The organism is Pantoea sp. ABR1s (genome assembly GCF_057812235.1).
Window position 1 is genome coordinate 57672 of sequence record NZ_JBSZSY010000001.1, and the last position, 57671, is coordinate 115342.

Genomic DNA, 57671 nt, shown 5'->3' on the forward strand with positions numbered 1-57671 from the left:
ACCACCGCCAGTTTTTCCGCTACCTGTTCAACCGGCTCACCCCACGTCAGATAAGTGTCGATCTGATTCGCCGCAACGTCGATAGCGGCATCAGACGAGCCACCAAAATAGAGCGGTGGGCCATTTTCCTGCACCGGCGGAAAGAGGATCTCAGCGCCTTCCACGTGGATGTGATCACCCGAAAAATCGACCTTCTCGCCTTTCAGCAGGCGGGAGTAGACCTCAAGAAACTCTCTGGTCACCTGATAGCGCTCTTCATGACTCAGAAAGATGCCGTCACCTTTGTTCTCCACCGGATCGCCGCCCGTGACCACGTTAATCAATAAACGTCCGCCAGAAAGCCGATCCAGCGTAGCCGCCATACGCGCCGCCAGGCTTGGCGGTTGCAGGCCAGGACGTACGGCTACTAAATAACGCAGCTTTTTGGTGATCGGTGCCAGTGCAGAGGCGACCAGCCAGGAATCCTCGCAGCTCTTACCGGTCGGGATTAATACACCGTAGTAGCCCAGATTATCTGCCGCCAGCGCAACCTGCTGTAAATAGGGTAAATCGACTGCTCTGCCGCCTTCGGTGGTGCCAAGATAGCGCCCATCGCCATGGGTGGGCAGAAACCAGAAGAGGTTGAGGTTTTCCTGTGTCGCATGACTCATTAGCAGATTCCTTTATAACGATATTTGAATTTAATACATAGGCATAAATTCTTTAGTTATATAGCTGTTAGCAGGATGCGTGCCAGTCTGCTACTTAATATTTATCTCATTAATTCAACGATTTATTCATAATTTCGCTTGATGCATATTGCTGCATTTGCGACAGGTAAAGTTACAGCCTGCTGCATTGGCAACAATCCGGTCCGGTTAGCCTCTCGTTTCCGCGTTAGCCACGCGGTATGGTCATGGCTTTCCTGTTAACCCGGTAAATGAGATGCAGATTACCAGCCCTGAGTTGATTGACCCCGCATCGCGCGCCTTTAAAAGCGTGCTGGATCAGCTTGCGCCTACCGACGCGACGGTGCTGATCATTGGTGAAACCGGCACCGGCAAAGAGGTGATGGCGCGCTATCTGCATCATCACAGCGCCCGCAGCAGACAGCCATTTCTGGCGGTCAACTGCGGTGCCCTCACTGAGAGTCTGGCGGAGTCGGAGCTCTTTGGTCATGAGAAAGGGGCATTTACCGGCGCACAGGATCGGCATCGCGGCTGGTTTGAGGCGGCAGAGGGCGGGACGCTGCTGCTGGATGAAGTCGGTGAACTGAGCGCGTCGCTGCAGGTGAAGCTGCTGCGCGTGCTGCAGGAGCGCGAGATTACCCGTGTGGGTTCCTCCCGGGCTGTAAAGGTCAATGTGCGGGTCATTGCGGCCACCAACCGTGACCTGGCGGTGGCGATTCGTGAACGGCGCTTCCGGGAAGACCTCTACTACCGGCTGAATGTGGCCAGCGTCACGCTGCCGCCGCTGCGCCAGCGATGCGAAGATATCCCGGTGCTGGCCACTCACTTCCTGCAGCTCTATGCGCGCCGTCTGGGCCGACCTCAGTTACGTCTCAGTGAAGATGCTGTCGCCACGCTGATGGACTACAGCTGGCCGGGCAACATTCGCGAGCTGGAGAACACCCTGCATAATGCCGTCCTGCTCAGCAAAACCTCGCTGGTCACGCCGCAGCAGCTCCGGCTGAATAACCTCACGGGTAGCGAGTTACCACCGGGAGAGGAGGCGCTGGATCAGTTTTTACGGCAGCAGATGCAGCAGAGCGAAACACCGCTCTATCCCCGGGTGATTGAGGCGCTGATAAAGAATGCGCTGGAACTCACTCAGGGCAATCAACTGCAGGCCGCCGCGCTGCTTGGCATCAGTCGTCATACGCTGCGCACCCAACTGGGCCATCTGGGAGTGATTAAACCGCGCCGCACTTCACTGCGTCAGCGCGACACTTCTCTGAATCAGCAGCCCGAACGGGAGCGGGAACTGCGCATCGGTTATCAGAAATTTGGCAACCTCGGCATCCTGAAAGCGCGCCAGTCACTGGAACAGCAGCTGGCCGATAGAGGCGTCAGCGTGCTGTGGAGTGAGTTTCCTGCGGGTCCGCAGCTTCTGCATGCGCTGAGCCAACAGGAGATCGATTTCGGCACGACCGGTGAAGTTCCTCCCTTGTTTGCGCAGGCCAGCAACAGCCCGATGGTTTATGTGGCCTGGGAACCCGCCGCGCCGCAGAGCGTGGCACTGCTGGTACCGAACAGCAGCCCGGTTCAGCAGATTGGCGATCTCAGAGGAAAACGCATCGCCGTAAATCGTGGTTCCAACGTTCACTATCTGCTGCTGCAGATTCTGGATGAAGCGGGTTTAGGGCTGGATGATGTGCGCATCGTCTATGCACCGCCCAAATATCCGCTGACGCCCAGCGATCTCAACGCAGTGGATGCCTGGATGATGTGGGATCCGCTGCTCAGCGATGCAGAGAACAGCGGACAGTTCAGGGTGATCGCTGATGGCACCGGCCGGGTCAATAATCATCAGTTTTACCTTGCCGAACGCGGGTTCGCCGCGCAGTCGGGCGATCTGCTGCAGGTTCTGCTCACCGCGCTGGAGCAGACTGGCCGCTACATCGATGCACACCGTGCTGAAGCCGCTGCGTTGCTCTCCACCGAACTCGGGATATCAGCGCCTTCACTGATGCATGCCTTAGCGCGGCGCAGCCACCAGACCCAGCGCATGAACTTGGCCATCATCCGGGAACAGCAGACCATCGCTGACCGCTTCTATGCACTGGGGCTATTGAGTCGCGCCATTCGGGTACGTGAGTCGGTCTGGCATCCATAGCGTTTTTTTCGCTAAGCATCGAACATTTGATCGCTAAGCGCTTCAACCCGCGTTTGTTATGTTGCGCTGACAACAACCAGACTCAGGAATGAGAGATGAAAAGAGTTTTGCTTAGCGCATTGATTATTGCCGCCCAGGCGGGATTAGCGTTCAACACCCAGGCAGCAGCAGAGAAACCCGAAACAGTTAACATTGGTTTTCAGAAAGCCAATATCTTCGCCCTGCTGAAATATCGCGGCACGCTGGATCAGGAATTTAAGAAACAGGGGATTGCGGTTCACTGGATTGAGTTCCCGGCCGGGCCGCAGATGCTGGAAGGCCTGAACATCGGCAGTATCGATCTGGCCGCAACCGGCGACGCGCCACCGACTTTTGCTCAGGCCGCACAGGCCGATCTGGTTTATCTGGCACATTCTCCCGCCAACCCCAAAACTGAGGCGATTGTGGTGCCCGCCGACTCCCCCATTAAAAGCGTGGCGGATCTCAAAGGCAAACGCGTGGCGCTGAATAAAGGCTCTGACGTTAACTATCTGCTGGTCACTGCGCTCGAACAGGCGGGGCTGAGCTATAAAGACATTACACCGGTCTATCTGCCACCCGCGGATGCGCGTGCCGCTTTCCAGCGCGGTGCAGTGGATGCCTGGGTAATCTGGGATCCTTACTACGCAGAAGTTGAAACCAACGCCCACGCGCGGCTGATTAAAAATGCCGAAGGCCTGGTGCCACACTACACCTTCTATCTTGCCAGCCGTAAGTTTGCGGAAACCTGGCCGCAAATCGCCAGCCAGGTGGTGGATGAGCTTGGGTCGCTAAGTACCTGGGCCAATCAACATCAGGAAGAGGCGGCAAAAATCATGTCCACCTCAACCGGTCTGCCGCAGCCGATCTGGCAACGGGCGCTGGCAAGGATGCCGTTCGGGGCTGAGCGGATGACACCTGAAGTCTTCACGCAGCAGCAGGCTCTGGCCGATAAGTTTACCCAGATTGGTCTGTTACCAGTGAAGGTCGATATCCGCAGTGCAACCTGGTCGCTGGATAAGAAATAGGGGGAGGCGGGCGGCGGCTGATTAGGGGAACCTTCGCCTGACGGCTGATAACGTCATCGCCTGGAGTTAATCAAGTGCAGGCAGATTAGCGTGACGTGTTATCCGCGCATCAGCCTGGGCAGATAAGGTCCTGTCACCGACGTTCAGCTCATCCTCGCTGAAAACGGTTTAAAGTCCTGATGGTGCTGTAAGAAAGATGCCCTTTACATTAGTAAAGGGCATCGATTAACCTGTATTAAGAACATATTTCCTGAGGCTCCGAAAAAAATCATCTATTTCAGTCTGTATTTCAGACAGATAGCTTCGTTACTACGCTATTTTTTCTTGTATACATCAGCGGTACCTTTAATTTTGTTATTCGTATTGGCTGAGGTCAGCACGAACACATCGCCGCCTTTTTTATCAGCCATTTCTGATAGCTCCGCTTTTGCATCTGAAGGGCTGGTCTCACCTGATGTTGAGATATCGCCTATCTTTTCATACTGATCCTTCACTTTCATAAAATCATTCTTTGACATCATTTCGGCAGCAAATGAGCCAAACGATAAAGAGCAAATAACCACACCAAAAATTAATTTTTTCATATACGTATCCTCGGAATGTTATAAAAGACAATTAGAATTCGTAACTACATTTAAAACATAGCATATTCAATGCAAACAGCTATTTCAAAAGCTTATTTACGATCCTGTTTTGTGATAACCGATCAGTAATTTAATTAACCACCCATCGTGTTTTCAGGGTGATTTCAAATCAGGGCTTATTACAAAGTCAGGCCGATCATAACTGTTCTGATTAACTTCTTCTGAAAGGGGGCAAACGGTTAATCGATGGAAAGTTAAGGATATATTTATCATCATCAGTGATCCAGGTAGAGGTAATGCACCCAGCTGGTCATTCTCAGCAAAATTTTACGCATGACCGAAACATGCGTGAAGTGGTCAGAATAGACCGCAACCTGAGCAAATATGCCGTCTGGCAATGCATCAACGTCCTGATTTGGGTTTAATTCAATTATGGCTAATACGCCATCAGAACCTGAAGCAAGGCTCAGTGATTGAACCGTTCCCTGTGCCTGATAAGCTCCGCCTGGAACCACTGGCAAAACTCTGAGCAGTTTTCCTGAGAATACCTGTCCCGGAAGGGCATTAAAAACGACCTCTGCTTCATCTCCCGCCGTCAGGCGAAGCAGGGAATTTTGTCTGAACTGAGCAATGATCTGACGCTTTTGTACAGGAATGAATATCATGACCGGGCGCAGCGGCAGGGCGGCTGCGTAGCTTCCGGGACGGATTAAGACCTGAGTGACATAACCATCACTGGGTGCGCGAACAACCGTCTGATCCAGGTTATACCGGGCTTCTGCTAATTGCGCGCGCAGACTGGCTATCTGGGATTGTTCTCCTCCTGATACACTGGTCAACTGGCTTCTGAGCTGCTCCTGTTCCGCCAGTGAACCTTTTACCAGGGCATCCTGCGCCAGAAATGCCTGCCTGGCATTATCAATGTCACGTTCGGAGAATGGATTGACTTTCGCCTTACTGCCTTTGAGATAGCGTTGATAGTCCAGAAATAATCTATCCCGCTCAGCAGATACATGGGTTGTGTAGGCAACGGCTTCGCTTAATTGTCCTTTCATCGCTTCAATATTATTAATAGCGGTGCTCAGGTCGGCTTGTAATCTTTCGACGCGGACCTTATAACGTGTCTGATCCAGGGTGAAGAGCATTTCTCCCTTTTTAATAAGCACTTCTTTTTTATCAGTAACTTCATTTACGACGCCAGTCACTTGTGGGGTAACAGGAATCGCGACAACCGCTTTTTGTGCCAGTGACGTATAGGGATGGTTATAATTCATTAGCAGAATTAGCGCACTGACCAGAAAAACGCCACCGAGGGCCGCTGTTGGCACTGTCCATTTATTGACGGGTATGCGAAATATTTTAAAAACAGCCCAGGCTATCGCAACGTAGCTTAAAATAATGAGCAGATCCATATCATCGCTCCGGTCGCAGCGGTTTCGAATCAGCCTGTAAACGCTCCAGTTCTGCTACGCGCTGCTGCAGTTCCAGTAATGAAGTGTATTGACTCTGCATCCCCCAGCCGCGCTCAGGACGATAAAGAGTGGCCCAGATCCACAGGAAAGGCCATATGACATGCAGTGTAAACAAACTTACCCAACCTGCGACGTGAATGGCATCGGCATGAGGATGATTACGGGACTTTGCGATTAAATAGGGAATATCATGAAGAACGATAATTCCATAAAAAATAATTATGAAAACGAAGATCAGCATACCCAAAGCAAAATAGTTAAGGAACATAGGTGCCTCTGCTAAATTGGAATGCGAAGTAAAAATAGATCGGCTGCAAGAATATTTCAATTCGTAAAAGAGTTAACCTGACACACCTCGTTGACAGACGCAATACCATAAAGTCATGCAGCGCCCAGGGATTTGAGGCACTTCAGCAATGACGTAGTTGGGCAACACTGTTCATTGGTGATGATTTTAGTGGATTTATTACACTTTAAACGCAGGGTAATTCCACTTTATTTTGAGCCGCTAACCTCCATGATGTTGGTAACTGATTGATTTAATTTTATTAAAATAACATGACACATTGATCACAGATTTGTATTTTTTAAGCTTTATTTAAAAAAATATCTTTATACTTATTAACCCTCCTGTTCCGAAGTTATTACAGACTATCCGATCCATTATTTACTGGAAAATAATGGATCTCCGTTTGATAGTAGATTTTATGATCCTGACTTATCGAAATTTAACGCTTAATGATGAGATTAACTATCATGGCCTCAGGAAAGACGAGCGAATACATAGCCCTGAGATCGAATCCTTCTTCAACAGAACGCCCTGAAAAGTTCAGGTTACTCTGTTCTTACACGAGTCCATACTTTGTCGGATAATCCGGATAGTGCTCATGTAAACCCCAACAAAAGATGGTCTTCTGTCTGGATCATTCCCTTTGTCACGCTGCTCATCGGTCCCTTTTTATTGTATTACCATAAAAGCCAGCAGGGACCTTTGGTGATTCTGATGACCGAAAACGCACAGGGGATTAAGGCAGGTAAAACCGTAATAAAAAACCGCAACATTGATGTGGGTGTCGTTGAAAGTACCGAGCTTACTGACGATCTTAAGCACGTCGAGATCAAGGTTCGCATGCACACTGGTATGCAAAAACTATTGAACGGCAATAGCGCATTTTGGGTGGTCAGGCCTGAAATTGGATTCGAAGGAATAACGGGCTTAAGTACCTTGTTCTCAGGCGCCTATATAGCCTTACAGCCAGGTTCTCCGGGGCCAGCGCCGGAACGCTATCGGCTGTCAGATGCGCCTCCCCAGGCCTCACCGAATGCAAAGGGGATCAGAATCACGCTTAATAGTCGTGAAGCGGGGCAACTCATGCCGGGCTACCCGGTTCTGTTTCGCGGCCTGCGTGTCGGGTCAGTCGAGAACAGCCGGTTTGATATGGAAAAAAGGATGATGCGTTATCAGATTTTTATCGCTTCGCCCTTTGATCAGCTTGTCACCTCAAACGTTCGTTTCTGGAAGAATAGTGGGATTGCTGTAGATTTATCCTCATCCGGGATGCGCGTGGAGATGGGGTCTATCACCACATTATTAAGTGGCGGGGTCAGTTTTGACCTGCCTGAAGGCGTGGCCCTGGGCCAGCCGGTTAGGGGCGTAGCAACTTATACTCTTTATGACGATCTGCGAAGCATCGAGAATTCTCGTTATACCGAACACCTCGACTTCTTATTGTTCTTTTCCGATTCTGTTCGCGGACTTCAGGCAGGCGCGCCTGTCGAGTTTCGTGGAATACGCCTGGGGACGGTTGCTCAGGTTCCTTTTACCTCGCCAGAGATAACCCAGAATTTTCGCAGCCATTATGAGGTTCCCGTCCTGATTCACATTGAACCCCAGAGATTCATGAGCGGTATGAGGGAAGACTTTGACCTGGAGAAAAAGCTACAGCTGGGTAAAAAACAGGGGTTAAGAGGCTCGCTGAAAACAGGCAGTCTGCTTTCCGGTTCGCTGTTTATCGACTTAGACTATTATGCAAATGTTGAGCCCGACAAAGGACCGGATATCGTCGCGGGTTACAAAGTCATCCCCACAACGCCTGGTGGTTTAAACCAGATACAGCAAAAGATTGTGGCTATAGTGGATAAGATGAACAGTCTTCCGCTTCGGCCACTGATTTCAGTTGCGACCGGTACGCTAAAACAAAGTCAGCGCACCATGACAGAAATACAAAAATCGCTCAGGCATATTGATGGATTTATCAGCAGCCCTGCAATGAAAACACTGTCTGAGGATATGCAGCAAAGCCTGCAACAGCTCAGCCGCAGCATAAAAGGTATTCAGCCTGGCTCGCCCGTATATCAAAAACTGACGGGGGATATGCAGCGTCTGGACCTTGTACTCAGAGAATTGCAGCCGCTTCTCAAGACCTTAGATAATAAAAGCAACGCGCTGATTATTCAGGATGCTGCAACTGAAGATCCTGTTCCTGTCGGCGCGAAAAAGAGAAATGAAAAATAATCCCATCTTCCGGCATTTCAAATAGCTCATTCAGCCTTTGCAGTTCATCAAATATAGCCATTTGTATCTATTGAAAGAGACTGGTTATCAGGTCTTCAGGCTGCTACTATAAAGACCTGTTAAGCAGTCCTGGAGGCTCTATGCCAAACATTATTTTAAGCGATATCAGTGCCAGCGTAAGCGAACTGAAGAAAAACCCGATGGCCACGGTTAGTGCAGGTGACGGTTATCCTGTCGCCATTCTTAACCGCAACCAGCCTGCATTCTATTGCGTCCCGGCTGAGCTTTATGAACAAATGCTTGATGCCCTTGACGATCAGGAACTGGTTAAGCTGGTCAGTGAACGCAGCGGCCAGCGTCTGCTTGATGTCGATTTGGATGCGCTTTTGTGAGTTATACCGTCAAATTCAGGGAAGAGGCATTTAAAGAATGGCAGAAGCTGGACAAATCTCTCCAGCAGCAGTTTGCCAAAAAACTGAAGAAATGTTGTGACAATCCCCATATTCCTTCTGCCAGACTACGTGGGATTAAAGACTGCTATAAAATCAAACTCAGAGCGTCCGGGTTTCGCCTGGTTTATCAGGTAATAGACGATCAGCTGGTGATTGCCGTTGTTGCTGTGGGTAAACGCGAGCGCAGCGATGTTTATCATCTTGCCAGTGAAAGGATGCGGTAGGGAGGGCGGATTTGGCCGTACACACCTATTTTTGACAGGGCTACAAATCTTATCAGGATTTACTACTAATAAGGGTCAGGAGGATGTTGGCATCAAAAACGTATATTGTGTTGGCAGAGATGAAAACGTTAGCTACGGTCTGTTTTGATACGCCGTAAAACCCGAAAAAGCTGGAACACATGACAAATTCCTTCCTGGCTGTGCGATGACTTAGGTGTAATATTATCAATAATTTGTAGGGGAATCTCACGTATGACATCTAATAGTAGTCGGGTCAATGTGGGGAAAACCGGGATCGATAACCGGACCACTTTTTGTTATATCTTGTGGTGTTCCCTGGAGCATTTTAAGGATGAAAAGCAATGATAGTAAGTGAAGATGCCCTGCTGCGCTCAGGCTTTAGCTCCGCAGACCTGCGAAAAGTCAAAAACAACCTGGAAAGTTATGGCGGTTCCCTGGGGGATGCCATTCAGGATCTGTCCAGACGCTTCACAATAGCGCTGACCGTTGTGCTGTGTTGTCTTGCTATCTTTATTTTTTTGCTCTTTGCTGGCTCCAGCGAGACCGTTTTTTCCGGCGGAATTGCGCTGCTCTGCGGTTGTGCGGTTGCCATTTTTGTACAACCGCCTGTGTTGTCTTATAAGTCCTGGCGATACCAGAGAGCGAACAGAAATTAGCGACTCTGCTGATCGGTCGTGAGAAGGTCAAAAACCACTTTCGCTTTGACGCCATAGTCCACGATTTTCATCGTTAATTTTGGTCTGCTCATGGTGTCAACTTTCCGGTAATAATCACGGGGCAACCACCGGAACAGACGCCACGCGCCGGGTTTTCTTGCCAGACCAAAAACACTGTAAACGCTGGCGCTCAGTGTAGCCGCATTGTAAAGTGCCATTCCTGTATTCGGGCTGAATCCCATGAACTGCGCAGCCTCTATTACCCCATCTGCAAAAATTCCTTCAGAGTGCGACTCTTTGCCGTAACGGAGATGACTGACTTCCTTCGATATGCCATTTACGCCGTCAATGAACAGCGTGGCACCGGCTAGCATACCGATGGGGATCATGGAAGAGATCATGATCATCCCGCCAAACATGGCAACCCCGGATAAAACGATATGTACCGCAGATATGACGTACCCGACAATTTCGTTATTGTCCCGGACAAACTCCACTTTAGCGATGAGTTTTGCGGTCTGCATCCGTAGCAGGCGATCCTGTTCACGAAGGTTCTCAGTCTCTTCCCGTAGGTTTTTTATACAGGCTATACAGTCTTCGTCGGTCCTGGCCTGACGTGCTGCGGCAAACTGTTTCTCAACGACATCCCTGATCTCCTGAACAAACTGAAGTCGCGTGAGGCTGTCGCGCAGATGAAAGCCTGAAATTACGTTAGCGGCTTCTACCAGCTTTCTCGCTTCCAGATTAACCATTGTTTCGGCCCATGCCCGGTTGCGGCCACCTGAACGCATCATTGAAAGTAGTGCAGCATCCATTTTCACTCTCCCTGTGTAGATTTTACCGTTCCAGAGATAATAAATTATTCTCTCAATGTGTAAACCGTACGACAGGGAGGGAACGAGAAGAAGTGATAATGGAGTATATACAGATGCTGTTTAAGAAAAGAAGAGAGAGCAACAACCCTTCACACTATCGCAAATCATTAATATTTAGCATATTTATTATTATGCGCATATTGCTTATGCAGGCAAAGCTAACCTGGCCGCTTCGGGCTACCTGCTGAGTATCCTGATATGACGGCTTCTTGTGCGGAGTTTTTCACGATGAACGAAGTTAACCGGCTTAGAGTTATTCAGGACGTCGTCGACCGGCGGCTGACAACCCATCTCGCTGCTGAGCGTCCAGGTATTTCAGACAGGCACTGTCGTCGCCTGCTTCAGCGCTATTATACAGACGGTCCGCTGGGTATGGCTGACCGCCGCCGTGGCAAGCAAGGCAACTATCAGCTGCCTGCAAGCCTTGCTGAACGCGAGGTTCAGATAGAAGCGGGAAGCCGTGGAGGTCATGTGTGATGAAGCGGGACTGTCGCAACGGCGTGCCTGCAGGCTGGCAGGTCTGTCTCTTTCAACCTGCCGTTATTCGGTTCAGCGTCCCGTTGCTGACGCACAGCTGTCTTTACGCATCACAGAGCTGGCACCTGAACGCCGTCGCTTTGTTTACCGGCGCATCTGGCTGTTATTGCGCCGGAAGGGCCTTCACGTCAACCACAAGCGGGTATACCGCATCTATCACCTTAACGGCCTGGGTGTAAAGCGCAGGCGACGCCGTAAGGGGCTGGCGACTGAGCGGCTTCCGATTCTTAGCTTGGATGCGCCGAACCTGACATGGTCGATGGATTTTGTCATGAATGCACTTGCCAGCGGCCGACGGATTAAGTGCCTGATCTGCGTGAATGATCGCACAAAAGAGTGTCTGACAATCACCGCCGCTTTCGGGATGAATGTCTGAATGAGCACTGGTTCAGCGATGTTCTTCATGCCCGGAAAATTATTAATGACTGGCGGCAGGACTATAAAGAGTCAAGACCTCATTCATCGCTGAATTACCAGACTCCAGCTGAATTTGCAGTAGGCTGGAGAAATGGAAAATCAGAAGGTAAACAAACCGACATTAGTAACTGATCGTTGTATCTAATACTGGGGGCAAATCAGTTCTGAAACTCCGAGTGCCCATTAACAGGCCGCCTCCGCCCCGGCCCGGAACAGGAGTGGCTGTAATGAATGGTGTAACTAATCCTCTAAGCTTTACTGTTCATAATGAACAGTAAACCTAAGACCCCGGTGAGCGGGCTCTGGGATTAGATAACCGTAATCATCGCTTTGAGGCCGTCTGGCTTAACAGGAAGGGGTTGGGTAGCGCCATATATCAGGCCTTAACCGACTTCGCCGGGCGTACGGCGCCGCCTGACCACTATACCCTGCTCTGACATCATCTGGCGCCTCCATGACGCTAGCGCGTCATTCATAAGGCCAGCTGCGCACTGCTCGCTGGCCGTTAAAAAAAGAAGCTGAATTGGATTATCATCAAACACCAGTATTTGAAAATATCTCATATTCTTAACAGTTATTCTGCTTTTAGCAAAAATGTCATAATTGGTATAACGGAGGATCACTGAGTGATTACGGCAGGAGTCATTACATGGGAATTAACCACAAAGGTACTTTATTAATTGATTCTAAAGATATTATCTTAAGACCTTTTACAAAAAATGATTCAGCCAAGGTCTACGAGAATTGGGCGTCTGATCCTGAAGTAGCGAAGTATCTTACCTGGAAAGCACATAAAGATATTAATGAAACTAATGCAATAGTAAGTGGATGGGTTGAGAATTACAGTAATAAAGAATTCTATCTCTGGGCATTAGAACTTCGCAATTCAGGAGAGGTTGTGGGCTCTGTGACCCTAAGTCATGTCGATAATTTCAGAGAAAGCGCCGAACTCGGCATCGCTTTGTCACAGAAGGTATGGAGAACTGGAGTAGGAACGCGGGCGGCCGGACTTGTCATAAGTCATGCTTTTAATGTGCTTAATTTCAAACGCATCTCTGCAAATCATCAGCCAGATAATCACGCATCTGAAAAACTGCTCACTAAACTCGGTTTCAAACTTGAAGGTGTTGCACGTGGTTATACAAAAAACAAAGATGGTGAACTAACTGATGTAGTACAGTATGGATTGCTAAAAGAGCCAAAGGTAAAAGAAACGAGCCGTTTCAGAACAGATCAAACCTGGAAAGATACGCGCAACCATTATCTGAAAGTGCTGGGTAAGCCATGGTATCAATTGTTGGCGGAACTTCAAAATACACTTTCTTTTGCTACTTTCGAATTTTACAACCTGCGAAAAATAAAAACACTTCATCTGCCTATTACAACCGGATCTATTTCCAGCCCGATGGGTAAAGGCAGTAACTCGCTTCCGGTTAAAGTAAAAATGTTTGAGCAGGATGTTTATCTCGCCGACTCAATGCAGTTTATGCTTGAATACGGTACAAGATTATTCGGAAATGGTGCATGGTACATTATGCCATCTTTCCGTGGTGAAGATAACGATAAACGCCACCTCTCTCAGTTTTACCATAGTGAAGCTGAAATACCGGGTACGATAAATGATGTGATAGTACTTGTTGAAGATTATCTTGTTCATCTCGCAAGACATATATTGCTTCGACATGGTGACTTATTGAATGAAAAGTTAGGTGACATTTCTCATTTAATTTCTCTTGCGGAGAAGAATACTCCTTTCATACAGATAACATTAGATGAAGCTGATGACCTACTTAAACAGCTATCGCCTGATAATTACACTAGCTACATTGAAGACGTCGTTGAATTCAGGAATTTAACTCATGCGGGAGAACGGCGTCTCATAGAACATTTTGGCGGGTTTGTATGGGTAACTAACTATGACATTCTGAGTGTTCCATTCTATCAATGCAGGGATCCCAACAAACCGCATTCTGCACTGAATGCAGATTTATTATTTGGTATTGGCGAGGTGGTGGGAGCAGGTGAACGTCATAGTGATGGCGCCGGGGTGAGAAAAGCACTCGAAGAACATCAGGTTGCACCTGATGATTATGAGTGGTACATCAGAATGAAAGAGGAATATCCAGTAAGAACCGCAGGCTTTGGGATGGGGATTGAAAGATTTTTAATGTGGGTAACAAGAGAAAATGATATTCAGGATTTCCAGTTGCTTCCACGCGTTAATGGTGAAAATATTGTACCTTGAATGAACGATAACGCTACCGGATGGTAGCGTTAGTTTTTCTGATTATGTAGGGAGAATAATTGTGCTTAAAAGCAGTGCAGCCGTCAGATTCACTGGCATAATGTACTCCGGTGTAAGGATGTTGATTGGTGCATATTCTGTCATATATATGCTCCAGAATGGTCTTTCCGTTAGCCAGGTAGGCCTGCTAAAGACATTTCAGGGAATCATTATCGTCTTTTTGGATATACCCCTTTCTTATTTTTCTGACCGCTATAGCAGAAAGTTTTCAATCAGCGTCAGTATACTTTTCTCTTCTGCATGGCTGCTTACTATGGCAGTGGCAGATAATTTTTGGTTTTTCATGCTGGCCGAACTCTTCAACGCCTTATCTTTGGGAATGATGAGTGGTACATTTGATAGTTATCTTTATGATCATAGTAAAAATGAGAACAATAATATCTCTTCCCAAAAAATATTTTCCTTATATTATAAATACCAGTTTATGTTTATGGGGGTAACATCTCTTATAGGAGCGACTGCTTATTTTTATATAGGGAAGTCTTCTATATTTATATCAGCTTTATTAATGTTTATGATTTTTTTAATGTCAGCCTTCTTACCTTCCGATCGTCAATTTAAAAGTGAGGAAAAATCAAAGTTTTTTTCCTTCACCATGCTATGTAATAGTATCCGGCAGGTTTTCGCAGGTCGTACAGGATTGTTAACGTTATTAACCGTCATTATATCTTCATTCTTCCTCCAGTCTCTCATTCAATACTGGCAGGTTATAGCAGGACAAGATCTACCGGAAGATGGTCAGGCTATAATTCTCGGTATCGTTTTCTTTTTAATTATGCTTGCACAGTCCGCAACGGGCTTTGTGACAGAGACTCTACCTTCATCTTCTAATGCTAGATTTCATTTTATATTTTTCCTTTTGGTTATAATTTCATCAGTATCTTCTCTTTATTTTAACAATATCTACATGTCAGCGTTTTTCCTCTGTATTATCTTCTTTTATATCAATTTTGTTCAAATTATTTCTTATGCCAGGATGGTGTCACATACTGAAAGCAGTCTGCGATCTGTCACATTGTCTACTATTGCTACAGTAAATAAGATAGTGATGTTTGTCATGATTGCACCTTTTGGTTTGTTACTACAAACGTACGATTGGTTATTCATAATTCCTGCTTTTTTAATAATCACCCCTCTGTTTTTCTTATATTTTAGAAGTGGCAGGTGAGATTTATGTAGATCCTAATTAATTTTTTCCCTGCCCTTTAGACAGAAGAACATAAAGACAAAGATGAAAGCGTCAGGCAAAACGCTTTCTTATTTCAGAGGATAAATAATCAGGTACAGACATGGTGACTGCTGATTTTCCCCTGATCATACCGGTGAATCATCAGCATGGGGTTTTCTCTGACTGGCGGAACATTTGCTGAACCGAACCATAATGGATTGGCTGGACAGACCGAACCACAGATATTTGCCGGGATCCCCGCAAAGTTGCCAGCAACAGGTCGGTGGACATGTCCTGAAGAAACAGCCAGTATCCTGTCAGGATATCTTCTTATCAGGTCTTCAAACTCACTCAGTCCCCTGCACATCGTTTCATCAAGAGTGGGTATGCCGGAAGGGAAAATGTGATGGTGAAGAAACAGCAAAACCGGAGCACCATCAGCCTCGCCAAGTTGCTTTTCCAGCCATCCCATACGTCCCGAAAGTGATCCATAGCTCTGTCCGCTGACGGTTGAGTCCACGCCCGCCAGGCTTATTACGCCCGCGTTATAACTGAAGTGCAGCAACTCTCCCGTTGAGTCAGGCAACCAGCGTTCATTACCCCACGTTTGTCGCATATAGCTTCGATCGTCTGAATTACCGGGCAGCAGCAGGGAGGGGTAAGCCTGTTTTTCCAGCTGCGCAGCTATCTGTTTGTATCCCTCATCCCAGCCCCCGTCCGTCAGGTCACCACTCAGAACCATTATGTCCGGCCCCCACCTGTTCAAGCCACGACAGCGCCTGCCCGAAGCGCTGAAGATGATCATTATCGGGAGCGGCGTGGATATCTGTTATCTGCGCTATCAGCATGAATACCTCACGAAGAGCCGATGCCAGCAGTCATTTCAGAATCAGACCTGGGTTGGCCAGCGAAACGTATGACCCGGCCTCATGCAGCGACAAAGCAAGGCGTTCGTGGTAAACACCCGTCGCCTCCATAACCAGGTAAACGTCACCGGGTCCGCTGTGCTGCAGGGGCAGCCAGCAGAATATACTGGCTAACGCGCTGCGGTCATTTTTTATCTTTTTTCCCCGTATGCGTTCTTTTATGTCGTAATACAGTATGCAGAGAACAAGAGTGTCTTTACTTACGTCTATGCCTACAGGAAACATCGTATTTCTCCTCTCACAATGGCCGTCACGCCTGTTAGCCTTGTACATACGGAGTCGGGCACCCGGTAACCGCTCAACAAAATATGCTGGCGTGAAAAGTGAAAAAGGGGGCCATAAGCTGCCAGACGGGATCGATAATTAAATCGTGCGCTGGGAGGGGACTGGCTCACTCTGCTTCGTGTGATGGTAGCTAATCACCACATAATGTTAGATACAAGGATGGGGTTGGGTCGCGCTACATATCAGTCCGTAATCGGCTACGCCGGGCGTACGGCGCCGTATGACCAATGTCCTGCTCTGACATCATCTGACGCCTCCATGCCGCTAAGCGGCATACAGAGCACAATATTTATTGTTTTACTAATTATTAAGTTAATTTTCCGTACATGAATTATTAGGAGGACAGACTAGTGACGCTGACACATAAATCTGGTCATCTGGCCTGGTGCGCTCTGACAGCCCTTGCACTAGCACGTCAGGATGGTACCGTTTGCTCTGCTGCTCAGGAAAATCTCTTTCTGACACGCTGGCTGGCAACCGCCCTGAAGCAGCGTCGCTTTTCCCGTGAGGTGGCTCCCGACATTGAGTGGCTGCTAACGCAGGGGCGCCAGTATGGCGTTGGCGCAAAGCTTGCCGGCAAGCTGGACTACCTATGGCGTTCATGCACAGGCGAGCTGTCCCAGCAGAATGACCTGTTCCGTCTGACATATGCCCTGGAGATGGCGAAAGATATGTGCTGGGCTTACCAGCTGTTCAGCGACCGGGAGTGGTCAGAAAGGCATGCCGCTGTCCTGAACGCTGCCGTAAACGGAATTTATCTGTCCCGGAGCAGCCTGGATGCTGCATTTGACGATGACGGCCAGCAGGTCGCATCGGTGATGGCGCGACTGACAGGGCGCGTGCAGGGGCTGGAAACGCTTCTTAACCGCTGTGGATGGCAGATAGCTATTGATGGGCCTTCCGGGCTTTATTTGCTGACGGCAGAAAAATATGAACTAACGATGGGGCAGTAAGACCCAGGGCGGATGTACCTGGCGGAGCAGCAGTGCGGCCGGAGAGGCCGCTAAATAAGTCAGTGGCGGATCTGCGCCAGGTCGTCTTCAGTCAGTCCGGTCATTTTCATGACGGTATTACGGTCGAGACCGTTCTGCAGCATGGTACGGGCAACTTCCAGCTTGCCTTCATTCCGGCCTTCCTGCCTGCCTAACTGGATACCCTTCTGAATGCCATTCTGTTCGAGCTGTTGTGCGATGGTCATAAGTGCGTCTCCGTGTTGCGGCACACGCTGTGCCAGTTCGCGCACAAAACCTTCGGCGTCGGCTGTTTCGCCTGCCTGTACAATATAGTGTACCAGCGATATCACCTGTGATGAAGACAGATAGCCGGCCAGCAGAATGGGCGCCAGCCGGTCAGTCAGTTCTGCCAGATCCCGCTGATGAATATGTTTCTGCAGCAGGGTCAGGGCGGCTATGCTGCGATGGCCGGCGATTTCATCATCAGGAATGACGGTAACGTCAACCAGCGGGAAAGCGCTGCTGTAGAGTTTGCCTGCCAGCGCCGGATCATCAAACTCATTCAGCCACCGGGTGGAGTAAGGATACGGGCTGCGTTTACCCGTATAGAACAGCACGGGTATCACCAGTGGCAACTTCTTATGGCCCGCCTCAAGGTGGCGCTGCATGGCAGCCACCGCATAACGCATCAGGCGAAAAGCCATGTGTTTATCAGGTGAAGACTGGTGCTCAATGAGCACGTGGACATAACCCTCACCGGCTGTGGTTTTCAGACTGTAGAGCACGTCGCTAAAGTACTGCCTCAGGTCATCCTCGACGAACGAGCCGGATTCCAGCTTTAGCGTACTGAGGTCACAGATAGCACGCAGCTCTGCGGGCAAGTGGAGTTCCATGAAATCACGGGCGACATCCGGGTGGGTCAGAAACTGCCGGAACGTGGCATCGTGAGGAGTTGGTGTGCGGTTTTCTTCTTCTTCATCAGTCCCGGCTCTGAAAAATAACCGCTGTATGTTACCACAGGCAAAAAACCGTCTGTATTGATGGTGAACAGATCTGCAATGCCTGCAGGTAGCCGTTCGGATTATTTTTAATTTTTTCGGATACACTGCTTCATCGTACGATCTCTAATAATCGAAGCATAATCATTCTTCGACTCACTTCGCAAAGCCAGATGAGTGATGGAATCATAAAACACCGTCAATACGGCTGGGAGATGTGGCTGTACCTGCTACAATTTAACATAAATTACATTATGCGCACTTCTGCAGATGGCCAATTTGGTAGCGTCACTTGATAGCAGAAACGGCAAGCTATCAGCGTCAGATGGGAAGGGATGAAGACGGTCAGGTGAAAGGGTATAGCCGGTGCATCAGCACCGGGTTTATCCTGCCCCGAAGGGGCTACCGTCCTGGCAGTTCGCGCGATGCAAAAAGGCAGCTCAAGCTTCCTCTGGTTCGCTTATCTCAATACTGGTTATGTGCAGTCCGGCATGTGACATCATGCTGACCAGCTTATCAATTGAAAAGCAGTTGATCCGACCTCCTGCCAGCTCGGACACTCTGGGCTGTGAAACGCCCAGCGCAGCAGCAGCAGTGGCCTGATTCAGGCCATTACGTTTAATCCAGCTATTCAGGCGGCCTACTAACTCGGCGCGGAGTTTCATATTTTCCGCCTGCTCTGGCGTTTCGCTAAGAGCGTCCCACACATTATCAAAAGTCTGAATATTCATTTTTTACGCTCCTCAACCAATCGGCGATAACGATTTCGGGCAAGTTCTACGTCACTCTGGCTGGTCTTTTGTGTCTTTTTCTGGAAACAGTGCAGCACATACACGGCTTCTTCAAATTTGGCGACATACATGATCCGGAAAATGCCGTCATTACCCCGGATTCGGATTTCACGTGCTCCCTGACCTACCGTAGCAAAATGCTTCCAGTCGTCCGGCTCCAGTCCCTGCTGGATCAGGTCAAGCTGATACCCTGATGCGGTCCGGGCCTCTTCCGGGAAAGCCCGTAGATCCTCAAGACTGCTGTCAATAAAACTGATTTTCTTACGCATCATCACCTCATTATACGAAATTTCGTATATTGTGCAATTTCTGCATTACTCATGCACCCCATACAAACCCGTAACCACTGCTTCCCTACCATGTAGTTTCCTGCTGTTTTGTCCATGGCCTACATTGCTCTGATAAAATCCAGCATCGCCTTGATCCGGCGCTGGCTTTTGAGACGTTCTTCAAAATCGTTGAGATAGTAAGCCGGTGTATAGCGCACCCGGTTAAACTCCAGCGTCAGCGTATTACCGGTGACAACCTCGGCTGCAATGCCCAGCAGGGAAAGCTGTATAAACGCCATATCCACCGTGACAGGATCAATATCAAATCAACTGACGGACATCTGAACTGATGGATTAAATCCGGCTTCAATCAGGCAATCAGCATAAGGTAGCATCGGTCATGTGGGTGTAATTAAGCAGGCGGAAGTAACGCACACCGATACAGGCATAAATGTCCGTTATCCCGCCGCAGTACATTTCTGCAAACATGAACGTTTCACAGTCCCCGTTCTCATTGCATGCCTGTTTCAGCGGATAGAGTCTCTCCAGCGCATCAGTAAGCGATGAAGGAGATGGGCAAGCCCGTCTCAGAGTGCATGATAGTGGCTGCGCATGGCTGGGATGTGGGTGGAGCAAAACGTGCAGACATGAAAACTGCATTTATTACCCGCAAAGGACAGGCACTCTACCCGCTGGCACCTGCACCCGATCTGATCGTCAGCGATATAGGTGCGTTAGCCACTAAGATAAAACCGCTCTGCTAACCAGCCGTTACCTGTTAATCCCTGTACGCGTTTAGCCTTAATCGCTGCCCGAAAAGGCTAAGAAAAAGCATAGTTGATGCGAAAACACTAACAATATTCTTAAATCAGGGCTTAACCACGATACACAGCAGGCCGATGACAATAATCACTACGCCCGCCAGGCTGTGCCAGCTGAACGCCTCATGGAATACCGGCAGACAGACAGCCACCAGCCACACCAGCACATAACTGAGGCTGAGCAGCGGATAGACGCGGTTCAGCGGAAAATAGCGCAGCGCCCGAATCCAGCAGAGCATTGAAACACCATAAGCGCCCAGCCCGGCCAGCAGCAGCAAGGCGGGCAGCAGGGCAACAGCAGGCAGCGACGTTATGCTGCTGACATCGGGCAGACGCGGCATCGCCCAGCGCATCATCAGCTGTGCCGCTGAGACCAGCAGCACGCTGCATGCGACCCATCCATACCCTTTCATAGCTGGCTCGCCATCAGCGCCACACCCGTCACCACCAGTAGCGTGCCGAAGATCTGGCGCAGCGTCAGGCGCTCGCGCCAGAGGATGCGTCCTGCCAGCGCAACGAAAATGAAGTTAAGGCTCAGCATCGGATAGGCCTGGCTGACAGGCACCCGCTGCAGCACCAGCAGCCAGAGAAGCATCGCGACACCCAGCAACAGCACGCTCACCCCAATCCAGCTTAAGCGGACCTGGCGCGATGCCGCATGGGTCGCCTGTTTCTGGCACAGTTGCGCACTGCAGCTGAGCAGACTGACCAGTATAATCAGCAGCAGCATCACTTCATCTGACTGTAATAGAGACAGACCAGCCTGCCCTGGCGATAGACGGCGTCCGGCACCGGAACATCCTCGCCGATATCACTGTGTACTGAATCAACCAGCAACAGCAGTGATACGCTTCCCGTACGGCGATGATCGGCAAGCCAGCCGCCGAAGTCCGCCTGAGAGACAAAGCGGGATTGCGCATCAGGGTAGCCCAGCCCATATTCCAGCTCGCCTTTGGTGTCATAGAAGCCGATATCGCTACGTTGCAGATGCCAGGCTGCGGCAGATGCCACGCCGGGATTGTCCGCCAGGATAAAGTGACTTGAGGCCAGACGCTGGCTGATCGTCGAGACAAAACGCTGCGGCTGTTTGGCGTCGCGGATTTTATCCGGGATTGCCGCGCCAATAAACAGCGCGACGCCCAGCGGGCAAAGCGCGGCCGCCAGCCAGCGGCGCTGTGCAGAGCGGCAGCTATATGCGCCCACCAGCCCCCAGATGAGAAATGCCAGTGCCCCCAGCGCAAGCTTCAGCATCTCGTGCGTGGTGAACAGCGGATGATGCGTCACACTCCAGGGAGCGAGCACCAGCACGACCGTTGCCAGGGTAATGATGCCGAAAATCAGGTTGAGCCAGCCATTGACTGTTAATGGGCGCCCTGCCCGCTGTGCGGCGTTCAGGCCATAGTGCGCCATCAGCAGCGACAGCGGCACAAAACAGGGCAGGATATAGGTTGGCAGCTTGCCTTTTGCCAGGCTGAAAAACAGCAGCGGCATCACCGTCCAGCTCAGCAGATAGAGCGCACCGGGATGCTGCTGACGCTCGCGCCAGCCGGTCATCAATGCGCCCGGTAACAGCGCCAGCCACGGCAGCGTTCCCAGCAGCAGAACCGGCAGGTAATACCAGAAAGGCGCTTTGTGCTGGGCATTGTCCTCAGCAAAGCGCTGAATATGCTCAACCCAGAAGAAGTAGTGCCAGAAATCCGGTGCCTGATGATAGATCGCCAGCGCCCAGGGTGCGCTGATCGCCGCGGCTGAGAGTAGAGCCAGCGGACCGAAGCAGAGCAGTTCGCGCAGTCGCTGCCGCCAGATCGCCCAAGGCAGAATCGCCAGCACAGGCACTGCCAGCGCCAGAAAGCCTTTGGTCATAAACCCCATGCCGCAGGCGAGACCCAGCAGCAGATAGCCGCCCGCCCGCCCGGCGCGTCCGCTGGCCTCCGTCGCCAGCCAGAAGCTGCACATCGCGGCAGCCAGCCAGAGCATCAGCATCGGATCGAGCACCGCATAGGTGCCAACGCCATAGACCAGCAGCGAACTGAGGAAAATAATCGTGCCGACGGCAGCCGTGCGTGCCGAACCAAACAACCGCCTGCCGAGCCAGTAGATCAGCACGGCGGTCATCGCCGTGGAGAATATCGATCCCGCCCGCACGCCAAAGTTGTTGTGGCCAAACAGCCACTGACCCAGCGAGTTGACCCAGTAACCCGCAATTGGTTTTTCAAAATAGCGCAGACCGAAGAAGTGTGGCGTCACCCAGTTACCGGTTGCCAGCATCTCCCGGCTGATCTCCGCATAACGGGTCTCATCCGGCTGCCAGAGATCGCGGAACATCGGCGGAAGCAGGTAATAGAGAATAAAAAAGCTGAAAAAAAGTAGCCACTTCGTGTTGTTACGTATCCGCACTAGTTCGCCTCTTCAGTCAGTTTCTGGCAGCCCAGCCACCCTTCCCGTCCGGGGATTTCGCCTCTGACCACCCTGCCCACCGGCAAGGTACTTAGATCGTCGGGCAGCAGCTCGCTTAACGGACAGAACTGAATGCCGTGACGGTCCGCAGCAGCCAGCAGCTGGTCAAAGTCCGGGTAGCCGATAATCCCTTCGACTTCGGCATGCACGGTGTAGACCGCCCCATCATCAGAAGAGAGCATTTTCGCCAGAATGTAGTCGTTATAGCCTTCTGCGCTGACCTCGCGGCCAACCACTTCATCCCATGTGGGCAACGTCACCGGAATCTGTACGGTACCGATCTGTCCATCCGGCAGCATGGGCCGGAACGGGCCGCTGCCGCGACAGTCGCTGTTGTAGTGAAAGCCAAAGTCCTGTTTGGCGGCGATCACCCGGCCATCGGCTCGCCAGCCCGCGGCGGCCGAACAGCTGACAGGATGACCGAGTATCTCACTCAGCGTTTCGGTGCCGCGTGCTATCTGCTCAACCAGCTTATCCTGCGGCCAGACGCCGGCCCAGGTCTGCCAGGCAAAATGGTCCCAGGCGTGCAGACCGACTTCGTGCTGACGAGTGGCGTCCTGCATGATGTGCCGCAATCTCCGTCCCATCTGCTTTCCCGGCCACGCCGTTCCGGCGAGCAGGATGTCCCAGCCATAGAGCGACGCGGCACGGGAGCGCAGCATCTTCATAAGAAACGCCGGTTTCACCAGCCGCCAGAGATGGCGGCCCATGTTGTCTGGTCCCACGCTGAAGAAAAAGCTGCCCCGCACCGCATGACGCCGGAACAGCTCAAGCAGCGCCGGCACGCCCTGCTTCGTGCCGCGCCAGGTATCTACGTCAATCCGCAGACCGATCTTCTTCATCACTTATCAGCCTGTGGCTCAACGGTGCGCAGGAAGAAGTCGAGCGTGTTGTCGATAGTGACATCCATCGTCACGGTCGGTGTCCAGCCGAGCAGGCGACGCGCATTGCGGATAGCCGGTTTACGGTGCTCCACATCCTGATAGCCTTTGCCGTAGTAGCTGCTGCTTTCTACTTCGCGGAAACCGGCAAACGGCGGGAACTGGCTGCGCAGCGGATGACGTTCAAAGCTGGCCAGCAGCTGCTCGGCCAGCTCTTTGATACTGGCTTCGTTGTCCGGATTACCGATATTGATGATCTGACCATCACAATTCAGCTGTTTGTTTTCGATAATGCGGAATAGCGCCTCAACGCCATCCTGAATATCGGTAAAGCAGCGCTTCTGTTTGCCGCCGTCAATCAGCTTAATGGGCGAGCCTTCTACCAGGTTAAGAATGAGCTGGGTTATCGCGCGGGAACTGCCGATGCGCGCTGCATTAAGGTTATCCAGACGCGGTCCCATCCAGTTGAACGGACGGAACAGGGTAAAACGCAGCCCCTCTTTTTCGCCGTAGGCCCAGATAACGCGGTCCAGCAGCTGTTTGGATACCGAGTAGATCCAGCGCTGTTTGTTGATCGGCCCGACGACCAGATTAGAGCAATCCTCATCGAAGCTGTCATCGGTACACATGCCGTAAACTTCTGAAGTGGATGGGAAAATGATGCGCTTCTGATACTTCACACAGTCGCGAATGATTTTCAGGTTCTCTTCGAAATCGAGCTCAAACACGCGCAGTGGATTGCGGGTGTACTCAATTGGCGTGGCGATGGCTACCAGCGGCAGGATGACGTCGCATTTTTTGATGTGATACTCAATCCATTCGGAATGGATAGCGATATCCCCTTCGACGAAATGGAAGCGCGGATGATCCAGGAAGCGGCTGATCGCGTCTGAACTGATATCCAGGCCATAGACCTCGAAATGCTCATCCTGTAACAAACGCTCAGTGAGATGATTACCGATAAAGCCGTTAACGCCAAGGATCAGCACGCGGGTACGACGTTGCAGCGCCGACTGCGGTTTTGAATAGAGCAGCGCGCCAGGGACGATGCCCAGACTCTGCGCCAGCTGACTGCCATTCATGTAAACGCCATGCTCGGACTGGCCGGTCTGGATTTCCAGCGCACCCACGCCACAGGCGATCAGGAAGGGCTGCTTAGAAAGTACCGTCCCTGGCTTTGCCTGATGCTGCTGCGGATGAACCCGGCTCTTCCAGACGATAAATTTAACCGAACCGGCAAAGGCGAATGCCCCAGGCCACGGATCGGTAACCGCTCTGACCAGATTGTGAATCGTCTGAGCAGGCTGATTCCAGTCAATGCGGCCATCTTCGGCCGTGCGACGGTCAACCCGGGTCGCCTGACGCTCATCCTGTGGCCATTCACTCACCTCACCCTCGCGCAGACGAGGTAAAACGTCGCCGAGCAACTGCTCTGCAGCCTGGGTCAGTTTACGATGCAGCGTCAGCGCGTTGTCCTGATCCTCAATAGCGACCTTCTGCTGCGCCAGAATATTACCGGCATCCGCACGCTTCACCATGCGATGTAGCGTAACGCCCGTTTCAGTTTCGCCGTTGACCAGCGCCCAGTTCAGCGGTGCCCGGCCGCGATATTTTGGCAGCAGCGAGCCGTGCAGGTTAAAAGCACCCTTTTGAGCGCATTGCAGGATCTCATCACTCAGCAGATGGCGATAGTAGAAAGAGAAGATCATCTCTGGTGCCATGGTGCGGATGCGGTCAAGCCAGATCGGGTGATTCGCCTCGTCAGGTGCATAGACCGGAATGCCATGCTCTGCCGCCAGACGGGCTACTGAGCCGAAAAAGTGGTTTTCGGTCGCCACATCGTTGTGAGTAAAAATGGCGGTGATCTCATAGCCTGCACTCAGCAGCGCATTGATGCCGACACAGCCCATGTCGTGATAGGCGAAAACAACGGTCTTCATGATTGAATATCCTGTACTGAAGGCTCTTCTGGAGCGTGAACAATGCGTTGAACGAAATAGCGCGGACGTGCCCGAACGTCGTTGTAAATGCGCCCGATGTACTCCCCGAGCAGTCCCATACCCACAAACTGGGCGCCGATAAACATGAACAGCACGGCGAACAACACGAAGACGCCGTCACCCGCCCAGGCCGCACCAAAAAAGAGTCGCAACACGATCAATATCAAAGAGAAGGCGAAGCCGGAGAGCGCAATCAGGCTGCCGACCACGCTGAGCAATCGCAGCGGCGTGGTGGTCAGACAGGTCACCAGGTCATACATGAGGTTAATCAGGCGCATAAAGCTGTATTTCGAATCGCCAAAAGCGCGCTCGGCATGGATCACCGGCAGCTCAATGGTGTGTCGGGCAAAGGTGTTGGCCAGGATCGGAATAAAAGTGCTGCGTTCGTGACAGTTGAGCATCGCCTCGACGATGTGGCGACGATAGGCGCGCAGCATGCAGCCGTAATCGCCCATCGCCTTACCGGTGACCCGCTGAATCAGCCGGTTGAGCGTGCGCGAGGCCTTCCGACGGAACCAGCTGTCCTGGCGCTGCTGACGGACGGTACCCACCACGTCATAACCCTGACGTGCGGCGTCTACCAGCCGCGGGATCTCTTCCGGCGGGTTCTGCAGATCGGCATCCAGCGTAATAATCAGATCGCCACGAACCTGGCTGAATCCGGCCATGATGGCGGAATGCTGACCGTAGTTGCGGTTGAGTAGCACACCCGTTATCCGGCTGCCGGGAACGGTGGCGGCCTGTTCAATCAGTTCGGCAGAACGATCGCTGCTGCCGTCATCCACCAGCAGAATTTCATACTCAATCTTAATTGAGTCACAGGCGGCGCAGGTGCGCTGAAGCAGCTCCGGCAGACTCTCCTGCTCGTTATAGACCGGGATGACCACGGAGAGCATATTGATCGGTTTAATATCGCGCATCTCAGGCTCCGGCAATGTCATGTAAAGCCTGAATCACACGTTCGACATCCTGATCCGTCATTGACGGAAACAGTGGAATCGAACACATCTGCTGGCTGTTAAGTTCACTGGCGGGAAGACGTAAATCGGGATAGTGCTCGCGATAATATTTATGGGTATGCGCCGCACGGAAATGCAATCCGCTGCCGATATCCCGCGTCTTCAGTGCCTGCATAAAGGCATCGCGCGACAGACCGCAGCGCTGTTCATCAATGCGAATAATAAACAGGTGCCACGCATGCTGATGTGGCCAGGCGGGCAGTGACAGCGGCGTGAACGGCAGCGTGCGCAGCGCTTCAAGATAGCGTTCGGCAATCTCACGGCGGCGGGCAATAAAGCCCGGCAGTTTCTGTAACTGCACCAGCGCAATCGCCGCGCTGATATCGGGCAGATTATATTTAAAGCCCGGCATCATGACTTCCGCCTGCGGCAGACGCCCCTGGGTATGACGATCAAACGCATCCACCGCCAGGCCATGAAACTTCAGGCTGCGTATACGATCGGCGAGAGTGGCGTCATCGGTCACCACCAGGCCTCCTTCCGCGCAGGTGATATTCTTGATGGCGTGGAAAGAGAAAATCGCCGTACCGCGCTGCCCGACCGGCTTTTGGTGATATGTGGTGCCCACCGCGTGAGCCGCATCTTCAATGATGGCAATCCCACGCTGCTCAGCCAGTTGATAGATTGGCGCGAGATCGGCAGGTGCACCAGCGTAATGCACCGGAATAATGGCGCGGGTGCGGGGCGTAATCGCCTGCGCTATCCGGTCCGGCGTGACCATCAGGTTGTCGGGATCCACATCAATCATCACCGGCGTGGCATCCAGAAGCGTGATCAGGTTCAGGGTAGAGACCCAGGTCATGGACGGCGTGATCACCTCATCGCCAGGCCCGATCCCCATCGCCATCAGCGTGACATGCATTCCGGCAGTGGCAGAGCTTACTGCAATGGCGTGCTGGTTGCCGGTCATCTGAACAAAGGCCTGCTCCAGTTCGGCGCATTTTGCCCCGGTCGTTATCCAGCCAGAGTCAAATACCGCTTTAACAGCAGCCAGCTCTTCATCACCGAATGAAGGCCGGGAAAATGGCAAAAAATCCATGCTAAAGCTCCTGCAGATCAAACCCATAAGCTGTCGCGCGTTGTTAATCAGGCACAACGCCAGAAAATAATTGAAATAGCGAATGACTCACAGTCGGCCAGGGTGTTATCGACACCACGCTTTCCCGTTCTGGAATTAAGGTTACCGGACTGCTAATACAAAATACCGTATGAAAGTTAACTGAACATTAAATGAAGAGTGTGAATTTAAATAAAATCAAGGGAGAGCAAGTTAAGGATTTCAGAAAAAGTTCACTATTAAATGGCTAATAATAGCTCTGGCCTCAACTCTTTTTGATTTATTGATATTTTGTTTAAAATCAGCAGGCTCTGTTAGTCACCAGAGCAGGGTTCAGCTCATCCGGATGAAGTCACTTCTGGAGAGAAAAATTAACACGCTGATATTGCTGGGCTAAATTCAGCCTGCTACTCACAGTATCACATCGAAAAAATAGCGCTCCGCTCATCTCAGGATGAATCACAGATTAATAAAGCCGTCTTAATGTATTCTTAATATTTTTCGTTATTAATGTTCTGCCCTTGCAATAATCATTACACTTTGGTGATTCTCAGGTGACAGTCAGTTAATATCTGTCAGATTATCTGTGCCTGTAAGGTAAAAACAGTGCTAAAAAAAGTGAATAGGATCGCGGTTTCAGGCGTTAACGTTGGGTCTGCCTAAAAAAGAGAAAATAGTGATGATGCGTGCCGCCTGTTTATGCACTCTGTTAGCCCTGCTCAGCCCGGTGCTTTACGCCGCGCCGGTAACCTATGCCATTACCCCCGATAAAACGTCGATAGGCCTTTCATGGCGCGCCTTTGGTCACCAATTTTCGCAGGCCAGACTGCAGGGTGTGAGCGGCACGGTGACACTCAACCCTGATGAAGACCGTGACGATCGTATTGAAGTGACTATTCCGGTAGGGACACTGGTGGCCTCGAACAGCCTGTTAACCTGGCAACTGAAAAGTAACCTGTTTTTTGATGCAGAGCGTTACCCAAACATTCACTTTGTCAGTAGTCGCGTGGCCTCACTGGGTGGCGGCAATTATCGTATTTTTGGTATGCTGACGGTTAAAAATGTCAGCCGGCCAGTCGTGATGCTGGCCTCGCTGGACAGCGGAAAGACAATTGATCCGGCTTCAGGTTCGCTGGCGCTACATGCCTCCACCGCCATCTCCCGCTCAGCCTTCGGAATGGATCGGCTGGTCGGGGTGGTTGATGATCGCGTCAACATTGCGCTGGCCATTGCCGCGCAGGGCAGAAAGCCGCTGTAGCGGTAACCGCTGAAGGGTCCGATTAACTGAGTGCTGTCTGCAATGTTTCCGCTGTGGCAGCCAGTTGAGCCGGTGGGTTGCGGCCAATCAGCACATATTGATAGCCGTCACGCTTCCACCAGGCCAGTTGCATGCCATGGCGCTTTTCATGGGCGATGGGATTCGCGCTGTCCGGCTCAGGCGAGATACAGAGCGCCATCGGGCCATAATCAGCATGCAGCCAGGCGATTTGTGCAATCGACGTCCGTTCGTAGCGCAGGATCCGCACCATTTTCAGTTCAGCCCCTGGCAGGCTGAGTTGCTGAGGATGCAGCTGCAATCCTAAATCGAGTCGGGTACGGTCCAGCCCCCTTTGCAGCATGGCGGCGTCATCAGGCGTATCGGCCAGCGTTTCAGCACTGTAGAGCGACATATAACGCGCCTCCAGATCGCGGATATTCTGGCTTTCATCTTTCTCATCATCTTCCGGTCTTGCCAGGAAACCGATGCCACTGCCCACCAGCAAAAAGCTGACAGACGCAGCAATCAGTGCCCGACGGCTGTAGCCTTTGGCTGGCATTGACTCTGGTGCCGTGATGGCTGCCAGTTGCTGTGCCATTCTGGCCTGCGGTGCCTGTTCCAGCAGCGGCGCAAAAGCCTGTTCAAAATCGAGATTACTGTGCTGTAAATGCTCAACCCGTGCCGCCAGTTCGGGATCCCCTGCCATCGCCTGCTCAAACTGCACGGCTTCCTGTGGCGTCATCTCACCATCCAGCCAGGCAACGATCGCCTCGTCACGCCACGGTGGCGTAAAAGTTTCCCTGTTCATCTCCGTTTCTCCTGCTGTGCGGGCGAGGTCGCCGGCTGTCTGGCCAGCGTGGCACGTGCGGCGGCCAGACGGCTCATAATAGTGCCAATCGGAACCGAGAGCGTCTCTGCCGCCTCCTGATAGGTCAGACCTTCGACATAAACCAGAAACAGTGCATTACGCTGCGCCTCGGGTAAGACGTTAACCTGTAGCATAATGCGCTGGAAATGGCGGTTGTCGTCGCTGGTGGCGTGGTTATCTGCGGCCAGCAGCGCATCGGGATCCACGAATCCCTGTCCCTGCCGGACCTTTCGCGCCCGTAAATCACTGGCCCAGATGGAGTGAAGGATCGAAAAAAGCCATCGATCAATGCGTGTGCCCGGCGTGAACTGCGCGCTGCGTTCCAGCGCGCGTACGCAGGTTGACTGCACCAGCTCTTCTGCCATGTCACGGTTGTGTGACAGCACATAGCCGTAACGCCAGAGCCGCGTCAGATGTTCCGCAAGGTGCTGACGGATGTCACTGTGAGTGATTTTTCGCTCCTCCCTTCCGCATCAGACCTCGGGGTGGCCATTGATCGCGGCCTGCAGATCGCGATATTCCTCGCAGTCTGTGCCACAAATCCCGGCAATGGTTTTTAACTGTTCGCGCGCCAGATCCGGACGCCCTTTGATCATCCAGGCTTCGCCCAGATATTCACGCACTTTAGCGTAACGGGGATCAAGTGCAATGGCGCGCTGATAATAGCCAATGCCCTCGTCCGTGCGGCCCAGTTTACGGGTAGCGTAACCACGATAGTTCCAGGCTTCGCGGGTATCCTGATTTTTCAGCGTATCCAGCAGGTTCAGCGCCGCCTGATATTCGCCCTTTTTCGCCAGATGCCAGGCATAGCGGGTTTTATCGTCGTCACTCAGCTTGCTGGTCTTCTCAGGCACACAACTTTTAGTTTGACTGTCATAGACCTGACCTTTGGGGCAGTCAGGCGTCTTTTTATCACTGTCATTGTCGCCCATCGCCATACTCAGCGGAGAGTGCAGCATCAGCAGCAGTGCCGGAACGGCAAGCAGAGAAAAACCAGAACGCGTTGTCATAATTTATCCTTATCGGGTCTGTGAGACAGGCGATAAAGCCCGCCGGATGCAGTCCGCTAGCGCGGCGCTGTACGGTAAACAGCTCAGCGCCGGTTTCTATTCGATAAAAATAAAATTATTTTTTGCCAGGGTGCCACGCTGAATCAGAACGGTAGTTTTTCCACCGCACAGAAACGCCGTTCCGCCAGGGAGATCACCGCAGCTTCCGCAATCGCCTGGGCTTTCAGTCCATCCTCAAGGCCAGGAAGATCGTCAACCTGCTCACCGTTCAGCGATCGGATAAATGCATCCAGATGAGCATAGTAAGTTGGCTGCACCCGGCTGAACCAGTCGGGCAACAAGCCTGGCTGCTGAATCTGCGCACCCTGATAGCAGCTGACGCCGCGCTGTGGCTGAGAGGCTGATTCCAGCATCCCGTGCGGTCCCATCACACTGATGCGTTCATCGTAGCCATAGCCGGTGCGGCGGACATTATCGAGCTGTGCCAGCGCCCCGCCCTGCAGCCGCAATAGCAGCGTGCTGGTGTCCACGTCGTCAAATTCGCTGATCGAGGGCAGAGCCAGCGCAGCACCCATCGCAGCCACCTCTGTCACCTCCTCTTCAGTCAGCCAGCGCAGCAGGTCAAAAAAGTGGATAGCCTGATCGCGCATTTGCCCGCCGGACGCCTGAAGATAGGCCAGCGGCGGCATGGCTGAGGAGCGGCAGACCATCTGAATCAGTTCCGCCGGGCCGATCCGCCCCTGGCGGAGTTGTTGCTTCAGCTGCTGATGGCTGACATCAAAACGCCGATTAAACCCTACTGTGACCGGCACGTTGTAGGGGAGAACATTAGCCACGGCAGAGCGGGCCCGCTCAAGAGAGAGATCGACCGGTTTTTCACAGTAAATAGCTTTACCGGCGCGGGCTGCGGCTTCCAGTAAGTCAGCATGGGTCGGCGTCGCGCTGGCGATCAGCACCATACCAATCTGCTCATCATTTATCGCCTCGGTGACAGACGCGGCCCGGGCACCAAAGCGGGTCGCAAAGGCGGCGGCGCGCGCGGGATCCGCATCCGCGACCCATACCAACTCAACTCCGGGGTGCGCCTGAAGATTCGCGGCATGAACTTCACCAATAAAGCCACACCCCAGCAGGGCAACACGTTGCTTTTTATTCATTTTTTTGAACTCCATCATAGTCCGGCAGAAAGATGCATCTGCAGGATAACGCTGCGTTTTACACTGGCGGCACGGTGTTTTGAGGTGTTTACCTCAGAGGAGATCGGCATGTCGCTGAAAGAGGTCGCCCGACGGGCAGGTGTGGGACTGGCAACCGTGGATCGGGTGCTCAATGAACGTGGCGGCGTCGCGCCGGAGACGGTTCACAGGGTGCTGCAGGCAGCACGTGAAGTCGGGCTGAAGCGGATCCTGCCGGAGGAGCATCGTCATCCGTGGCAGATAGAACTGCTGCTGAGCAGCAACGATTCGTTTTTCTTTAAGCAGCTGGCACAGGATTTTACTGAGGTTGCCTCGCATCTGGGCTATCGCCGGTTAACGCTGCGCCGCACTTTTGTCCCCGAGGCTCAGCCAGAACGTCTGGCAAAGCTTATCAGGCAGGGCGGTGAAACGCGGGATGGTTTGATCGTTTTTGCCCATGAACATCCGGCAATCTATGAGGCGCTGGACCATTGCCACGCGCGTGGCGTACCGGTGATCTCGCTGGTCACCGATTTACCCGGTGCCGCCCGGCTCTGTCATGTGGGGATCAATCAGTTGCAGGCCGGACGTACAGCCGCTCAGCTGATGGGCAAAATGCTGCATCAACCCGGTGAGGTGTTGATGGTCAGTGGGCACCGGGATTACAGCGCGCATCGTCAGCGTATTGAAGGGTTTCGTGACCTGATAACCAGTCGGTTTCCCCATCTTCAGTTACGTGAAGTTCTGGCCGCCCAGGAAAATCGCGACACCCTCAGTAAGTTGCTGGAGAAGCAGCTGGTTCAGAGCGGTCATCTGCAGGGCATTTATAACACCGGGCTGGGGAATACCGAGATCGGGCAGGCGCTGGCACGACATCGTCGGCTGAATCAGTGCATCTGGATCACTCATGAGCTTTACGCCACCACCCGCACGCTGATGGCGCAGCAGAGCGTTGCGCTGACACTGGATCAAAACACCCGGCAGCATGCCCAGCTCGCGCTGCAGCTGATGCTGAATTATCTGGAGCAGGGAGAGAAACCCGATATCTACATTAACGGAAAAGTGGATTTCATCATTTATACGGCAGAAAACTGTCTGTAAAGATTGCCCGTTGTGTCATATCCACCGGTAAAGAAATATGCTTTACCTGCCGTCGATCATTGCATTCAGCACTATTTCCCGCGCGAAGCAGTGCCCGGGAAAGTGGCTCACTGGCTCAGAAGTGCATAGAAAATAGCCTGCCACAGATAATCTGATCGCAGTGACAAGCTGAAACCGCCCCTTTATGTCAGATAAAAAATCTAACTATCATCTAAATATTAAAATATAAATCTAAATACGCATTTTTTATGGTTTTAATATTCAGATGCAGAGTAATGACGTTAATATCGTATCCGACTGAACAAACAGCGAAGTGAAACGGGTGAATTAATGTGCGACAGATGTGCGGAAACAGAGCAGGAATAACACTCGCAGTCCTGAACGGTTAGCCATTAAAAGCGTACTTTGCAGAATTGATAAATATCAAAACTTAATGGGTTTTTATCGTCATATTCCTATTGGGTTTCACTTTCTGCCAGGTTGATGCTAAGTTCTCGTCGGTTTAAAACAGGGCAGTATGAAGAACCGTTTCACTGATATTACGGCCACCCTGAATTTTTCCTGCGCCAGTACGGTGCCTGACTAATTAATGAGCGTCTGATTTGGAAAAGTGTTTATATCCGGTGCGTACCAGAACTGAGAGAGTGCTGCACGCGGTGGTATTCGAAGTTGTCGCTAATGTGCTGGTTTTCTTTATCCTGATTATTTTTACCTCCGCAGCACCATCGCAGTCGTTGTTGCTTACATTGGTCTCATCGACTCTGGCTATGGGATGGAACTACCTGTTCAACCTGATGTTTGACAGTGTTCAGCTAAAAACAGGATTTAAAAAGAACTTGCGAATGAGATGCCTCCATGCCGTTCTGTTTGAGGCGGGTCTGTTATTAGTGTTAATCCCCTTTGCAGCATGGTGGCTGGATATTACGCTATTCTCAGCGTTGAGACTTGAATCCGGACTTGTGCTATTTTTTCTGACCTATGCTTTTCTGTTCAATTTGTTATGGGATTGGGGAAGATCAGCAAAATCAATGAAGATATTAAATTAATGTATCATGCCATTAAAATTTACTTTCAGAAATTAACCTTTCGCTTAGCCGGCTAATGGAACTTCGCGTGCGAGTGATCGCGCCCGAATGTATCCGATGCGTAAGGAAACAAGTATATCTGGTGTCAGGAGCCGCTTACTCTCGCCTGGCAGCATTGATATAACGGCGCGTCTGCATAAATTAAGTTCAGACTGCGTATAAGCTCATTTCACAGGTTAAAGCAGCAAGAATATTATGGACAAAGTCTACTATCTGAATAAGTTAAGGAACTGCCCGTCAACCGATATTCTGGATATCGTAACAAGCTATATGCGGAAAAAACTGCCTGGTGACGACCTCTCTTCATTTGAAGGCGCTTACGATCATCGTAAAGCCGAACTAATAATGAATGAAACCTACAGTGAAGTTCCTTCAGAAGTATGGAGACTGGTGTGCTGAGGCGTAAAAAGGAGGGCATGATCACTCATAACCCATTATCTGCTGAGGGCTGATCACCCTGCAGATCATCAATTCCTGATAATCCTGGCGCGATGCATTTTGATCTCCGTCGGGCAGAATCGGTGAACAGATAAATCAGAGCATCACCTTTAGTGCTGTGATGCTCTGTCATTCTCAACAAACGCACGACATAAAGCGCTGTAAGAAATAGTAAGACAAACCTGCCAGACCACTGTAAACCGTTTTAAATATGACGCCAAAACTGGCTTCATCTGTTGTATTCAGAAAAGCTCGTACAAATAATGCCTTACGGACTCACACGACTACGATAATGATTATCTGTTCAGGCGATATGCTGCCAATTTAGCTCATGCTCCACCAGCACCGATCACGGAACGGCAAATCGTGTCAGGGTGATAAAAAAGGCTGCTCAGTCGTTAAGCAAGGGTGTATTAAGCAGATTCAGATGATGCAATACCATTAAATTTAAATGTTGTTCGCCCGAACAGGGAGCATGCAGGCGAACAAAACGGGAATTCATTTCAGATGGTCACGATGATACAGAGCCCACTGCTCAATCTTTTCTCCAGAGGGTAGCAGGCAATATGCCGAAGATTTTTCCTGGACCTGCTGACCACCGCGATTAACGCAATATTCACTGGCTGGATTACGCATTGTTAAACGCTGCGGTTCCTTGCTGTTCGGTGTGCAGGCGATAAGTAGTGAAGCCAGTAACATCAGTGAAACTCCTGCTAACCTGTTTGTGACGAACATAAAACCTCTCTTAACCTTATTTTTGTGAATTAAGAATTTACTCTCCAGTGGTGTAATTAAATCTGATAGCACAACAACGACTTTATCAGGAATCCTCCTTTCTCCGGCCACATGTTAACCTCAGGGGTGACAATCATCATGTTTCCATTCTGCCGTCCACTCTGCACTCACCACTATGGGTATCGATGCATAATTATAGCGTGCTGCCACTAAACCCTCGCTTAACAACCTCACGCGACACATAAGCAGACAGACCTTTAATGCAGTGATTAAAAAATGAATAAAGCCAAAATTAGAATGCATGTGAAGATAATTAACAAAAACCCCATTATTACAATCGATGCATTATCTTAATTTTTAATGGAAATTCCTCGCGAATAGGGCATCGCCTTTAACGTTTACTTAAAACAGGCACACTTGCGATGCCTTTACATAAATCCTTTTCCCGCTGCATAATCCCGCAACATTTGTATGCGCACTGCCATTAATGGGATCAATAAAAACTACAACTTATTGGTATCGCTTAAATATCGCTGCTGCTTAACACCTGAATAACAACTCACGATTCAGGTGCCATTTAACGATCAGACTATCAATAAATTCTTAAGGAAGAGTGACTGAGATGAATAATAAATTCCCGCGAAATAAAATCGCAAAAGCATTAATGCTGGCAAGTGGGATGGGGGTTGTGCCTCTGATTAGCTATGCTGCAGTCATCGGAAGCCAGACAGGCAATGAGATCATCTTAACTGATGGCACCACGCTGATTGCCGACCAGTCATCTGGCGACGGTTATTATGGCATCCTGGTTAATGGCGCTACCGCCGCAACGGTTACCATCGGCAGCGGCAGCACAGTTCGCGTGACAGATGCTGAACGTTATGCAAAAGGGATTTTTATTGAAGCGGCAAACAGTGAATTTACTGCAGATAAGTTAACCCTCAACGTTTCCGGTAAAACAGCGGTCGGCATTGAGTTCGGCGGAAAAAATGTAACCGCCAGTTTAGGATCCGGTTCCTCGGTCACCACGGTAGCATCAGGTGATTCTTTCGCCGAGGGCGTCGTTGTCAGCAATAGTTCCTCGCTGCAGGCAAATAACCTGCAAATAAGCACCCAGGGCACTGGCGGAACGGCTCTGCGCGTCAGTGGTTACGGAAGTCACGCCAGTCTGGGCGACGACAGTAATTTACAGACGAATGGCCTTAACAGTAATGCCGTTCAGGTTGATAACCTGACCGGTGAGTCGATTAATGGCGTGGCCACGTTGAAAGCAAATGCATTGACGATCAACACCCTTGGCAATAATTCGCAGGGTATTAATATCCAGGATAATGGTTCGGTTGATCTGGGCAGCAACTCGACCATTATTACCACTGGGGATCTTTCTGCTGGCATCTGGAGCTGGGGTGAGCTGAAGGCCGATCATCTGACAATCAGTACTGCGGGTGAGACCTCTGCAGGTCTGTCAGGCCGTGACAACAGCCTCTCAAACATTGGTGCTGGTAGCGTGATCTCCTCTGATCAGACTGGCGGCATTGTGGCTATGGGCGACAATGCTATCGTTAACTTCATTGGCAGTGAAGAAGAACGCAATACGGTCTATTCAGCAGGTTTTTATGGCGTATCCGCACAGTCAACCGGCGCAACCATTAATCTGCAGAACACCGATATTATGATGAAAAATGTGGATACCATGACCCTGGGTATTTGGTCCACAAGCGGTGGCACAGTTAACGGTGATGCAGTGACCATTACCGGCCCGGAGAATGCTACAGGTGTCTACGCCATGGCTGGTGGTAAAGCGAATCTTACGGGTGATTTGACCATTGATATGAGCTCCCCGGATGGGATAGCCATGGCTACGCAATATGATGAAGGTTATACAGCAGGTGTCATCACCACCGACGGAAAAGCGCAGATCGTTGGTAGCGTTTTATCCCGGGCCGGACTCATCGACCTCAATCTGACATCGGGTTCACTCTGGTCTGGCAGCGCCAGCAGCGATAACGTCAATAATGGCCATCTGAACGTTAATCTGACCGACAGCACCTGGAATGTATCGCGAACATCCAATGTCGATAATCTGACATTGAGTAACTCGCTGGTTGACCTCTCTGCAGCCTCGGATGACGCAACCTATTCAACATTGACTATCGCCAACCTCAGCGGCAGAGGCGACTTCGCCTTGCGCACCAATCTGGCAGGCGATGGTGCTGGCGTGAATAACATTGGCGATAAAGTTGTGGTGACAGAGAGTAGTTCCGGTGATTACGGTCTGACCATACAGAACCGCGGCAGTGCCGTCACCACTGGCAACGAAGTACTGACTGTGGTTGAAACGACTGATGGCATCGCCACCTTTAAAGGTAACGCCGACGTGGAACTTGGTGGCTATGTTTACTCGGTCAATAAGCAAGGCAACAACTGGGTACTCTCCTCACCTAAAGCACCAGAAACCCCTGAAGCAGATGATCCGGCCGTTATCCCTGCGGATGAGCCTGCCACGACTCCTGCTAATGAGCCTGCCGCGACTCCTGCCAATGAGCCTGCCGCGACTCCAGCCGATAACGGTGGCACGGCGCCTGCCGGGCAAGACAACGCAACTTCCCCTATTACCAGCACGGCCAACGCAGGGGCTAACTTCCTCAACACTGGCTATCTGATGAACTATGCCGAAATGCAGACGCTGATGCAGCGTATGGGTGATGTTCGTCAGGGTAAGACAGCCGGGAATGTCTGGCTGCGCGCTATAGATGGACGGTTCAGCGGCTTTGATAATGGCAAGCTGAGCCGTTTCAGCCTGAACTACACCGGTTATCAGTTTGGGGTCGATAAACGTTTGTCCGATGAAATTCCGATCTATCTGGGCCTGTTCATGGGGGTAACTGAAGGATCGCCTCATTACCAAAATGGTAACGGCAACATCCGTTCTGAGCATTATGGCTTCTACACCACCTGGGTAAATGATGCCGGTTTCTATGTTGATGGCGTTGTGAAAGTCAACCGGCTAAGGAATCAGTTCAATGTTCACGATACACAGAATAACCAGGTATCCGGTAACGGTGTCTCTTCAGGTCTGAGCGGATCGCTTGAGGCGGGCAAAAAGTTCAGCTTCTCTGATCGGCTGGCAGGTTTTTATCTTGAACCACAACTACAGCTGACAGCAGGTCATCAGGATGGTGCTTCCGTAGGTGCGTCTAATGGTCTCAATATCACACTTTCAAGCTACAAATCACTGATGAGCCGGGCAAGCGTGCTGGCAGGGTATGAAATCAATCAGAGCAATTACAAACTCAACACCTATGTAAAAACGGGTGTAATGCGCGAGTATGCCGGGGATGCTGCTTATGCTCTGAACGGATCAAATGAACGTCTTTCCTTTAAAGGAAATGGCTGGAATAACGGCGTCGGCCTGAGTGCCCAAATCAGCAGCCATACGCTCTTCCTGGAGGCCGATATGGTAGACGGAAAACGTTTTAACCAACGTCAGGTTAATGCTGGCTACCGTTTTAGTTTTTAGAATCAGCGTGCAGCAAGCGCTCGTATAACAGGAGGTGTTAATGAAAAAAACATTATGGATGCTGCTGGCCTTGATCTGCTCAGGATCCGCTTTCGCACGGCAGGAGTCCACCATCGCAGAAGCAAAAAACATGCGAGACGAACGTCATGTTACCCTTACCGGTACGATTAGTGGACGGGCTGACGATGACCACTACTGGTTACAGGACTCAACGGGTCGTATACGTATTGATGTCGACGAGGATGACGAAGACGACGACGGCTTCCTTATTGGTAAAAAGGTACGGATAACGGGTGAGGTAGATCGCGATGACGGGCATAGCGAAATCGATGTTGATCGGCTCTTCATTCTGAAGTAATTCCGGACTTCTGTGTAAAAAAGCCAGCTATAGCGCTGGCTTTTTTACATTCAGGGCAGGTTTTACTTTTCGCGAAACGCTTCCTGTACGCGCAACAGAGGACGCAACAGATATTGCAGCAGGCTCTTCTCGCCCGTACGAATATCAACGGTGGCCGTCATACCGGGAATCACCCGTAGTTCCTGACTGCCGCTTTTCGTCAGCGTATTATTTTCCGTTAATACCATTACCCGGTAATAAGTATCATCGACGCCTGGCCTGCGGGCAGCTTTACTCTCCTCATCTTTTAGCGCGCCCGAACTGATACTTTGAACATGTCCGGTCAGGCCGCCATAAATCGAATAGTCATAGGCAGAAATTTTTACCACAGCTTCCTGACCGGGTGCCAGAAAAGCCACATCAGAGGGCCGGATACGGGTTTCCACCAGCAGCTGGTCATCCAATGGTGTCACCTCCATTATTGCGGCACCAGGCTGGATCACACCGCCAAGCGTATTGATTTTAATACTGTTAACAATGCCTCGTACTGGCGTGCGGACTTCAGTACGCTCAAGCGTATCATGGCGGCCATGGGCAGTTTCCTGCAGGCTTGTCATCTCAACATCGACTTTGGACAGTTCATCGTTAGCCTCGTTACGGTAGCGGTTTTTTCGCTCGGTAATTTGCAATTCGGCATCATTCATCTGACGCTCAAGTTTCAGAACCTCAGTTTTTGACAGCAGCGATCTGGCTGAGAGCTGTCGCGCCATTTCAAGCTCTTTCTGCAGCAATGTTTTTGACTTCAGATAGCCTTCAATTGACTCATTTACCGCCCTTTTGCGTAGTTTCCAGGCATCGGTTTCACGGGTAACCAGTTCAGGTACTTTCATGACCTCTGGTGGGAACACAAGCTCGCTGCCGGTCGCTTCTGCTTCAAGACGCGCGGCCTGGGCTTTCAGTGCCAGCAGGCGGTTAGCGCTTTCGCGGAAGGAGGCTTCGGCGCGCGTGGGATCGATTTTGGCCACAACCTGACCTTTTTCAACCGTATCGCCTTCATGCACCATTAACTCCTGCAAAATACCGCCCTCCAGGCTTTGCAAAACCTGTTCGCGGGAACTGGGCACAATTTTGGCTGACCCGGTTGTCACCTCTTCGATGTTGAAATTGGCGGCCCAGACGATTACCAGCACCATTAACGCCACGCTGCCCCAGGCAATAAATAGCCAGCCTTCCCAGCGATCCTGACGGGCGGCCCTCACCATGTCACTGGCTGTATGTTCGGTCAGGCGCTTTTGATCAACGTTTTTATCAGGGGACAGGCTGCTCATACTGTTACCTCGCCAGATTGTGGCTGACGCTCTGTGCTTATCTCAACGCCAGCATGTTTCGCTGCGTTACGCAGCACCGATGCGGCCGGGATCTTCCCGCTGTTTAATAAACCGATAATCTCTTCACGCGGCCCATCAGCTACTTTGATGCCTTCATCCATCACAATCACCCGATCAACGTATTTCAGCACTGCCGGACGGTGGGTCACGATAATCACGGTTCGGCCTTCCATTGCCGGGATGAGCGCCTGCAGGATAGTGCGTTCCGACCCCATATCCATCCCCGATGTAGGTTCGTCCAGTAGCAGAACATCCGGATTCGACAGAATGGCGCGAGCCAGGGCTATCGCCTGCTTTTGTCCGCCGGAAAAGTTTTCACCACGCTCACTGACAGGCATACCAAAGCCCATGGGATGGGCCGCGACAATATCACTCACCCCGGTCATTTTTGCAGCGGCCATCAGTTCTTCGTCGCTGGCATAGGGTGCTCCCATCACCAGGTTGTCACGCAGCGAACCATACATAAAACGTGGTTCCTGATTGACCAGCGCGATACGAGTCCGTAATTCCACCGGCTCGACCTGGCCTATATCTACGCCAGCAATGGTGATCGTGCCTGTTGTGGGTGGATATAGCCCAACCAGCATGCGCAGCAGCGAAGATTTACCGCTGCCCATTTTGCCCAGTATGGCAACCCGCTCGCCCTGACAGAACCGGACATCTAGCTGCTCAACGATGGCAGGTAAATCGTCTTTATAACGTAATGAAACGCCCTGACAGACAATCCCGGTCTGGCTGCCCTGGGGAAGCTGCACATAAACCTTCTCATTATCGCGTTCAGCAGGGGCCTGCATCACTTTATTGAGGATGGCCAGCGAGGTTTTTGCCTGCTGAATACGCAATCCCAGCGCGGCAAGCGTTGCTATGGGCATTATGGCGCGCCCCATCAGGGTCATAGTGGCAATGATGCCTCCCATTGAGATATCACCATCACCGACCAGATAAGCACCCCAGACCAGCAGAATAACGGTACCAAACTGCTGGGTCGTCTGAATGACGCTTGAGCCCATAGTGGCAAGGAACCGCGATTTCATATTCACTGCAGAGAGTTTTACGCTGGCAACATCGTGTTTAGAGGCGACCAGGTTTTCAGCACGCAGAACTTTGATGGTCTCAAGATTATCCAGTGATTCAATAACCAGACCGTAACGGTTACTGCCTATTTTCATTGACTCTTCAGCGTGGCGTTTCAAAGGGATCTGCATCAGCAGCACCATCGCCACGATGACCACTAATATCAGGATCACACACCAGACCAGTGGCCCGGCAACCAGATGGATTACAACCAGGAAGAGTAAAACAAAGGGTAAGTCAGCAACCGTCGTTAAAGCGGCTGACGTAGTAAGCTCGCGGACGCTGTCAAAGCTTTGCATGACATTGCCAAATGCACCGCTGGATTGGGCTCGACCCGACATTTTGCCGTTCAGCACGTGACGAAAAAGTTGTGCGCCCAACACCAGATCGATCTTTTTACCGGCGCGATCGGTAATCCAGGCCCGACCCAGCCGTGCAGCCAGTTCAAACAACAACGCCAGACTCACGCCGATAGCCATCGTCCAGAGTGTTACGTAGGTCTGGTTAGGCAGTACCCGGTTATAAACCGTCATGGTGAATACGGACATCGCCAGAACGAGCAGGTTAATAACGACTGACAATGCGGCGGCTTCAAAGATATAACGTTTGAATCCCCACAAAGTATTCCAGAACCAGTGCCCTTTACCGACATGGACAATGTCATCGGCACGATGATCAAGATAAGACTTAGGTCGCAGCAGCAGCAACTCGCCGCTATAGTGCTGAGCCAGGCGAGCGAAATCGACCTCAACAGGCTGGCTGCCCAGTGCGGGATCGATAATGGCGCACTTCTTTTCACTACACTGTGTCAGCACGCAGTAGCCCGTTTCCAGACGCATGATGGCGGGGAGAACAAAGCTTTTCACATCCGTCAGGTCAATCTTCTGCCAGGCAGCACTCATGCCGCGGCTCTGCAGCGTGCGCAATGCCCAGTCATTCTGGGCGCTGATATCAGCGTCTGGTGGAAATGCAGGCATACCCACACGTAAAGCATTTAGCGTAAGCCGGACGTCAAACAGGCGCAGTGCGCTTTGCAGTGCAACCAGCAAAGTCTCCTGCGTATCTGATGGCGATCTGGATAACACTCTGTTTTCAGCATTCAGTTCAGAGCCAGCAGGCTCAAATTGTATATCAGTCACAATGGCGTCCCCTGGACAACTAATTCATTCTGGTCTGGCGGCAAAGCATGACAGCGGCCAGAAATACTCGTTTTTTACGTCAGCGTGATTAGTGCACCGCTTCGATGGTATTCGCTGGTAAAGCGTTAACCTTCTGCACCAGTTGGCTGGTTTTACCCAGTGCCGCAACGATGTTCCATTGCGCAGCCAGGTACTGCATCTGCTGCTCCTGATAACTTGCGAGACTGGTGTAATAGTCGGTAGCAAACGAGATTAAATCCGTTAACGGACGCTGCCCCGCGAAGAACTGTACCTCCCCCGCTTTCCAGGTTTTCAACGCGGTTTCTGACTGTCTCTGTAATGCATTGAGCTGGCGTTCACGAAGCGGTAAGGAGACCCACAGCTGATCCAGCTGCTGTTTCAATGTCCGGAGTGTTGCATCCTGATCCGCCTCTGCGGCAATGAGTCGCTGAGTTTCAGCTTTGGCATTTGCCCTGCCAGCCCCACCATCCCAAAGATTGATATCGCTGCTCACCTGTAACGTCACCGCTTTAAACGGTTCCATTTCACCGTTGCGCTTTGGACTGTCCATACTCAGTTGCACACTCCATTTCGGCCTGTTCCACTTAGAGGCCAGATCCACTGCGGCTCTCGCTTCTTCTTTACGCTCGCGTGAGACCGCCCAGTTGGGATTTTCTTTCAGTACCTGTTGTGCCTGTGCCAGTGACGCGGGCAACAGACCCGCTTTTTTCAGATCGGGCAGGCCTCTGGTGATAACAATCTCGTGGTTCAGCAGCGAGCTGAGTTGCTGCTGCGCTTGTATATAGGTGGTGTAGCTCATTTCACGACTGGCAATCACGGAATTGAGGCGAGTCGCAACCTGATTGATCTCAGAAGCTCTGCCGCTATCAATACTGGCAATATTCTTTACCCGATTAAGCAGATCCTGCAGTGCGTTAATTTCTTTATCCAGCACAGCGACCACTGTGGCATTAGTGGCTGCAGAGGTGAAAAGAGAAAGCACCTGCTCGTTGAGATTTTCGCGCGTGACATTTACCTGAGCCTGCTGCATGGAATAAGCAGCCTGCTTTCCGGCAACGCTCGCATCAGTACGTCCGTGATCGTAAAGTAATTTACTTACAGTGATATGCGGGGAGACCGGGTTATTCTCATAACCGGGTTGACCTGAATATCCTGATGCGCTGATACCCGTGCTGATCTGAAAACCATCAGCGGCTTTTGCCTGATCGATATCATACATAGCACCGGTGCTGTTTGATAAAGCAGACTTTACCGATGGATGGTCGGCTGTCATACGAATCATTTCAATAAAGTCCGTTGCATGGGCATTTAACAGGGGATTAAAAAATAGCAACCCCGCAATTAAACCATGCAGCGAACATCTGGATTTTGTAGTGAACAAGTTTTTTTTCATAGTTAACTCAAAATAACAAATAAAGTGGGATGGCTAATTTCTCTGTCGCTAATTCAATCCTGCGACCGGAACTGTTTTAACCGCCCGACATGTCATATGGCAACGTTAATTCTGCTAAAAAGAAATATTTAGGTTTTACATGCTGCTCACATGCCTTTATTTATTTTTTTCATCTGCGCAATCAGATCTGGGGCTCACCTGATGGGCCTGCCTTAAACAGGCCCATCAGGTGAGTTTGATGTGAAAAAAAGCTGGCGATGACCGAAGTCATCGCCAGTTCTATCAGATAACGTTTAAGCCATGCTGGATTAACAGCTTGACAGTGGTGTCATCATTATTGGTATAGACGTCATAATTAACGCCATTTTCAGTTTGTGCGGCTGAAGCCGTCCATTCTGATTTTCCAATATTAACGGTATCAGTTGCATTACTATTGTTTGAACTTCCCACATCTCCCGTAATATGTAATGTGTTCGCTTCACTACCATTATCTTTAGTAATTTCGAGCACATCGCTGGCGCTGATAAATAATGTTTGCGCCGTGTTATTACCCAGATGGATAGCTTCAATTCCACTAATTTTGCCTGATACCGTTCCGAGTTCTAAATCGTTATTAGAATCCCAGACCAGCGTATCGTGACCTTCTCCTCCTTTCACACTGCTAAAATGAGTACTGTTAATGACGATAGTATCATCGCCCTCTTTTGCATCGACGGAATTCGCGCCGCGTGCATCCAGTACATCATTACCTGAAGTGCCATTAAGATCGTACTGAGCAGGTTGATACTCAATATGCGTCGATCCCGTTTCAGACGTCAGTCCCAGTGTCTCGTTCAGATCAACTAAGCGGCCTTTGATTGCTGAGCCATCGCCGTCGCCCACGCCCTGATCGGTCCAGGTCACGTAGAGCTGACCGCCCGCCAGGAAGGTCGCATCGACTTCAACCTGCTCACCATAGGTCAGCTGGTTGATCTGGATCTGCTGGCCCACTTTATTACCCGCAGCATCAAAGTACTGTGCGTAGATACCGCTGGTACCTGCACCCGGCGCGATGTCGGTTGTTGACAGGAAAACGGCAATAAAGCTGCCGTCAGCCTGACTGACCACCCTCGCCATGTGCTGATCGCCAGCCGTCGTGGTGTTGATCAGGAATTCGCTGGTCAGCGCCGTACCGTCTGCCGCGTAGATGCGGCCCCAGACGCTGTAACCATTCTGATCCGGTCCGCTGGTATCGTTAGAGTCCCAGGTCACCACGTAGTTACCGTTTTGCAGCGCACTGACTGCGGATGACGCCTGATTGTTAGTCAGGGTCTGGTTCGCTACGAAGCTGCCTGTTACAGCATGCGTTGACGGATCATAAACTGACACACCAACATCATATCCGGTGGCTTTAATCGCATAAGTAATCGCAACCTGGCCATTTTCCAGCGTTGTAACAGATGGCAACGGCTCCCATTCAGGAATGATGGCATTTGCGTTCAGGGTCGTGGTTGCCAGCACGGTCTCCGCCGTGACCGGCGTGCCGTTTGCGTCATACTGACGGCCATAAACCGTCCAGTTGCCGTTCAGGCTCGCTTCCCAAACCACCAGATAACCGCCGTCTTCCAGCGAAGTGATCACCGGAACGCGCATTTTGCTGGCGGCGGTGCTGGAGTCCACATTGTACTCTGCGCCATTAGTCACGACGCCGTTCACGTTACCCGCACCGTCGTAGCTGTAGGTATAGCCCTGACCCTTGATATGCGCACCGGAATCCGTGCTCCACACCACCTGGAAAGTGCCATCTGACAGCACGGTAACCTGCGGCGTGATCTGGTCGCCCGCTGTGGTGGTGTTCACCGTGAACTCCGCCCCGACCGGCTGGCCTTTCGCATCCAGCAGCTGGCCCTTGACGCAGCTGCCGGAGCCGTCTCCGCTCGCCGACTGCCACACCACGATGGCGCCGCCGTCCGGCAGGCTGGCTACCGACGAGACCGTCTGCGCTCCCGTGGTGGTGGTGTTCACCGTGTACTCGGAGTAGAACGCCGCATCCACGTCAATCACGATACCTTCAATGCCGGTTCCCGAACCGTCCACGTTGTCCGACTGCCACGTCACGTATACGCTGCCGTCCGCGGTCAGCACGGCGTCAAAGATGTGCGTTGCATCCACCGAGTCGCCACCGGTACCCTGGTTGCCGCTCGTGGTGGTGTTCACCAGGAACTCGCGTCCCACCCTGTTATCGTTCGCATCAAAGCGCTGTGCGTAGATGGCCGAGCCATCCCCGTCGCCGCCTTCGGAGCCCCAGATAAGCAGGTAGCCGCCATCGTCCAGCGCCACGCCGACCGGCTTATACTGCTTGCCGCTGGTGTAGCTGTTGACGATGAAGTCACCGCTGCCGACCAGCGTCAGCGTTCCGGTGGCGGCATCCACGCGGTAGTGCACTGCGCGGATGTCAGAGCCGCTGGTGCCGCTGTCGCTGCTGTCCCAGAACACCACGATGCTGCCGTCGTTCAGGGTGATAACGTCCGGATAGTTCTGGGAGCTGTCCGTGGTGGTGTTCACCTGGAAGTTACCCCCCAGTGGCGTGCCGTCTGCGGCAAAAATCTGCCCGACAACCCCGCTGCCGCTGGTGTCACCCGGACCGCTGGTGGCGTTCCACACGGTCACGTACATGCCGCCGTGCGCCGCATCGGTAAAGGCCGCCATTTCCGGCCCGCCGGAGCTGCCCATGCCCTTGCCGGTTGCCACCGTCACTTCGCCCGTCACCGGCTGGTTATCCGCCCCGTAGCTGCGCTGCACGATGCCTGTGCCCTGGTCTTCCCAGCTGATGATGTAGCCGCTGTCGGCGGTTGCCATCGCACCCGGACGGTTCTGCGCACCGCTGTAGGTGGTGTTCACCTGGAACTCGTCGGTCACCGCCTGGCCGTCGGCGCCGTAGCGGCGCGCCATCACGCCGTCGCCGCTGTTGTCCAGTCCGTTAACGTTGGACTCGTAGACAATCAGAAAGCCGCCGTCGGTCAGCGCGATCACCTGCGGGCTGTCCTGATTGTTGGCCGTGCGCTGGTTCGCCTGCTGCTCGGTGCCGATTTTATGCACACCGTCTGCCTCGTACAGCTGCATGTAAACCTCGGTGCCGGAGGTGCCGTCACCCTGCCACGTCACCACGATGCGGCCGTCCGCCAGCCGGGTGACCGACGGGTTGAGCTGATCGCCTGTGGTAGTGGTATTCACCTGCGCGCTTTCATTCAGCAGATCGTAAGCACTCAGTGCGGCTCCGGAGATCAATACTGGCTGGCTCTGGTTACCTGCCGCGTCAATAGCCGAGAGCGTTCCGTTTTCACCGACACTGAGTGGGTTAGGTACAATACTCCATACACCCTCAGCATCTGCCACCGTGGAGTAAACCGTTCCAGCCGCATTCGTTACGATAACAGTAGCGCCTGCTTCGGTCTGGCCACCCAGAGTCTCCTTAGTATTGGTAGAGAGGCCCACGTTCGGCGGCAGTACATCGGTGTCGCTCGACGCTGGTGTCGTCGCAGGCTGATAGTCAATGGTCGTCGGATCGTTGTTGTCCGGCGTCATTTGCTCCAGTCCCAGCGTTTCAACCAGATCCACAACGCGTCCTTTAATCGCCGAGCCTTCGCCGTCACCCACACCTTTGTCAGTCCAGGTCACGTAGAGCTGACCGCCCGCAAGGAAGGTCGCATCGACTTCAACCTGCTCGCCATAGGTCAGCTGATGGATCTGCATCTGCTGGCCCACTTTGTTACCCGCTGCATCAAAGTACTGCGCGTAGATGCCGCTGGTACCTGCACCCGGTGCCGTATCTGTTGCAGACATAAAGAGCGCAACGAAACTGCCATCAGGACGGCTCACGACTTTCGCCAGATGTTGATCGCCTGCTGTTGCCGTGTTGATCAGGAACTCGCTGGTCAGCGCCGTACCGTCTGCCGCATAGATGCGGCCCCAGACGCTGTAACCGTTCTGATCCGGTCCGCTGGTATCGTTAGAGTCCCAGGTCACCACGTAGTTGCCGTTATCCAGCGCGCTTACTGCAGGTGACGCCTGATTATTAGTCAGGGTCTGGTTCGCTACGAAGCTGCCGGTTACCTCATGCAGTGAAGGATCGTAGATCGACACGCCTGCGTCATACCCGGTACCTTTAACGGTATAGGCGATAGCGACCTGGCCGTTTTTCAGTAACGTAACAGACGGCAGCGGCTCCCAGTCAGCGCCAAAGCCCAGCACGCCGTTTACGCTCAGCGAAGTCGTAATCAGCACAGTCTCCGCCGTGACCGGCGTGCCGTTTGCATCATACTGGCGGCTGTAAATCGCCCAGTTACCGTTCAGGCTTGCCTGCCATACAACCAGATAGCCGCCATCTTCCAGCGAGGTAATGGCTGGTTCAGTCAGTTTACTTGCCGTGGTACCGGTGTTAACGCTGAACTCTGTGCCACCAGCCACCAGACCATTTACATTACCCGCACCGTCATAGCTGTAGGTATAACCCTGACCCTTGATATGCGCACCGGAATCCGTGCTCCACACCACTTCGATATGGCCGTTCGTCAGGACCGTAACCTGCGGCGTGATCTGGTCGCCCGCCGTGGTGGTGTTCACCGTGAACTCCGCCCCGACCGGCTGGCCTTTCGCATCCAGCAGCTGGCCCTTGACGCAGCTGCCGGAGCCGTCTCCGCTCGCCGACTGCCACACCACGATGGCGCCGCCGTCCGGCAGGCTGGCTACCGACGAGACCGTCTGCGCTCCCGTGGTGGTGGTGTTCACCGTGTACTCGGAGTAGAACGCCGCATCCACGTCAATCACGATACCTTCAATGCCGGTTCCCGAACCGTCCACGTTGTCCGACTGCCACGTCACGTATACGCTGCCGTCCGCGGTCAGCACGGCGTCAAAGATGTGCGTTGCATCCACCGAGTCGCCACCGGTACCCTGGTTGCCGCTCGTGGTGGTGTTCACCAGGAACTCGCGTCCCACCCTGTTATCGTTCGCATCAAAGCGCTGTGCGTAGATGGCCGAGCCATCCCCGTCGCCGCCTTCGGAGCCCCAGATAAGCAGGTAGCCGCCATCATCCAGCGCCACGCCGACCGGCTTATACTGCTTGCCGCTGGTGTAGCTGTTGACGATGAAGTCACCGCTGCCGACCAGCGTCAGCGTTCCGGTGGCGGCATCCACGCGGTAGTGCACTGCGCGGATGTCAGAGCCGCTGGTGCCGCTGTCGCTGCTGTCCCAGAACACCACGATGCTGCCGTCGTTCAGGGTGATAACGTCCGGATAGTTCTGGGAGCTGTCCGTGGTGGTGTTCACCTGGAAGTTACCCCCCAGTGGCGTGCCATCTGCGGCAAAAATCTGCCCGACAACCCCGCTGCCGCTGGTGTCACCCGGACCGCTGGTGGCGTTCCACACGGTCACGTACATGCCGCCGTGCGCCGCATCGGTAAAGGCCGCCATTTCCGGCCCGCCGGAGCTGGCCATGCCCTTGCCGGTTGCCACCGTCACTTCGCCCGTCACCGGCTGGTTATCCGCCCCGTAGCTGCGCTGCACGATGCCTGTGCCCTGGTCTTCCCAGCTGATGATGTAGCCGCCGTCGGCGGTTGCCATCGCACCCGGACGGTTCTGCGCACCGCTGTAGGTGGTGTTCACCTGGAACTCGTCGGTCACCGCCTGGCCGTCGGCGCCGTAGCGGCGCGCCATCACGCCGTCGCCGCTGTTGTCCAGTCCGTTAACGTTGGACTCGTAGACAATCAGAAAGCCGCCGTCGGTCAGCGCTATCACCTGCGGGCTGTCCTGATTGTTGGCCGTGCGCTGGTTCACCTGCTGCTCGGTGCCGATTTTACGTATACCGTCGGCCTCAAAGAGCTGCATGTAAACCTCAGTGCCGGAGACACCTGCGCCCTGCCACGTCACCACGATGCGGCCGTCCGCCAGCCGGGTCGTCGACGGGTTAAGCTGATCGCCTGTGGTAGTGGTGTTCACCTGCATACTTTCATTCAGCAAGCTATACGTAGCCAGTGCAGATCCCTGGAAGGCCACTGTATCGCCCTTGTTCCCTGCTGGATCGATAGCGTAGATCTCTCCTGACTCGCCAGCTGAGATTGGGTTAGGTGCTATCACCCACTTACCCTGCTGATCGGCTACTACGCTATATTCCGTGCCGTTCTTATCGACAATGACAACCACAACGCCAGGCTCAGTAACACCGCTCAGTGACTCCTCTGAGTTTCCTGAAATCCCAACGTTAGGCGCTGTGATATCGATAATAAAATCCCAGCTACTGCTGATTTCACTGACGTTACCTGCAGCATCCGTTGCCGTCGCCGTAATACCGTGTGTCCCTTCCAGCAGGTTAGTGGTCGGCGTATAGCTCCACTCACCCTGTGCATCTGCCGTCACTGTCGCAAGCAGGATGCCATTGTCATAAAGCGTAACCAGCGAGCCTTTTTCCGCCTTGCCGGTAAAGGTCGGCGCCGGATCGTCAATGACATTACCTGCCACTGGTGAGGTGAACTGCAATGTACCGACGTCATCCTGTAATGACTGGATGATCACTGGTTCTGGCGGTGTGGTATCCACATTCAGGGTAAATTTCGCCTCGCTGCTGTTGCCCGCTGCGTTAGTTACCGATGCCGTAAAGACGTGCTCACCGTCTGCCAGCTCCGCCACCGCGAATGTCCACACGCCGCTGCTGTTTGCCGTGCTGCTGCCCAGCACCGCGCCCGATTTGTCGCTGATGGTCACCACCGCGCCCGCTGCCGCCGTGCCCTGCAGCTCCGGCGTGCTGTCGTCGGTCAGGCCGCCGTTCAGTACCGCGCCGGTGATGCTTCCCGCATCGTCGTTCGCCTGGTCAATGCTCAGCTCCACGCTGCTGCTGTCCAGCCTGAAGGTCGAGCGCTCGCCGCGGGTTTCGTTCCCCGCCGCGTCCGTCACCTTCACCTGCCAGCTGTAATCGCGGTCCGTCAGCGTGCCCAGCGCCAGTGTCCAGTTGCCGTCCGCATCCGCCACCGTGCTGCCTGCCGGCGTGCTGCTGTCGTCCAGATATACCGTCACCGTCGCGCCCGCTTCCGCTGTGCCCTTCAGCACCGGCGCGCGGTCGTCGGTTACCCCGCCGCTGGCGACTTCGCCCTGCACCTCACCCTGGGCGTCCATCAGCGCCGCCACGGCCGCCTCCGGTGCCACGGTGTCCAGCACCACGTTAAACGCGCCGGTCTCCGCCGAGGAAACCCCCGCCGCGTTCACCGCCGTCGCCGTCAGGTCATAGCGGCCGTCCTCGCCCAGCGCCGCCGTGGTAATGCTCCAGCGGCCGTTGTCATCCGCCACGCCCGACCCCGCGTTTACCCGGTTGCCGTCCGCATCCGTGGCCCACACGATGACCGTCAGCCCCGCGCCCGCGGTGCCGTTCAGCGTCAGCGTGCCGTCGTTGGTGAACTGGCCCTTCTGCAGGAAGCCGCTGTCCGCGTCTTCACCCTGGCTGTAGTCGTCCACCACGTTTTCAATCGCCGGCTGCGCCGGGGCGCTGGTCAGGACGCTGAAGTCCCACGCCGCATCCGCCGTGCCGCTTACCTGCGGACCTTCATTGCCCGCCGCGTCCACCGCCGCGACCGTCAGGGCGTGTGCCCCGCTGCTCATCGCGCTGTCCGGCGTCCAGCTCCACTTGCCGTCCGCCTCCACCGCTGCGCTGCCGATCAGCTTGCCACTGTCATAGATATTGACGCTGACCACACCCTGCACTATTCCTGCCGTGCTCACGCTACCGCTGTAGGTCGGGCGTGCATCATCAGTCGTTGCACCGTCGGCGATCTCGCCCCGTACCGGACCGACGTCATCGGTCAGCGTGATGCTGCTGTCTGTAAAGGCGTCGGTATCCGGCGCAATGGTGTCGACGGTAAAGCTCCAGCCATCGTCATCAGTGCCGCTCACCTGCGGGCCTTCGTTACCCGCCGCGTCCACCGCCGCAACCGTCAGGTCGTGTGAGGATCCGTCCGCCATATCCTGCTCCGGCGTCCAGCTCCACTTGCCGTCCGCGCCCACCGCTGCGCTGCCGATAAGCTGGCCGTTATCATAGATATTGACGTGATCGATGTCGGCGGTTGCGTCGCCGGAGAAGGTCGGCCGTGCGTCGTCGGTGACGCTGCCATCCAGGATCTCGCCGGTGATCGCACCGACGTCGTCGGTCAGGGTGATGCTGTCGATGACAAGGCCCGAGGTCTGGTTATCCGGCGGCGTGCTGTCTGTCGGGCCGTCGATCACAACGCTGTTGCTGTTGCCCGCCTCGTCGGTGGCTTCCACCACGACGTCTTTGGCGTCCACGCCCGCCGGATTCGGCTGGATGCTCCAGTGACCATCCGCGTCCGCCACCGTGCTGGTCACGCTGTCGCTGACCGGATCGGTGATCACGATCACCGCGCCCGGCTCGGCGTTACCGGCCAGCTCGTCTTCGGTGTTGTTCGTGATTTCCGGAGCCGCCGTGCTGGTATCCAGCTTAAACGGCCATTCTGCGCCAGGCGCGGAGATGTTTCCTGCCGCGTCCGTACTAACGGCTTTGATACTATGATCGCCGTCTACCATATTGGTGGTCGGCGTATAGCTCCAGTTGCCCTGCGCATCCGCCCGAACGCTGCCCAGCACGCTGTCGCCGTCATACAGCGTAACCAGCGAACCTTTTTCCGCCTTGCCGGTAAAGGTCGGCGACGGATCGTCCGTTACGCCACCACTGGCCGTAGACGTGCCCTGTACAGTGCCTACATCGTCAATCATCCCGGTGATGGTCGGCAGGACAGGTGCGATGGTGTCAACGGTCAGGGTAAATTTCGCCTCGCTGCTGTTGCCCGCTGCGTTAGTTACCGATGCCGTAAAGACGTGCTCACCATCAGCCAGCTCCGCCACCGCGAACGTCCATACGCCGCTGCTGTTTGCCGTGCTGCTGCCCAGCACCGCGCCCGATTGGTCGCTGATGGTCACCACCGCGCCCGCTGCCGCCGTGCCCTGCAGCTCCGGCGTGCTGTCGTCGGTCAGGCCGCCGTTCAGTACCGCGCCGGTGATGCTTCCCGCATCGTCGTTCGCCTGGTCAATGCTCAGCTCCACGCTGCTGCTGTCCAGCCTGAAGGTCGCGCGCTCGCCGCGGGTTTCGTTCCCCGCCGCGTCCGTCACCTTCACCTGCCAGCTGTAATCGCGGTCCGTCAGCGTGCCCAGCGCCAGTGTCCAGTTGCCGTCCGCATCCGCCACCGTGCTGCCTGCCGGCGTGCTGCTGTCGTCCAGATATACCGTCACCGTCGCGCCCGCTTCCGCTGTGCCCTTCAGCACCGGCGCGCGGTCGTCGGTTACCCCGCCGCTGGCGACTTCGCCCTGCACCTCACCCTGGGCGTCCATCAGCGCCGCCACGGCCGCCTCCGGTGCCACGGTGTCCAGCACCACGTTAAACGCGCCGGTCTCCGCCGAGGAAACCCCCGCCGCGTTCACCGCCGTCGCCGTCAGGTCATAGCGGCCGTCCTCGCCCAGCGCCGCCGTGGTAATGCTCCAGCGGCCGTTGTCATCCGCCACGCCCGACCCCGCGTTTACCCGGTTGCCGTCCGCATCCGTGGCCCACACGATGACTGTCAGCCCCGCGCCCGCGGTGCCGTTCAGCGTCAGCATGCCGTCGTTGGTGAACTGGCCCTTCTGCAGGAAGCCGCTGTCCGCATCCTCGCCCTGGCTGTAGTCGTCCACCACGTTTTCAATCGCCGGCTGCGCCGGGGCGCTGGTCAGGACGCTGAAGTCCCACGCCGCATCCGCCGTGCCGCTTACCTGCGGACCTTCATTGCCCGCCGCGTCCACCGCCGCGACCGTCAGGGCGTGTGCCCCGCTGCTCATCGCGCTGTCCGGCGTCCAGCTCCACTTGCCGTCCGCCTCTACCGCTGCGCTGCCGATCAGCTTGCCACTGTCGTAGATATTGACGTAAATGATGTCTGCGGTAGTCGTGCCTGAGTAGGTCGGACGTGCATCGTCAGTGACAGAGCCATCTTCAATCTTGCCCTGTACCGGACCGACGTCATCTGTCAGTGTGATGCTGTCCGCCACTAAACCCGATGTCTGGTTATCCGGCACCGAGGTGTCAACGGTAAAGCTCCAGTCGCCGTCTGCCTGCGGGCCCTCATTGCCCGCCGCGTCCACCGCCGCAACCGTCAGGTCGTGTGAGGTGCCGTCCGCCATATCCTGCTCCGGCGTCCAGCTCCACTTGCCGTCCGCGTCCACCGCTGCGCTGCCGACGAGCTCGCCGTTGTCATAGATGTTGACGTGATCGATGTCGGCGGTTGCGTCGCCGGAAAGGGTCGGCCGCGCGTCGTCGGTGACCGAGCCGCTGGCAATTTCGCCGGTGATCGCACCGACGTCGTCGGTCAGGGTGATGCTGTCGATGACCAGGCCTGAGGTCTGATTATCCGGCGGCGTGCTGTCGCCGGGGCCGTTGATCACAACGCTGTTGCTGTTGCCCGCCTCGTCGGTGGCTTCCACCACGACGTCTTTGGCGTCCACGCCTGCCGGATTCGGCTGGATGCTCCAGTGACCATCCGCGTCCGCCACCGTGCTGGTCACGCTGTCGCTGACCGGATCGGTGATCACGATCACCGCGCCCGGCTCGGCGTTACCGGCCAGCTCGTCCTCGGTGTTGTTCGTGATTTCCGGAGCCGCCGTGCTGGTGTCAACGGTAAAGCTCCAGTCGCCGTCTGCCTGCGGGCCTTCGTTGCCCGCCGCGTCCACCGCCGCAACCGTCAGGTCGTGAGAGGTGCCGTCCGCCATATCCTGCTCCGGCGTCCAGCTCCACTTGCCGTCCGCGCCCAACGCTGCGCTGCCGACGAGCTCGCCGTTATCATAGATATTGACGTGATCGATGTCGGCGGTTGCGTCGCCGGAAAGGGTAGGCCGTGCGTCGTCGGTGACCGAGCCGCTGGCAATCTCGCCGGTGATCGCACCGACGTCGTCCGTCAGGGTGATGCTGTCGATGACCAGGCCCGAGGTCTGGTTATCCGGCGGCGTGCTGTCTGCCGGGCCGTCGATCACAACGCTGTTGCTGTTGCCCGCCTCGTCGGTGGCTTCCACCACGACGTCTTTGGCGTCCACGCCCGCCGGATTCGGCTGGATGCTCCAGTGACCATCCGCGTCCGCCACCGTGCTGGTCACGCTGTCGCTGACCGGATCGGTGATCACGATCACCGCGCCCGGCTCGGCGTTACCGGCCAGCTCGTCCTCGGTGTTGTTCGTGATTTCCGGAGCCGCCGTGCTGGTGTCAACGGTAAAGCTCCAGTCGCCGTCTGCCTGCGGGCCTTCGTTGCCCGCCGCGTCCACCGCCGCAACCGTCAGGTCGTGGGAGGTGCCGTCCGCCATATCCTGCTCCGGCGTCCAGCTCCACTTGCCGTCCGCCTCCACCGCTGCGCTGCCGACGAGCTCGCCGTTGTCATAGATATTGACGTGATCGATGTCGGCGGTTGCGTCGCCGGAAAGGGTCGGCCGCGCGTCGTCGGTGACCGAGCCGCTGGCAATCTCGCCGGTAATCGCACCGACGTCGTCGGTCAGGGTGATGCTGTCGATGACCAGGCCTGAGGTCTGGTTATCCGGCGGCGTGCTGTCGCCGGGGCCGTCGATCACAACGCTGTTGCTGTTGCCCGCCTCGTCGGTGGCTTCCACCACGACGTCTTTGGCGTCCACGCCCGCCGGATTCGGCTGGATGCTCCAGTGACCATCCGCGTCCGCCACCGTGCTGGTCACGCTGTCGCTGACCGGATCGGTGATCACGATCACCGCGCCCGGCTCGGCGTTACCGGCCAGCTCGTCCTCGGTGTTGTTCGTGATTTCCGGAGCCGCCGTGCTGGTGTCAACGGTAAAGCTCCAGTCGCCGTCTGCCTGCGGGCCTTCGTTGCCCGCCGCGTCCACCGCCGCAACCGTCAGGTCGTGAGAGGTGCCGTCCGCCATATCCTGCTCCGGCGTCCAGCTCCACTTGCCGTCCGCGTCCACCGCTGCGCTGCCGACGAACTCGCCGTTGTCATAGATATTGACGTGATCGATGTCGGCGGTTGCGTCGCCGGAAAGAGTCGGCCGCGCGTCGTCGGTGACCGAGCCGCTGGCAATTTCGCCGGTAATCGCACCGACGTCGTCGGTCAGGGTGACTGAGTCACTGACAATGCCGGAGTTGATGTTATCTGGAGGAGTTATGTCCGGTCGGGAACCATTGGACGGCGGAGAGACATTACCCGCAGGATCGACGACCACGATAGTTACGTCGGTATCCCCTTCATTGACAGGGTTAGGCTGGATACTCCAGTCACCATTTTCATCAACTACAACTGTGGTGGTTTCACCGGTACTGCCATCGGAAATAACCACAGTTGAACCAGGTTCTGCTTTACCTGAGATTTGTTCATCATCATTGCTATTTATAACCGCCGCTTCTGGCGAAGAGGTGTCAGTAAACTCTTCAGTCAGGCTACCGCTATTGCCCGCACTATCAGTTACCGTAACAGTGACGGTGCCATTTGGTTGTGAAGTCGGTGCTTCTACATACCAGTTACCTTCACTGTCCGTCTGGGTCGTGATCTGGGTGCCATCAGGCAGTTGAATGACAACCTGTGAGTCAGGGCTATTCGATGTTCCGGAAAACTCTGGACGACCATCATTATCACTGTCCGCAACAGGATCAAGTGTCACTGATACACTCTTAGCGGAAGAGTCATGGCCACTGCTACCACGCCCGGACGCACCAATAGCAACGCCGCCTGCCGCGCCGCCCAGCAGCATAAAGGGCAACCAACCAAAATTGTTGTGACTGGCAGTCAGCGGATCGGCACTGGCATATCCTTCACCACCTAATACCTGTTCACCGCTCTGACCTTCAGTTAAAGCTGGCGGATATTCAGCGACATCGCCGGAAGTCGGCACATATTCATAAAACTGACCATTTTCGCCCAGCCCAATCAGATGAACGTTTTCATTATCATAATAATCTTCCAGCACAATATCAGGATGCTGAGAATCATCCTGGCTAAAGAAAAGCTGCAGATTATTGCCAACGCGCCTGGTTACAACCATTTGCGGAGCATGTCCTGTAGCGCTATCGATCAGTTCTATATTTAATGCACCCTGATGCGGAACTTTGATCGTTGTAGGATTTTCAGATTTTGTATCAACAGTGTATGAAGAGATAATACCCTTCACGCCACGCAAGTTCACTTTCAACATAACAACCTTCTTAATTAACGAGGATTGATTAAATTCAATAGAAATAAGGCTTTCACAAACCTTTAATCTCTATATTCATATACTTCGAATAACCGTGATTTTATGACGAGATAATCTGCAATCCTGACATTGCTTCCAGCACAACTCTTGATTCTGGAGTCAGTGAACGGCATTATCAGAACTGATTAATAAAAAATATGGTGCCAGATTGCATCAATGCAGTGAGTATGCAGCGCCCTGAGCTTTACTGCTTTTATCAGCTATCTTCATAGCATTGCTCTGAGCATGACTACTGTCAGAATTTAATAGTGAAGAAGCCACCGGGTGATTCAACAGTTTTGACTCGCCCGCTTCAGAACAAGAACGTTCATTTACTACACGCG

The 57671-nt window shown here is 53.3% G+C and carries 42 protein-coding genes and 4 pseudogenes (2 of these 46 cut by a window edge); 18 read left to right on the forward strand and 28 right to left on the reverse strand.

Annotation, left to right across the window (positions count from 1 at the left end; genetic code table 11):
* Positions 1-650, reverse strand: partial view of an FMNH2-dependent alkanesulfonate monooxygenase gene (gene ssuD / locus ACXKZD_RS19305; RefSeq protein ID WP_307595375.1) — the 5' portion only. It extends 523 nt beyond the left edge of the window; only the first 650 of its 1173 coding nucleotides appear in the window; it begins with the start codon at positions 648-650; its stop codon lies off the left edge, out of view.
* 274 nt (positions 651-924) lie between these two features.
* Here ssuD and ACXKZD_RS19310 point away from each other — a divergent pair, with 274 nt between their 5' ends.
* Entirely contained in the window at positions 925-2814 is a 1890-nt protein-coding gene (locus ACXKZD_RS19310) for a sigma-54-dependent Fis family transcriptional regulator (RefSeq protein WP_050680244.1), read from the forward strand.
* A gap of 95 nt (positions 2815-2909) precedes the next feature.
* Entirely contained in the window at positions 2910-3860 is a 951-nt protein-coding gene (locus ACXKZD_RS19315) for a sulfonate ABC transporter substrate-binding protein (RefSeq protein ID WP_033786327.1), read from the forward strand.
* A 314-nt stretch (positions 3861-4174) separates the two neighbouring features.
* Here ACXKZD_RS19315 and yahO read toward each other — a convergent pair whose 3' ends face one another.
* From yahO to ACXKZD_RS19330, 3 genes are all read right to left on the reverse strand, one after another.
* Positions 4175-4444: a DUF1471 family periplasmic protein YahO gene (gene yahO, locus ACXKZD_RS19320; protein WP_010257103.1), complete on the reverse strand. Its 270-nt coding sequence runs from the start codon at positions 4442-4444 to the stop codon at positions 4175-4177.
* A gap of 275 nt (positions 4445-4719) precedes the next feature.
* A complete protein-coding gene (locus ACXKZD_RS19325) occupies positions 4720-5856 on the reverse strand; it encodes an HlyD family secretion protein (protein ID WP_033786324.1) in 1137 nt (378 codons plus the stop codon).
* Between the two features lies 1 nt (position 5857).
* The gene (locus ACXKZD_RS19330; protein ID WP_010257107.1) at positions 5858-6184 is read right to left on the reverse strand and encodes a DUF3302 domain-containing protein; all 327 of its coding nucleotides are present in this window, start codon (positions 6182-6184) and stop codon (positions 5858-5860) included.
* Between the two features lie 594 nt (positions 6185-6778).
* On the opposite strand from ACXKZD_RS19330, the gene pqiB reads away from it, so the two are divergent.
* From pqiB to ACXKZD_RS19350, 4 genes are all read left to right on the forward strand, one after another.
* Complete coding sequence (gene pqiB / locus ACXKZD_RS19335) at positions 6779-8431, forward strand: intermembrane transport protein PqiB (RefSeq protein WP_488982108.1); 1653 nt, start codon at positions 6779-6781, stop codon at positions 8429-8431.
* A 140-nt stretch (positions 8432-8571) separates the two neighbouring features.
* Positions 8572-8823: a type II toxin-antitoxin system Phd/YefM family antitoxin gene (locus tag ACXKZD_RS19340; protein WP_187485071.1), complete on the forward strand. Its 252-nt coding sequence runs from the start codon at positions 8572-8574 to the stop codon at positions 8821-8823.
* Positions 8820-9107, forward strand: a complete 288-nt coding sequence (locus ACXKZD_RS19345; RefSeq protein WP_010257115.1) for a type II toxin-antitoxin system RelE family toxin — start codon at positions 8820-8822, stop codon at positions 9105-9107. The genes ACXKZD_RS19340 and ACXKZD_RS19345 overlap by 4 nt, the downstream gene beginning before the upstream one ends.
* A 362-nt stretch (positions 9108-9469) precedes the next feature.
* Positions 9470-9784, forward strand: coding sequence for a hypothetical protein (locus tag ACXKZD_RS19350; protein WP_033759977.1), 315 nt, complete (start codon positions 9470-9472; stop codon positions 9782-9784).
* On the opposite strand, the gene ACXKZD_RS19355 is transcribed toward ACXKZD_RS19350, so the two are convergent.
* Complete coding sequence (locus tag ACXKZD_RS19355) at positions 9781-10599, reverse strand: DUF4225 domain-containing protein (RefSeq protein WP_089415112.1); 819 nt, start codon at positions 10597-10599, stop codon at positions 9781-9783. The two genes, ACXKZD_RS19350 and ACXKZD_RS19355, sit on opposite strands and share 4 nt — an antisense overlap.
* Before the next feature lie 258 nt (positions 10600-10857).
* On the opposite strand from ACXKZD_RS19355, the pseudogene ACXKZD_RS19360 reads away from it, so the two are divergent.
* The 4 genes and pseudogenes from ACXKZD_RS19360 to ACXKZD_RS19375 form a co-directional block, all read left to right on the forward strand.
* Positions 10858-11106, forward strand: a pseudogene (locus ACXKZD_RS19360) (helix-turn-helix domain-containing protein); the annotation flags it as partial.
* Between the two features lies 1 nt (position 11107).
* A pseudogene (locus ACXKZD_RS19365) lies at positions 11108-11745 on the forward strand (integrase core domain-containing protein); the annotation flags it as partial.
* A 517-nt stretch (positions 11746-12262) separates the two neighbouring features.
* On the forward strand, positions 12263-13858 hold the full coding sequence (locus ACXKZD_RS19370) for a GNAT family N-acetyltransferase (protein ID WP_488982109.1): 1596 nt from the start codon (positions 12263-12265) through the stop codon (positions 13856-13858).
* 100 nt (positions 13859-13958) lie between these two features.
* On the forward strand, positions 13959-15086 hold the full coding sequence (locus ACXKZD_RS19375) for an MFS transporter (protein WP_071998016.1): 1128 nt from the start codon (positions 13959-13961) through the stop codon (positions 15084-15086).
* 109 nt (positions 15087-15195) lie between these two features.
* On the opposite strand, the gene ACXKZD_RS19380 is transcribed toward ACXKZD_RS19375, so the two are convergent.
* The gene (locus ACXKZD_RS19380) at positions 15196-15828 is read right to left on the reverse strand and encodes a metallophosphoesterase (protein WP_235194762.1); all 633 of its coding nucleotides are present in this window, start codon (positions 15826-15828) and stop codon (positions 15196-15198) included.
* A gap of 154 nt (positions 15829-15982) precedes the next feature.
* A pseudogene (locus ACXKZD_RS19385) lies at positions 15983-16237 on the reverse strand (IS110 family transposase); the annotation flags it as partial.
* A 410-nt stretch (positions 16238-16647) separates the two neighbouring features.
* Between ACXKZD_RS19385 and ACXKZD_RS19390 the strand changes: the two are divergent.
* Positions 16648-17250, forward strand: a complete 603-nt coding sequence (locus tag ACXKZD_RS19390) for a DUF2913 family protein (RefSeq protein WP_033759983.1) — start codon at positions 16648-16650, stop codon at positions 17248-17250.
* 59 nt (positions 17251-17309) lie between these two features.
* Here the strand turns inward: ACXKZD_RS19390 and ACXKZD_RS19395 are convergent, their stop codons facing one another.
* The 4 genes and pseudogenes from ACXKZD_RS19395 to ACXKZD_RS19410 form a co-directional block, all read right to left on the reverse strand.
* Positions 17310-18260, reverse strand: coding sequence for an Rpn family recombination-promoting nuclease/putative transposase (locus ACXKZD_RS19395; protein ID WP_050442347.1), 951 nt, complete (start codon positions 18258-18260; stop codon positions 17310-17312).
* Positions 18261-18688: 428 nt separating this feature from the next.
* Positions 18689-18979: a helix-turn-helix domain-containing protein gene (locus tag ACXKZD_RS19400; RefSeq protein WP_022624282.1), complete on the reverse strand. Its 291-nt coding sequence runs from the start codon at positions 18977-18979 to the stop codon at positions 18689-18691.
* Positions 18976-19308 carry a type II toxin-antitoxin system RelE/ParE family toxin gene (locus ACXKZD_RS19405; RefSeq protein ID WP_031292300.1) on the reverse strand — a complete coding sequence of 111 codons (333 nt, stop codon included), beginning with the start codon at positions 19306-19308 and terminating at the stop codon, positions 18976-18978. Before ACXKZD_RS19405 ends, ACXKZD_RS19400 begins: the two co-directional genes overlap by 4 nt.
* 119 nt (positions 19309-19427) lie before the next feature.
* Positions 19428-19703, reverse strand: a pseudogene (locus ACXKZD_RS19410) (N-6 DNA methylase); the annotation flags it as partial.
* Positions 19704-19880: 177 nt separating this feature from the next.
* On the opposite strand from ACXKZD_RS19410, the gene ACXKZD_RS19415 reads away from it, so the two are divergent.
* Entirely contained in the window at positions 19881-20072 is a 192-nt protein-coding gene (locus ACXKZD_RS19415; RefSeq protein ID WP_488982110.1) for a hypothetical protein, read from the forward strand.
* 104 nt (positions 20073-20176) lie between these two features.
* Here ACXKZD_RS19415 and arnF read toward each other — a convergent pair whose 3' ends face one another.
* Genes arnF through arnB form a run of 7 tightly spaced genes read right to left on the reverse strand, consistent with a single transcriptional unit; the run spans position 20177 to position 27525 of the window.
* A complete protein-coding gene (gene arnF, locus ACXKZD_RS19420; RefSeq protein ID WP_010257128.1) occupies positions 20177-20542 on the reverse strand; it encodes a 4-amino-4-deoxy-L-arabinose-phosphoundecaprenol flippase subunit ArnF in 366 nt (121 codons plus the stop codon).
* A complete protein-coding gene (gene arnE / locus ACXKZD_RS19425; RefSeq protein WP_033770065.1) occupies positions 20539-20859 on the reverse strand; it encodes a 4-amino-4-deoxy-L-arabinose-phosphoundecaprenol flippase subunit ArnE in 321 nt (106 codons plus the stop codon). Before arnE ends, arnF begins: the two co-directional genes overlap by 4 nt.
* A complete protein-coding gene (gene arnT, locus ACXKZD_RS19430) occupies positions 20859-22526 on the reverse strand; it encodes a lipid IV(A) 4-amino-4-deoxy-L-arabinosyltransferase (RefSeq protein WP_187508474.1) in 1668 nt (555 codons plus the stop codon). The genes arnE and arnT overlap by 1 nt, the downstream gene beginning before the upstream one ends.
* On the reverse strand, positions 22526-23428 hold the full coding sequence (arnD, locus tag ACXKZD_RS19435; RefSeq protein ID WP_045139865.1) for a 4-deoxy-4-formamido-L-arabinose-phosphoundecaprenol deformylase: 903 nt from the start codon (positions 23426-23428) through the stop codon (positions 22526-22528). The genes arnT and arnD overlap by 1 nt, the downstream gene beginning before the upstream one ends.
* Positions 23428-25407 (reverse strand): bifunctional UDP-4-amino-4-deoxy-L-arabinose formyltransferase/UDP-glucuronic acid oxidase ArnA, encoded by a 1980-nt coding sequence (gene arnA, locus ACXKZD_RS19440; RefSeq protein ID WP_033759989.1) that lies wholly within the window; start codon positions 25405-25407, stop codon positions 23428-23430. The genes arnD and arnA overlap by 1 nt, the downstream gene beginning before the upstream one ends.
* The gene (gene arnC, locus ACXKZD_RS19445; RefSeq protein ID WP_033759991.1) at positions 25404-26387 is read right to left on the reverse strand and encodes an undecaprenyl-phosphate 4-deoxy-4-formamido-L-arabinose transferase; all 984 of its coding nucleotides are present in this window, start codon (positions 26385-26387) and stop codon (positions 25404-25406) included. The genes arnA and arnC overlap by 4 nt, the downstream gene beginning before the upstream one ends.
* A gap of 1 nt (position 26388) precedes the next feature.
* On the reverse strand, positions 26389-27525 hold the full coding sequence (gene arnB / locus ACXKZD_RS19450; RefSeq protein ID WP_182505183.1) for a UDP-4-amino-4-deoxy-L-arabinose aminotransferase: 1137 nt from the start codon (positions 27523-27525) through the stop codon (positions 26389-26391).
* 697 nt (positions 27526-28222) lie between these two features.
* On the opposite strand from arnB, the gene ACXKZD_RS19455 reads away from it, so the two are divergent.
* Positions 28223-28801 (forward strand): YceI family protein, encoded by a 579-nt coding sequence (locus tag ACXKZD_RS19455; protein ID WP_182505186.1) that lies wholly within the window; start codon positions 28223-28225, stop codon positions 28799-28801.
* 22 nt (positions 28802-28823) lie between these two features.
* Here the strand turns inward: ACXKZD_RS19455 and ACXKZD_RS19460 are convergent, their stop codons facing one another.
* The 4 genes from ACXKZD_RS19460 to ACXKZD_RS19475 form a co-directional block, all read right to left on the reverse strand.
* Positions 28824-29609, reverse strand: a complete 786-nt coding sequence (locus tag ACXKZD_RS19460; RefSeq protein ID WP_022624292.1) for an anti-sigma factor family protein — start codon at positions 29607-29609, stop codon at positions 28824-28826.
* Positions 29606-30055 (reverse strand): sigma-70 family RNA polymerase sigma factor, encoded by a 450-nt coding sequence (locus ACXKZD_RS19465; protein WP_375139590.1) that lies wholly within the window; start codon positions 30053-30055, stop codon positions 29606-29608. The genes ACXKZD_RS19460 and ACXKZD_RS19465 overlap by 4 nt, the downstream gene beginning before the upstream one ends.
* Before the next feature lie 87 nt (positions 30056-30142).
* On the reverse strand, positions 30143-30679 hold the full coding sequence (locus ACXKZD_RS19470; protein WP_033786309.1) for a tetratricopeptide repeat protein: 537 nt from the start codon (positions 30677-30679) through the stop codon (positions 30143-30145).
* 143 nt (positions 30680-30822) lie between these two features.
* Positions 30823-31836, reverse strand: coding sequence for a Gfo/Idh/MocA family oxidoreductase (locus ACXKZD_RS19475; protein WP_033786442.1), 1014 nt, complete (start codon positions 31834-31836; stop codon positions 30823-30825).
* A gap of 108 nt (positions 31837-31944) precedes the next feature.
* Here ACXKZD_RS19475 and ACXKZD_RS19480 point away from each other — a divergent pair, with 108 nt between their 5' ends.
* From ACXKZD_RS19480 to ACXKZD_RS19490, 3 genes are all read left to right on the forward strand, one after another.
* The gene (locus tag ACXKZD_RS19480) at positions 31945-32955 is read left to right on the forward strand and encodes a LacI family DNA-binding transcriptional regulator (RefSeq protein ID WP_033759995.1); all 1011 of its coding nucleotides are present in this window, start codon (positions 31945-31947) and stop codon (positions 32953-32955) included.
* 602 nt (positions 32956-33557) lie between these two features.
* Complete coding sequence (locus tag ACXKZD_RS19485) at positions 33558-34001, forward strand: PACE efflux transporter (protein WP_033759997.1); 444 nt, start codon at positions 33558-33560, stop codon at positions 33999-34001.
* Between the two features lie 234 nt (positions 34002-34235).
* A complete protein-coding gene (locus ACXKZD_RS19490; protein ID WP_010257166.1) occupies positions 34236-34439 on the forward strand; it encodes an Hha/YmoA family nucleoid-associated regulatory protein in 204 nt (67 codons plus the stop codon).
* A gap of 537 nt (positions 34440-34976) precedes the next feature.
* Here the strand turns inward: ACXKZD_RS19490 and ACXKZD_RS19495 are convergent.
* Complete coding sequence (locus tag ACXKZD_RS19495; protein WP_235194761.1) at positions 34977-35177, reverse strand: putative hemolysin; 201 nt, start codon at positions 35175-35177, stop codon at positions 34977-34979.
* A gap of 658 nt (positions 35178-35835) precedes the next feature.
* Here ACXKZD_RS19495 and ACXKZD_RS19500 point away from each other — a divergent pair.
* Positions 35836-38733 (forward strand): autotransporter outer membrane beta-barrel domain-containing protein, encoded by a 2898-nt coding sequence (locus ACXKZD_RS19500; protein ID WP_400370089.1) that lies wholly within the window; start codon positions 35836-35838, stop codon positions 38731-38733.
* A gap of 40 nt (positions 38734-38773) precedes the next feature.
* On the forward strand, positions 38774-39091 hold the full coding sequence (locus ACXKZD_RS19505) for a NirD/YgiW/YdeI family stress tolerance protein (protein ID WP_033760000.1): 318 nt from the start codon (positions 38774-38776) through the stop codon (positions 39089-39091).
* A 62-nt stretch (positions 39092-39153) separates the two neighbouring features.
* On the opposite strand, the gene ACXKZD_RS19510 is transcribed toward ACXKZD_RS19505, so the two are convergent.
* The 5 genes from ACXKZD_RS19510 to ACXKZD_RS19530 all read right to left on the reverse strand — a co-directional run.
* Entirely contained in the window at positions 39154-40398 is a 1245-nt protein-coding gene (locus ACXKZD_RS19510) for an HlyD family type I secretion periplasmic adaptor subunit (protein WP_010257175.1), read from the reverse strand.
* Positions 40395-42671, reverse strand: a complete 2277-nt coding sequence (locus ACXKZD_RS19515; protein ID WP_158601662.1) for a type I secretion system permease/ATPase — start codon at positions 42669-42671, stop codon at positions 40395-40397. Before ACXKZD_RS19515 ends, ACXKZD_RS19510 begins: the two co-directional genes overlap by 4 nt.
* Before the next feature lie 88 nt (positions 42672-42759).
* Positions 42760-43974 carry a TolC family protein gene (locus ACXKZD_RS19520; protein WP_072123945.1) on the reverse strand — a complete coding sequence of 405 codons (1215 nt, stop codon included), beginning with the start codon at positions 43972-43974 and terminating at the stop codon, positions 42760-42762.
* 393 nt (positions 43975-44367) lie between these two features.
* Positions 44368-57138 (reverse strand): Ig-like domain-containing protein, encoded by a 12771-nt coding sequence (locus tag ACXKZD_RS19525; RefSeq protein WP_488982098.1) that lies wholly within the window; start codon positions 57136-57138, stop codon positions 44368-44370.
* A 363-nt stretch (positions 57139-57501) separates the two neighbouring features.
* Positions 57502-57671, reverse strand: partial view of a hypothetical protein gene (locus ACXKZD_RS19530; RefSeq protein WP_336999701.1) — the end only. 550 nt of this gene lie beyond the right edge of the window; the window shows 170 of its 720 coding nt (coding positions 551-720); its start codon lies off the right edge, out of view; its stop codon occupies positions 57502-57504.

Bases quoted from the DNA above. Each gene is read 5' to 3' on its own strand.
- ACXKZD_RS19310 (WP_050680244.1), top strand. From the start codon at position 925: ATGCAGATTACCAGCCCTGAGTTGATTGACCCCGCATCGCGCGCCTTT.
- ACXKZD_RS19315 (WP_033786327.1), top strand. From the start codon at position 2,910: ATGAAAAGAGTTTTGCTTAGCGCATTGATTATTGCCGCCCAGGCGGGA.
- yahO (WP_010257103.1), bottom strand. From the start codon at position 4,444: ATGAAAAAATTAATTTTTGGTGTGGTTATTTGCTCTTTATCGTTTGGC.
- ACXKZD_RS19325 (WP_033786324.1), bottom strand. From the start codon at position 5,856: ATGGATCTGCTCATTATTTTAAGCTACGTTGCGATAGCCTGGGCTGTT.
- ACXKZD_RS19330 (WP_010257107.1), bottom strand. From the start codon at position 6,184: ATGTTCCTTAACTATTTTGCTTTGGGTATGCTGATCTTCGTTTTCATA.
- ACXKZD_RS19340 (WP_187485071.1), top strand. From the start codon at position 8,572: ATGCCAAACATTATTTTAAGCGATATCAGTGCCAGCGTAAGCGAACTG.
- ACXKZD_RS19350 (WP_033759977.1), top strand. From the start codon at position 9,470: ATGATAGTAAGTGAAGATGCCCTGCTGCGCTCAGGCTTTAGCTCCGCA.
- ACXKZD_RS19355 (WP_089415112.1), bottom strand. From the start codon at position 10,599: ATGGATGCTGCACTACTTTCAATGATGCGTTCAGGTGGCCGCAACCGG.
- ACXKZD_RS19370 (WP_488982109.1), top strand. From the start codon at position 12,263: ATGGGAATTAACCACAAAGGTACTTTATTAATTGATTCTAAAGATATT.
- ACXKZD_RS19375 (WP_071998016.1), top strand. From the start codon at position 13,959: ATGTACTCCGGTGTAAGGATGTTGATTGGTGCATATTCTGTCATATAT.
- ACXKZD_RS19380 (WP_235194762.1), bottom strand. From the start codon at position 15,828: ATGGTTCTGAGTGGTGACCTGACGGACGGGGGCTGGGATGAGGGATAC.
- ACXKZD_RS19400 (WP_022624282.1), bottom strand. From the start codon at position 18,979: ATGAATATTCAGACTTTTGATAATGTGTGGGACGCTCTTAGCGAAACG.
- ACXKZD_RS19405 (WP_031292300.1), bottom strand. From the start codon at position 19,308: ATGCGTAAGAAAATCAGTTTTATTGACAGCAGTCTTGAGGATCTACGG.
- ACXKZD_RS19415 (WP_488982110.1), top strand. From the start codon at position 19,881: ATGGGCAAGCCCGTCTCAGAGTGCATGATAGTGGCTGCGCATGGCTGG.
- arnF (WP_010257128.1), bottom strand. From the start codon at position 20,542: ATGAAAGGGTATGGATGGGTCGCATGCAGCGTGCTGCTGGTCTCAGCG.
- arnE (WP_033770065.1), bottom strand. From the start codon at position 20,859: ATGCTGCTGCTGATTATACTGGTCAGTCTGCTCAGCTGCAGTGCGCAA.
- arnD (WP_045139865.1), bottom strand. From the start codon at position 23,428: ATGAAGAAGATCGGTCTGCGGATTGACGTAGATACCTGGCGCGGCACG.
- arnA (WP_033759989.1), bottom strand. From the start codon at position 25,407: ATGAAGACCGTTGTTTTCGCCTATCACGACATGGGCTGTGTCGGCATC.
- arnC (WP_033759991.1), bottom strand. From the start codon at position 26,387: ATGCGCGATATTAAACCGATCAATATGCTCTCCGTGGTCATCCCGGTC.
- arnB (WP_182505183.1), bottom strand. From the start codon at position 27,525: ATGGATTTTTTGCCATTTTCCCGGCCTTCATTCGGTGATGAAGAGCTG.
- ACXKZD_RS19455 (WP_182505186.1), top strand. From the start codon at position 28,223: ATGATGCGTGCCGCCTGTTTATGCACTCTGTTAGCCCTGCTCAGCCCG.
- ACXKZD_RS19460 (WP_022624292.1), bottom strand. From the start codon at position 29,609: ATGAACAGGGAAACTTTTACGCCACCGTGGCGTGACGAGGCGATCGTT.
- ACXKZD_RS19470 (WP_033786309.1), bottom strand. From the start codon at position 30,679: ATGACAACGCGTTCTGGTTTTTCTCTGCTTGCCGTTCCGGCACTGCTG.
- ACXKZD_RS19475 (WP_033786442.1), bottom strand. From the start codon at position 31,836: ATGAATAAAAAGCAACGTGTTGCCCTGCTGGGGTGTGGCTTTATTGGT.
- ACXKZD_RS19480 (WP_033759995.1), top strand. From the start codon at position 31,945: ATGTCGCTGAAAGAGGTCGCCCGACGGGCAGGTGTGGGACTGGCAACC.
- ACXKZD_RS19490 (WP_010257166.1), top strand. From the start codon at position 34,236: ATGGACAAAGTCTACTATCTGAATAAGTTAAGGAACTGCCCGTCAACC.
- ACXKZD_RS19495 (WP_235194761.1), bottom strand. From the start codon at position 35,177: ATGTTACTGGCTTCACTACTTATCGCCTGCACACCGAACAGCAAGGAA.
- ACXKZD_RS19500 (WP_400370089.1), top strand. From the start codon at position 35,836: ATGAATAATAAATTCCCGCGAAATAAAATCGCAAAAGCATTAATGCTG.
- ACXKZD_RS19505 (WP_033760000.1), top strand. From the start codon at position 38,774: ATGAAAAAAACATTATGGATGCTGCTGGCCTTGATCTGCTCAGGATCC.
- ACXKZD_RS19510 (WP_010257175.1), bottom strand. From the start codon at position 40,398: ATGAGCAGCCTGTCCCCTGATAAAAACGTTGATCAAAAGCGCCTGACC.
- ACXKZD_RS19520 (WP_072123945.1), bottom strand. From the start codon at position 43,974: ATGATTCGTATGACAGCCGACCATCCATCGGTAAAGTCTGCTTTATCA.
- ACXKZD_RS19525 (WP_488982098.1), bottom strand. From the start codon at position 57,138: ATGGTTGTAACCAGGCGCGTTGGCAATAATCTGCAGCTTTTCTTTAGC.